The organism is Desulfatiferula olefinivorans (assembly GCF_054657895.1).
This window is the reverse complement of sequence record NZ_BAAHXV010000008.1, coordinates 1-57,671: the sequence shown is the minus strand read 5'-3', so window position 1 is coordinate 57,671 and position 57,671 is coordinate 1. Positions and strand designations below refer to the sequence as shown.

At 60.5% G+C, this 57,671-nt stretch carries 43 protein-coding genes (1 of these 43 running past the window's edge); 17 read left to right on the top strand and 26 right to left on the bottom strand.

What is annotated here, in order from left to right; all coding sequences use genetic code 11:
• The 5 genes in view from ACYQ11_RS07935 to ACYQ11_RS07915 are tightly spaced (at most 19 nt apart) and all read right to left on the bottom strand, a layout consistent with a single transcriptional unit that may run on beyond the window.
• A protein-coding gene (locus ACYQ11_RS07935; protein ID WP_459923237.1) for a putative baseplate assembly protein crosses the window boundary here: on the bottom strand, window positions 1–1,052 show its start. The gene continues 2,476 nt to the left of window position 1, outside the view; only the first 1,052 of its 3,528 coding nucleotides appear in the window; it begins with the start codon at window positions 1,050–1,052; its stop codon lies off the left edge, out of view.
• Window positions 1,053–1,454 (bottom strand): GPW/gp25 family protein, encoded by a 402-nt coding sequence (locus ACYQ11_RS07930; protein WP_459923236.1) that lies wholly within the window; start codon window positions 1,452–1,454, stop codon window positions 1,053–1,055.
• A gap of 1 nt (window position 1,455) precedes the next feature.
• Window positions 1,456–2,364, bottom strand: coding sequence for a phage baseplate assembly protein V (locus tag ACYQ11_RS07925; protein WP_459923235.1), 909 nt, complete (start codon window positions 2,362–2,364; stop codon window positions 1,456–1,458).
• Window positions 2,361–3,443, bottom strand: a complete 1,083-nt coding sequence (locus tag ACYQ11_RS07920) for a phage late control D family protein (RefSeq protein WP_459923234.1) — start codon at window positions 3,441–3,443, stop codon at window positions 2,361–2,363. The genes ACYQ11_RS07925 and ACYQ11_RS07920 overlap by 4 nt, the downstream gene beginning before the upstream one ends.
• A 19-nt stretch (window positions 3,444–3,462) precedes the next feature.
• The gene (locus ACYQ11_RS07915; protein WP_459923233.1) at window positions 3,463–4,095 is read right to left on the bottom strand and encodes a CIS tube protein; all 633 of its coding nucleotides are present in this window, start codon (window positions 4,093–4,095) and stop codon (window positions 3,463–3,465) included.
• Between the two features lie 74 nt (window positions 4,096–4,169).
• Here ACYQ11_RS07915 and ACYQ11_RS07910 point away from each other — a divergent pair, with 74 nt between their 5' ends.
• On the top strand, window positions 4,170–4,715 hold the full coding sequence (locus tag ACYQ11_RS07910; protein ID WP_459923232.1) for a hypothetical protein: 546 nt from the start codon (window positions 4,170–4,172) through the stop codon (window positions 4,713–4,715).
• A 489-nt stretch (window positions 4,716–5,204) separates the two neighbouring features.
• Entirely contained in the window at window positions 5,205–5,447 is a 243-nt protein-coding gene (locus tag ACYQ11_RS07905) for a hypothetical protein (protein WP_459923231.1), read from the top strand.
• Between the two features lie 501 nt (window positions 5,448–5,948).
• Here ACYQ11_RS07905 and ACYQ11_RS07900 read toward each other — a convergent pair.
• The 10 genes from ACYQ11_RS07900 to ACYQ11_RS07855 all read right to left on the bottom strand — a co-directional run bounded on the left by ACYQ11_RS07900 (window position 5,949) and on the right by ACYQ11_RS07855 (window position 15,983).
• Entirely contained in the window at window positions 5,949–6,374 is a 426-nt protein-coding gene (locus ACYQ11_RS07900; RefSeq protein WP_459923230.1) for a phage tail protein, read from the bottom strand.
• Window positions 6,368–6,550, bottom strand: a complete 183-nt coding sequence (locus ACYQ11_RS07895; protein WP_459923229.1) for a DUF6760 family protein — start codon at window positions 6,548–6,550, stop codon at window positions 6,368–6,370. The genes ACYQ11_RS07900 and ACYQ11_RS07895 overlap by 7 nt, the downstream gene beginning before the upstream one ends.
• A complete protein-coding gene (locus tag ACYQ11_RS07890; protein ID WP_459923228.1) occupies window positions 6,547–6,915 on the bottom strand; it encodes a phage tail assembly protein in 369 nt (122 codons plus the stop codon). The genes ACYQ11_RS07895 and ACYQ11_RS07890 overlap by 4 nt, the downstream gene beginning before the upstream one ends.
• Window positions 6,912–7,346, bottom strand: coding sequence for a phage tail protein (locus ACYQ11_RS07885; protein ID WP_459923227.1), 435 nt, complete (start codon window positions 7,344–7,346; stop codon window positions 6,912–6,914). The genes ACYQ11_RS07890 and ACYQ11_RS07885 overlap by 4 nt, the downstream gene beginning before the upstream one ends.
• A 52-nt stretch (window positions 7,347–7,398) precedes the next feature.
• Complete coding sequence (locus ACYQ11_RS07880; protein WP_459923226.1) at window positions 7,399–9,012, bottom strand: lamin tail domain-containing protein; 1,614 nt, start codon at window positions 9,010–9,012, stop codon at window positions 7,399–7,401.
• An 18-nt stretch (window positions 9,013–9,030) separates the two neighbouring features.
• Complete coding sequence (locus tag ACYQ11_RS07875; protein ID WP_459923225.1) at window positions 9,031–10,464, bottom strand: phage tail sheath family protein; 1,434 nt, start codon at window positions 10,462–10,464, stop codon at window positions 9,031–9,033.
• A 103-nt stretch (window positions 10,465–10,567) separates the two neighbouring features.
• On the bottom strand, window positions 10,568–11,194 hold the full coding sequence (locus ACYQ11_RS07870) for a carboxypeptidase regulatory-like domain-containing protein (RefSeq protein ID WP_459923224.1): 627 nt from the start codon (window positions 11,192–11,194) through the stop codon (window positions 10,568–10,570).
• A 3-nt stretch (window positions 11,195–11,197) separates the two neighbouring features.
• Entirely contained in the window at window positions 11,198–11,797 is a 600-nt protein-coding gene (locus ACYQ11_RS07865) for a Pvc16 family protein (RefSeq protein WP_459923223.1), read from the bottom strand.
• Window positions 11,794–14,004 (bottom strand): AAA family ATPase, encoded by a 2,211-nt coding sequence (locus ACYQ11_RS07860; RefSeq protein WP_459923222.1) that lies wholly within the window; start codon window positions 14,002–14,004, stop codon window positions 11,794–11,796. Before ACYQ11_RS07860 ends, ACYQ11_RS07865 begins: the two co-directional genes overlap by 4 nt.
• Window positions 14,005–14,714: 710 nt before the next feature.
• Window positions 14,715–15,983, bottom strand: coding sequence for a sigma-54 dependent transcriptional regulator (locus ACYQ11_RS07855; RefSeq protein WP_459923221.1), 1,269 nt, complete (start codon window positions 15,981–15,983; stop codon window positions 14,715–14,717).
• Window positions 15,984–16,840: 857 nt separating this feature from the next.
• Between ACYQ11_RS07855 and ACYQ11_RS07850 the strand changes: the two genes are divergently transcribed.
• From ACYQ11_RS07850 to ACYQ11_RS07815, 8 genes are all read left to right on the top strand, one after another.
• Window positions 16,841–18,595, top strand: a complete 1,755-nt coding sequence (locus ACYQ11_RS07850) for a hypothetical protein (protein WP_459923220.1) — start codon at window positions 16,841–16,843, stop codon at window positions 18,593–18,595.
• Between the two features lie 60 nt (window positions 18,596–18,655).
• On the top strand, window positions 18,656–19,447 hold the full coding sequence (locus tag ACYQ11_RS07845) for a hypothetical protein (RefSeq protein ID WP_459923219.1): 792 nt from the start codon (window positions 18,656–18,658) through the stop codon (window positions 19,445–19,447).
• Between the two features lie 75 nt (window positions 19,448–19,522).
• Window positions 19,523–21,205, top strand: a complete 1,683-nt coding sequence (locus tag ACYQ11_RS07840; protein ID WP_459923218.1) for a GH3 family acyl-acid amido synthetase — start codon at window positions 19,523–19,525, stop codon at window positions 21,203–21,205.
• Window position 21,206: 1 nt separating this feature from the next.
• Window positions 21,207–22,508: a phenylacetate--CoA ligase family protein gene (locus ACYQ11_RS07835; RefSeq protein ID WP_459923217.1), complete on the top strand. Its 1,302-nt coding sequence runs from the start codon at window positions 21,207–21,209 to the stop codon at window positions 22,506–22,508.
• Window positions 22,505–23,785 carry a phenylacetate--CoA ligase family protein gene (locus ACYQ11_RS07830; protein WP_459923216.1) on the top strand — a complete coding sequence of 427 codons (1,281 nt, stop codon included), beginning with the start codon at window positions 22,505–22,507 and terminating at the stop codon, window positions 23,783–23,785. The genes ACYQ11_RS07835 and ACYQ11_RS07830 overlap by 4 nt, the downstream gene beginning before the upstream one ends.
• Window positions 23,786–23,813: 28 nt before the next feature.
• Window positions 23,814–24,773, top strand: coding sequence for a lysylphosphatidylglycerol synthase transmembrane domain-containing protein (locus tag ACYQ11_RS07825; RefSeq protein WP_459923215.1), 960 nt, complete (start codon window positions 23,814–23,816; stop codon window positions 24,771–24,773).
• Window positions 24,774–24,776: 3 nt separating this feature from the next.
• A complete protein-coding gene (locus tag ACYQ11_RS07820; RefSeq protein WP_459923214.1) occupies window positions 24,777–25,847 on the top strand; it encodes an efflux RND transporter periplasmic adaptor subunit in 1,071 nt (356 codons plus the stop codon).
• A gap of 3 nt (window positions 25,848–25,850) precedes the next feature.
• On the top strand, window positions 25,851–29,753 hold the full coding sequence (locus ACYQ11_RS07815) for an efflux RND transporter permease subunit (RefSeq protein WP_459923213.1): 3,903 nt from the start codon (window positions 25,851–25,853) through the stop codon (window positions 29,751–29,753).
• Window positions 29,754–29,808: 55 nt separating this feature from the next.
• On the opposite strand, the gene ACYQ11_RS07810 is transcribed toward ACYQ11_RS07815, so the two are convergent.
• From ACYQ11_RS07810 to ACYQ11_RS07795, 4 genes are all read right to left on the bottom strand, one after another.
• Window positions 29,809–31,101, bottom strand: coding sequence for a hypothetical protein (locus ACYQ11_RS07810; RefSeq protein WP_459923212.1), 1,293 nt, complete (start codon window positions 31,099–31,101; stop codon window positions 29,809–29,811).
• 294 nt (window positions 31,102–31,395) lie between these two features.
• Entirely contained in the window at window positions 31,396–32,700 is a 1,305-nt protein-coding gene (locus ACYQ11_RS07805; RefSeq protein WP_459923211.1) for a two-component system sensor histidine kinase NtrB, read from the bottom strand.
• Between the two features lie 11 nt (window positions 32,701–32,711).
• The gene (locus tag ACYQ11_RS07800) at window positions 32,712–33,923 is read right to left on the bottom strand and encodes a type II secretion system F family protein (RefSeq protein WP_459923210.1); all 1,212 of its coding nucleotides are present in this window, start codon (window positions 33,921–33,923) and stop codon (window positions 32,712–32,714) included.
• Window positions 33,924–34,167: 244 nt separating this feature from the next.
• Window positions 34,168–35,124, bottom strand: coding sequence for a radical SAM protein (locus ACYQ11_RS07795; RefSeq protein WP_459923209.1), 957 nt, complete (start codon window positions 35,122–35,124; stop codon window positions 34,168–34,170).
• Window positions 35,125–35,588: 464 nt separating this feature from the next.
• Here ACYQ11_RS07795 and ACYQ11_RS07790 point away from each other — a divergent pair, with 464 nt between their 5' ends.
• The 5 genes from ACYQ11_RS07790 (at window position 35,589) to ACYQ11_RS07770 (ending at window position 41,671) form a co-directional block, all read left to right on the top strand.
• Window positions 35,589–38,270 (top strand): CBS domain-containing protein, encoded by a 2,682-nt coding sequence (locus tag ACYQ11_RS07790; RefSeq protein WP_459923208.1) that lies wholly within the window; start codon window positions 35,589–35,591, stop codon window positions 38,268–38,270.
• Window positions 38,271–38,807: 537 nt separating this feature from the next.
• Window positions 38,808–39,818 (top strand): tryptophan--tRNA ligase, encoded by a 1,011-nt coding sequence (locus ACYQ11_RS07785; RefSeq protein WP_459923207.1) that lies wholly within the window; start codon window positions 38,808–38,810, stop codon window positions 39,816–39,818.
• Between the two features lie 40 nt (window positions 39,819–39,858).
• Window positions 39,859–40,569, top strand: a complete 711-nt coding sequence (locus tag ACYQ11_RS07780; protein WP_459923206.1) for a segregation and condensation protein A — start codon at window positions 39,859–39,861, stop codon at window positions 40,567–40,569.
• A 9-nt stretch (window positions 40,570–40,578) separates the two neighbouring features.
• Window positions 40,579–41,127, top strand: a complete 549-nt coding sequence (gene scpB / locus ACYQ11_RS07775; protein ID WP_459923205.1) for an SMC-Scp complex subunit ScpB — start codon at window positions 40,579–40,581, stop codon at window positions 41,125–41,127.
• Window positions 41,128–41,212: 85 nt separating this feature from the next.
• Complete coding sequence (locus ACYQ11_RS07770) at window positions 41,213–41,671, top strand: RrF2 family transcriptional regulator (RefSeq protein WP_459923204.1); 459 nt, start codon at window positions 41,213–41,215, stop codon at window positions 41,669–41,671.
• Window positions 41,672–41,678: 7 nt separating this feature from the next.
• Here ACYQ11_RS07770 and ACYQ11_RS07765 read toward each other — a convergent pair whose 3' ends face one another.
• Entirely contained in the window at window positions 41,679–42,203 is a 525-nt protein-coding gene (locus tag ACYQ11_RS07765; protein WP_459923203.1) for a hypothetical protein, read from the bottom strand.
• Between the two features lie 816 nt (window positions 42,204–43,019).
• On the opposite strand from ACYQ11_RS07765, the gene ACYQ11_RS07760 reads away from it, so the two are divergent.
• Together ACYQ11_RS07760 and ACYQ11_RS07755 are read left to right on the top strand one after the other, a co-directional pair.
• Entirely contained in the window at window positions 43,020–43,751 is a 732-nt protein-coding gene (locus ACYQ11_RS07760) for a retropepsin-like aspartic protease (protein ID WP_459923202.1), read from the top strand.
• Window positions 43,752–43,781: 30 nt separating this feature from the next.
• The gene (locus tag ACYQ11_RS07755) at window positions 43,782–44,306 is read left to right on the top strand and encodes a hypothetical protein (RefSeq protein WP_459923201.1); all 525 of its coding nucleotides are present in this window, start codon (window positions 43,782–43,784) and stop codon (window positions 44,304–44,306) included.
• 22 nt (window positions 44,307–44,328) lie between these two features.
• Here ACYQ11_RS07755 and bamA read toward each other — a convergent pair whose 3' ends face one another.
• From bamA to ACYQ11_RS07725, 6 genes are all read right to left on the bottom strand, one after another.
• The gene (gene bamA, locus ACYQ11_RS07750; protein WP_459923200.1) at window positions 44,329–47,097 is read right to left on the bottom strand and encodes an outer membrane protein assembly factor BamA; all 2,769 of its coding nucleotides are present in this window, start codon (window positions 47,095–47,097) and stop codon (window positions 44,329–44,331) included.
• Between the two features lie 59 nt (window positions 47,098–47,156).
• Entirely contained in the window at window positions 47,157–51,362 is a 4,206-nt protein-coding gene (locus ACYQ11_RS07745; protein ID WP_459923199.1) for a translocation/assembly module TamB domain-containing protein, read from the bottom strand.
• 24 nt (window positions 51,363–51,386) lie between these two features.
• Complete coding sequence (locus ACYQ11_RS07740; RefSeq protein WP_459923198.1) at window positions 51,387–52,247, bottom strand: YitT family protein; 861 nt, start codon at window positions 52,245–52,247, stop codon at window positions 51,387–51,389.
• Window positions 52,248–52,405: 158 nt separating this feature from the next.
• Window positions 52,406–55,408, bottom strand: coding sequence for a hybrid sensor histidine kinase/response regulator (locus ACYQ11_RS07735; protein WP_459923197.1), 3,003 nt, complete (start codon window positions 55,406–55,408; stop codon window positions 52,406–52,408).
• Window positions 55,409–55,566: 158 nt separating this feature from the next.
• Window positions 55,567–56,562 (bottom strand): ABC transporter ATP-binding protein, encoded by a 996-nt coding sequence (locus tag ACYQ11_RS07730; protein WP_459923196.1) that lies wholly within the window; start codon window positions 56,560–56,562, stop codon window positions 55,567–55,569.
• Complete coding sequence (locus ACYQ11_RS07725; RefSeq protein WP_459923195.1) at window positions 56,549–57,550, bottom strand: ABC transporter ATP-binding protein; 1,002 nt, start codon at window positions 57,548–57,550, stop codon at window positions 56,549–56,551. Before ACYQ11_RS07725 ends, ACYQ11_RS07730 begins: the two co-directional genes overlap by 14 nt.
• Window positions 57,551–57,671: the final 121 nt, after the last annotated feature.

The following is a 57,671-nucleotide window of genomic DNA, read 5'->3' as shown; positions in this document are numbered from 1 at the left end:
GCCAGCCCCAGAACGCTCCCCGCCTTGTTCAGGGCCTCATCCAGCCTCAGATAAAAGGCGTCGAGGCGTGAGGGGCGCCGGCCAAAGGGAAAAAAATCGTTGACCTGCTCCTGGGGCACCAGGGTGGTGCCCGACTGGACGGCGCTGATCAGGCTGTCGGCCGCAAGGACTGTCCCCGGCACGTCGATCATCCGGCTGCCGGAAATGGACCGGATCGTCGGCAGATGGTCCCGATGATCGCCGCCTGTCAGGGCGCAGCGGATAAAGACTCCGACCCGGCCGCCGATTTCGGTTTCGCATAACACAGGAAGACGGGAAAAGGTGATGCGGCCGCTCTTCCTGAACCCACGGGTTTGGTCTTCCGTCACAAAGGATGTCAGGTCAATGGACCAGCCCTTCCCGTCAAAGGTGGACCAGGACAACGACCAGCCGTCCGCCGACGGATCGCCGGGGGTCTCGACCTCGACGGTAAGGGTCACTGTGGCGGCCTCCCTGTGGGTATCGTCGTCAAACACGAACAGGGACGGGTCCGCCAGATAAACCTCACGCACCCGTTCCCTGTCTCCCGAAAACGCCGGGTAGGAGGCAAGGACGCGGCCCAAAGCCCGGTCCGTCACGTCTGAGACCCGAAGACGGTCAACGGCGAAGGCCGCAGTCAGACGGTTGGGGCACAGGGTCATGTCCCGGTCGGTCTCGAACACGATCTCCGGCAGACGCTCGGTGGCCGTCGTGGCCATCCGGGCCCCCTTGGGAACGATCACATGGGCGGGCCCCTCATCGTTCATGGTGAAGGCAAGGGTCACGGTGGCCGGGGCGGGGGGCACGTAATCCAGGCCCGCCGCGTTCAGGAAGGCGAAAAAATGTTTGTCCGGCACCCGGTTCAAACGCGTGACGGCCAGCTCGGCAAGGCGGCCGAACAGTCGGATCAGGGCCCTGCCCGGCCCGTCGTCCGGTCCGTCCCAGCCGATGTCCGGATGCCGGAGCTCGGCTTCGATCTCGGCCGTGATCCGGTCGGCGGTCTTTCTATAAAGGTCGGGAGCGGAAATCGCCATTTAGATGTCCCCCCTCTCCAGGTAAAAGGGATAGACCAGATTGAAGCGGCTGTCCGTGGACCTTATCGTGTAGGAGATGGTGATAAGAAGCACATCCGGCCGGGACCGGTCCGGGTCCACCGTCACCGACAGATTTCTGATCCGGGGTTCAAAGCGCGCCAGGGCCTCCTCCACATGGAAACGGACCATCCCCGCCGTGTGGGTGGTGTTGGGCGCGAACACGTAGTCATGAATGCCGCAGCCGAAATCCGGGCGCATCACCCGTTCGCCGGGGGCGGTTTTCAGAATGATCAGAATCGACTGCTTCACGGCCTCCTCGTAACGGGACAGGGCGATGTCCCCGTCGACAGAATCAACGGTCACCGGACAGGCCCAGCCCACCCCTAAAAAATCCTGCCCCATCTCATGCCCCCTTGGTGAAAATGGTTGTCTGAACACCGGGCACGGCCGGAACCACCGGCGGTGAGGTGGGCGCGCCCATGTTGCCCACGTGCATGTGGGTATTGAACAGGTTCAGAAAGGTTTCGTTGACCAGGGCCATGGAGGCCCCGGTGCCCAGCGTGACGCTGGTGCTGTCCAGGGTGATGCCGCCCGGGGCCTTGATGGTCACACCGGAAAGGGCCTCGATGGTGATACTCCCCTGGCCGCTCAGGGTCTGGTCGCCGTTGGTCTGGACGGTAAGGGTGCCTGCCCCCGCATCCAGACTCAGGCTGTTGCCCCCATGATCGGCAAGGGTCACGGTGCCTGCCTCGTCATCCAGACTGATCTCATGACCGGCCGCCGTTCTCAGCGAAATGCGCCCGGTACCGCCGGAATCGTCGATCACCAGACTGTGTCCGCCCTGGCTGGTGATCCGGATGGCCGCCGCCTTTTCGTCGGTGTTGTCGTCGAATTCCAGGACATGGCCGCTCCGTGTCCGAAGGGACCTCACATGATTTTTCCGGTCGTCGTCCATGGTCCGGGGCGGCGGATCGTCACGGTTCCAGAGGCAGCCCAGCACAAAGGGGTAATTGATGTTTCCCTGTTCGAAGGCCACCAGCACCTCGTCCCCCACCTCGGGAATGAAAAAAGAGCCCCGGCCGCCGCCGGCCATGAGGGTGGCGATACGGGCCCAGTAGCTGTGAGACCGGTGTTCGCCGGATGCCGAGGCCACCTCGTCGTTTTCCTCGGCCAGCCAGGGGAAATCGAGCTTGATCCGCCCCAGCCCTTCCGGATCCCGGATATCCCGGACGATGGCGGTGACCACCCCGTAGATCCGGTTGTCCCGGCCCGGCATCCGGGCCGCGCTGTTCATCATGCCAAGCACACTCATCGTCCGTTCCTTTTCACCTGAAACTGGGTCCGATATCCCCCGGCGTCGATGGTATGGGTTACCGAGGTCAGGTAGTAATTCCCGCTGTAGCGCCGCCCCACCCCCCTGACGGCCACGACCTTTCGGGCCGAAATGTCCGGCCTTCCGATGACGGTGCCCGAGGCCGTGATAAAGTCCAGGGACCGGGCCTCGAGCTGGGCCAGGGCGATGTCTCGGGCCTCCTCCTGACTGCTCACGTCCGATTCGATCAGCCGGACCGGATTGTCGCCGAAGATTTCCCGGGCGATGAGGGAGGCGGTTTTCTTTCCCATGGACACCCGCTCGTCACCGGCGCCCGCCACGCCCACCAGGGCGTCCTTGCCGCCCCCCTGGGAGGTCTGGGACGCGCGGACCCGGACCTCGGTGGTCATGGTGTAGGTGTTGACGGCGGGGGTGAACGACCCCAGATCCCGGCCCCATTCGAGGACAAGGTCCGGGTCGGGATGGGTCAGATAGCGGGGTTTGACAAAATAAAGGGTTTTTCCCTTGACGGTCACTTCAAAGGCAATGGGCCGGGCCTTGGCCGCGAGGATCGAGGCATAGGTCTCGTCTTCGGACAGATTGTGGGGATGCTCGAAGGCGGTCTCGTCCACCGTTGCGGCAAGGCCCATGTCCCGGGCGATTTCCCGGGCGATGCCCGAGGCCGTGGCCGCTTCGAAGGCCCGGGTCCGCCGCCGTCTCTGGAGACGGTGCAAGAGACAAAACCCCCGGACCGTCAGCTCGGGGCTGCCGCCGGCCGGAAAGGCGGCGGACACCGCCGTGATCTCGCCTGAAAACGTGACGGTCATGTCGTTGACGTAGCCCATCTGAATCATCACCTCATTGCCCTCGTCGAACAGACTGCTGTCCATCCATTTGAGCGCGGCCCCGCCGGCAAACCGGCCCTGTTTGTGATGCCGGTCGCTGATCCGGATCGCAAAGGAATCGGCCCGGTCCGAGGTATCGGTCACACTCAAAGAGACCATGCCCGCAGACACCTCCCGGGGGACCTCCCTGCCGTTGATCATGATCGCAAACGCCGGGGCGTATCGTTCCGCCATACCCTCTCCGCCTATCCTTTCATTCGATGGCCGGAATCACCAGCACCTGCCCGGGAACGATGGACAGGGGATCATCGATACGGTTTTCCTCCGCAATGAACCGCCAATACCCCGGATCATCATAGACCCGTCCCGAAATACCGCTGAGGGTGTCCCCCCGCCTCACCACGTAGCGCTTGGCGAAATTGGCCGACTGGAGATTGGCCCCGTGCCGCCTGCCGTCGAAATATTCCTTGAAGGTCACGTCCAGGGTGGCCCGGACCGGAACGCCGCTGGGCAGAAACAGATCGACAGCCATCTCTGCCCGTTCAAGGACACTGACAAAATTCAGATCGCCCCAACTGAACACACAGACCGGCGGTGCATGGAGTTCCGGGTCAATATCCAGAAGGCCGGTGATCCGGTCCGTATGCTCCCTGACATCGGTGCGTTCCTCGTAGGTATCGAAAAAAAGCTGCATGGTCAGAACCCGGCCGTTGCCCTGGCCGAACTGGATCAGCGAGGCCGAAAGACCGGGCACCGCCGTCTCGACAAACCGGTTGGACTTGGAAAGACGGTACTGACCGGGATTGAACAGCACCGGCACCGCCTCGCCATGGACGGTCAGGGTGTCCGGGTCGTACCGTTGAATGACGGCTTTTTCAAGGGCCATGCCCACACTCCTCAGTCATGTATCCGTCGTTTGCTCATAAACCCAGGCTTTCCCTCTCCAGGGTAAGCCGTTCCATGATCAGGGCGTACACCCGATCGGCCAGCCCGGCCGGGTCGTGCGGCCCCCTCGCCTCCGGTACCGATGCCGCAGGCGAGGGCATGTCAGGGGCCCTGTCCCGCGGCTCGCCGCCGCTTTCGGGGGGCGGCATTCCGGGCGACACGCGACTGCCGGATTCCACACCTGACCCGAGCCCGTCCCTGGAATGGGCCCGGGCGGCCCACGGCTCCGGAGCCCGGGCGAGAACCATCGACACGCGATCCTCGCCGGAGTCCCGAAGGTTTCGTTCCGAAAAAACGTTCGACGACGGCTCTGCCCCGGCATCAGGTGCCGTGGTCGCCCGCGTTCCGGTTTTAGATACCGGCAGGAAAGCAGCTCTGTTGTGTCGGAGCAACCCGGATGATATCGGCATCACCGCCCTATGCCCGGGCTGCCCCATGATCGTCACCGGCGTTCGCCGGCCGGGCCGGACTATTTGGGGCGTCATGGACCGGCGGCCGAAGCGTCCGGGAGCCGTGATCATCGACGGCCCGGGCCCGACGGGCAAACCCGACCCCGGTTGACGGCCTTTCACCACAGACGACACAGTTCCGGCATGATCGAAAACAAGGGCTCTGCCCCCCGCCCCCGCCCCTGGCCCCCTTCCCGACGTCCCGCAAGGGATCCGAGGGGATGCTCCGGCGGGTTTCCAAATCACGGCTCGCCCGGGCGCCGGCCGGCGGAACGACGCCTGAGCGGCAGCATCCGACGCCGGGACCGACGCCGCGGCCCTTGCCTTCACCACCGGGATCAGGGCATCGGGCAATGGCCTATGACCCCGATGTTCATGAAACGGCCCGCCCCGGCCGGAGGGACCCCGAAGCCGGTCCGTTCGGAAACGGCGGGCCTCCGATAAAGAAGACTCCCCCGTGAGGGAGCGGACATGATCCAGAGGGGCCCGGGACAGGGCCCGACCTTCTTCGGCCCTGACGCTTTCGGTTACCGACAGAGACGGTACCCCGGCCGGAGGGGATACCGGGCCGGAAGGTACCGCGTGTCCGGAGACGGACGGCATGCCTGATGTCTGCCCGACCGTCCGGCTGATGTTTCCGGCCGTGCTTCCGGTTTCCCGGCGGCGCCCGCCCTCGGATTCGTGGCCGGACCCGGGACTATCCGCCTGCGTGACCGGGGGCATGCCCCCCGGATCAGAACGCCCGGGACCACGCTTTGCCGGAGAAGGCATCCGCATTGCCGACACCACCGAGGGTCCGGTTTTTCCCATGCCCGCCGCCACAACCGGCGTTTTATCCGGATAAACGAGGGGCGAAACCGGACCGATCCGGAACCGTTTCGACAACCGGCCGGGCCGGGGCGTTACCGGCCGTACCCCGACCCCTTCCAAAGGCCGGGGCAGGGCCGCGCCCGGACCGCTGGCGGGTATGGTCCCGCTGATCGGTGCGGACGGATGGGACCCGGGCGCCCTGGGAATCCGGAGCCCGGCCTGTACCACGGGCACCGCAGCATAATCCGGCCGGGGCCCTGACGCCGACGGATACGGCAGATCAGCCGGCCATCCCACCTTAAACCGGCCCCGTCTGACATACCGGTCAAAAAGCTGCCGGGCCAGGGAACCGGAAGCCGGTGGTGCCGACAGACGACGGGCCCGTGACCGGATCCGACCGAGGGCGATCACCCCGGGATCGGGCGCATAGCGTTCCGTGATCCCCACAGACCTGTCATTGTCCGCCGTTTCGCCGGCCGGTCTCTCTCGTGTATCCATCACATCCTTGATCCAAAATATCCCGGGTATCGGTCGTTTACGCGATACGCATACCGTGGTGGGCCAGTTCCAGGGTTTCGACGGCCACCTCGGCGCCCCGGGCGTTCAACCGGGGCCCCTCCCAGCGGACCGGGTAGGCCTCCCTGAAATTGTAACGCATCACTTCATTCATCATGGCGTCCAGCAGAATCACCGAGACGGACCGTCTCATCACCCGGCCTTCCCGGTTGGCCTGATACCAGTCCCACAGGGTGGAATCGCCGGTGACCCCGTGTTTGAGCACCAGATTGCCGGTGGGACGGGAGGGCCCGGCCCGTTTGATCAGATGATCGTTTTCACCGCCCTCGCGGTATTCCTTCACATCCGTTTCCAGGGCAAGTCCCGACACCTCGGAAAACCCCCCCACGGTCAGGCCGCCGATCTCCACATGAAAATTAAAGGCGCGACAGGGCTGTCTTACCATGGGGGCCTCGTCATCGTGTCCGTGTCATCGTTGATTTTCCGGTTGATCTTGGCGATTTCCGCCACCCAGGCCTCGCGGTCCCTATGCTCCATGGCCATGATCCGGTCATGATCCCAGTTGAAGTGATAGGCGATGTAGGCTACCTCCTCGAACAGACGTTCCAGAGGGTAGCTCACGGCTCCCCCGGCACCGGGGCCTCCACCTGAAATTCCTTTTCGCAATGGGGGCACTGAACCAGAAAACGATCATGCCCGTTGCGGTTGATCCTCTGATAAAAATCCTGAAGGTAGGCCAGGTCGCCGGAGAAAAGATTCTCGATGACTTTGGGATTCAGAAATTCCAGATCCCCCAGCTTCGTGATCACCCGGGACAGCAGGATGATGATCAGGTAACCGGGATTGGCCTGGACCCTTGGGTCCTTCATGGGCACGATTTCATCGTAGGCCGTGGACAGACGCATGACGCCCTCTTTGTGCACCGCGCCGTCCGTATCCAGGTAGCCCACCGGCAGCGTAAAGGGAAATTCGGTGATCATACTCATGCTTTTTCAAGTCCTTCATGGGCGATTTCAAGGGTTTCCACCGCCACCTCGCTGCCGGTGGCATTGAAGGTGGGCCCGGTCCATTTGGTGGGCCAGCCTTCCCGGAAATTCCAGCGGACCTTCTCCTGGCCGGTGCTGTCCAGAAGAACGATGGAGCCGTTTTTCCGGTCGTCCCTGCCCGCCATGACGTTCTTCCGCCAGTCCCACAGCGCCGCGTCATCGGTGGTGCCCCACTTGAGAGTAATGTTGGAATACTTGACCAGACCGGTCAGTTTACGGACCGTGAGTCCCTCGTTGCCTTCTCGGTACTCGATGGGGTCCTGGCTGGTATCCAGACCGGAGCATTCCTGGAACCCCGCCCGGGCGATGCCGTCGATTTCGACGATGAAGTTAAACGCGCGGTAGGGATCGGTCCTCGTTCCTGTTGCCATAAATGTTCCTCCTTTAGAGATTACACGCCATAATCCATGTCACATGCCCCACTTAGGGGGCGTATTCATACGTATGAACCGTCAGGCCGTGCCGGTCCCTCAGGACGGCCCGGTCGCCGGTGTTGTTCCAGACGGCCCGCCCCATGCCCCAGAAGAGCTGATCGTCCGTGTCGGTTCCCGCCCGGGTCCAGATGCGGCACCGCGCTCCGGGACCAAGAATAATCCGGGGAAAGAGGTATACGTGTCCCGCACGGTCCCCCAGGGTCCAGTTGCCCAGATCCTCGACCCGGTCCGACCGGTTTTCGATCTCCACATACTCATGGTCCAGATCCCGCCCCGGCGCCGTGTAGGCGATGTGGGCGATGACCGGACCCGCGAACGGCGAGGCGGATTCCGTCAACCCTGTGCCCAGAGGAAAGAGGTCCTCCCCGCCCTCCGGAACGATGCGGGTGCCCCCGTCGGTGTGGATGATACGAATCACGATAAATTCACAGGGCGAGGCGGGAGCCAGACCGATCTCCGTGACCAGACGGCCCAGGTCCCGCTGATCGGCCGGGTTGGTCCGCTCATCGCAGTGAACGAAAAAGGCGTCCCGGGGCGCTGCTCCCGCAAGGGCCCCCTGCCGGTGATAGGTTTCGAGACAGGCGGAAATGTCCCGCCGGACCCGTGCCCAGAGCCTGTGGTCGTTGGGCTCGAACACCAGCCCGGCCATATAGGCGTCCAGCCAACGGGAAAGGGTGAGAAACACCCGTCGGACATTGACATAGCGCCACTCCGGACGGCGGCTGAGGGTCCGGCCACCCCAGAGGCGGAGACCCCGGCCGGGAAAGGCCCGGATGACGTTGACATGAAGGGGGTTAAGCCGGTCCTGGGTGTCCCCGTCCACGACGGAGGCAAGATCCACGACGCCTTCAAGGGCTTCGTTGGCCGGAGCCCGGTGGACGCCGACCTGATGATCGCACCGCGCATAGATGCCGCAGACATGACCGCAGGGCGGCACCGTTCGGGAGGGCAGCCCCGATTCTGCCAGGGTTTTCACAAAGGGGTGATAAAGGGCCCCGTTGTCACCGACCAGACGTTTCCGCTGTAAAAGAAGACCTGCCGCGTCGACCTCCGGCAGGGCGTCGAGGACGGCAAACCGGCCGGGGAAAAGACGGCAGTGATCGAGAATCCGGTTCTGCATGATTATCACGTCGGCGGACGACAAAAGATGCAGACCTTCGTAAAGCCACATCAGATCAGGGGCGGCAACCAGATCGATGTCGGTCAGAATCTCCGCATCGGCCAGCACCCGGTCAAGGGCCGCAAGGGCCGTTGTCCGGGAGGTATCGAAGGCCAGTGCGCCCACACGGCAGCGTTTGCCCCCGTTTTCGAAAAACCCCCGGACCGCGTCCGTCAGAAACCCCGACCCATCCAGACCGCCGAAGGCCTCGACGGCCCCCGCGCGACTGATACATACCGGAAAGGGACCGTCACCTGCCGGGGACGCCGTCCGGAGCCGGTACAGGCCGGAGGCGGCTATTTCCTCGCAAACGGCCGGATCATCCAGGGGCAAAAGGCCGATAAACAAAGGAACCGCCGTTTCCAGCGCGGTGTTGGAATCCGGGCCGACGGACTCGATAAAAAGGCCCGGACTCACATAGTTATGGGACCGTGATGGGGTCATACGCGCCGCCTTTTATGATTACTCGCCCGAACCCGCCCACTGGCTGATGCGGAAAATCACGAACTCGGCGGGTTTGACCACCGCCACACCGATCTCCGTCACCACCTGGCCCAGGTCCCTTACCTCGGGCGGGTTGGTTTCCTCGTCGCACTTGACGAAAAAGGCCTCCTGGGGGGTAACCCCGAACAAAGCGCCGGATCGCCAGACATTGGTGAGGAAGGCCGTGATGTTTCGTCGGATCTTGGCCCAGAGCGCCATGTCGTTGGGTTCGAACACCACCCACTGGGTGCCCTCGTCGATGGATTCACGCAGATAGAGAAACAGACGGCGCACGTTGATGTATTTCCATTCGCCGTTCCGGTCGCCGCCGATGGTGCGGGCGCCCCAGACGCGGATATTGCCGTTGAGATCACGGATGCAGTTGACCCCCTGGGGATTGAGACCGTCCTGCTGGGCCTTGCTGACGGCGTACTTCAGACCCAGGGCCCCCATGGGAACCTCGTTGGCCGGGGCCTTGTGAACCCCCCTTGCGGTGTCCACCCGGGCGTAAATCCCGGCCATGTGGCCCGAGGGCGGAACGAAGATCGAGCCTGTGCCTTTGGGGTTCCGGATCTTGGATGCAGGATCGAAGACCTCGAGCCAGGGGAAATAGAAGGCCGCGTAATCCGAATTATCCGGCAACACATTGGCCGCATTGGACGGATCCAGAAGGGTCAGATCAAGTTCGCCTGCGGTCTCCACGGTCTCGGAGCTGTCAAAAATGGCGAAGCGGTCCGTGGTATTGACCCTGCAGTGGGTGACGATGGCGCTTCGGACCGAGGCATCGGTGATGCCCGGCGCCGCCACCAGGGCGATCTCGTCGATGGCTTCGAACTGCCGCAGGGCCGACGCAGCCACGGAGGCGGTGCCGGCTTCCCGGACCACGTAGCAGCGGGTGCCGCCGTTGTTGAAAAATCCGTACACGGCATGGGCCAGGTTCCGCTGCCCCGTGTTGGTCGAAAAACCGCCGAAGAATTTTTTGAACTGGCTGAAGTTGGTGCACAGACGGACCTCGCCGGCGGCCACGGGAGTCACGGTGGCCGCCGTGTATTCATACACGTAGTCTCCGGTGATCAGGGCGCCCGTGGCCGGGGGCGCGGCGAAGGTCACCCGGGAGATTTCCTCGTCATCGTCGTTTGACAGCGTGGCGGCCGTGGACTGGCCGTTCACGCGGATGTCAAAGGTTCCGGCCGTGGTCAGCACCCCGTAATTGGAAAGATCGAACACCGTGGCCGTGCCGTCCCCGCGTCCAATGGACTCGTCCCGTGCCAGGCTGGAACTTTCCGGAATGGTGAGGGTGTTTTCCGCGAAAACCCCGATGAAGCCCGCCGTACTCGTTCCCACACCGGCAATGGGCTGGATGCCCGATGGGATTTCTTCCACATAGACACCCGGTGACAAATAGTTCGCCATGGTCGTACCTCCTTGGAATTGGGTCAGGAAACCGTTTTATCTCGTCATGGTTGCTGGGTTTATGTATCGTTTCTCGCTTAATCCGCGATGATCGGATTCAGTCTCACCGGGGCACAAGCATCACCTCCGCCACGGCTTCGGCTCCGGCTTCAGACAGGGTCACCGTCACGGTGCGGTCCTGATACCCCACGGCACGGACGGTCATCGGTCGCGGTCCGGGTGCGGCCTCCACACCGGCCAGGCTGAAGGCCCCGTCGGCATCACTGCGCGCGGCATCGGCGCAGCCGGTCATGCGAATCTCAGCCATGGGCACCGGGGTGTCCGTGCCCTGCCTCAGAATTCTCCCCCGGATCCGGCTGACCGGAAGAACCAGATCGGCCCGGGCCATGTGAATGTCCCCGCCCGGGGTCCGTGACACCGTCACGGTCTGCTCGGCCCTGCCGTAACGCCGGACGAAACCGTCAACGTACGCCGACAGAACATAGTCCCCGTCGGGCAGGTCCATGAAATGAAACCGGCCGTCCGTTCCGGTCGTCACCCGATCAGGTCTTCGGGCCAGACAGGGCCAGGCTTCCCCTGCCAGTGCTTCCCGGAGGGCAAGAATCTGCCGCCATTCCACCGGGCCGTCCACGATGGCAACCCGCACTCCTACCATCGCCCTGCCGTCGGCCGATCCGGTCACGGTTCCGACCACGGCCACCTGATGACGAATTTCCTCCCAGACCGCCATGGCCTACCCTTTCCCGGTTCCGGTCCTGAATTTCAGACGTTTGTCGATGACCGGCGGCCCGGCGGCCCGTTCTGCGTGAACATCCACCCCGATGGTGACCTTGTAGTTCAACACGGCCTTGGGTTTGCCCCCCAGGGCCTGCCAGAACTCACCCAGGCTCTGGAGGTAACCGGGCTGAAGGGTCACGGCGGGCAGGGCCGGGCTCTGATTTTTCAGACTTCCCTTGAGAACGGCTTCGGGCAGCACCGGATAGCGCAGCAGCACCTTCATCACCTCGCCCAGCATGTAATGTTCGTCCTGGGGGGGATTCGGCGTGCTCTCTGCGGGCCAGGCCGTGATCATGTAGGAGCATTCCACCCGGACCGGCGGCGGTTTGCGGGAAGCGGTTCCGTCGCTGTTGCGGGTCACGGTCCATTCACTGCTGCGAAGTTCCATGCTTTCCCGCACGTCGTACAAAAACAGGTCCACCGCAGGCAGGGTCACCGACGGGGGGGGGAAATTTCCGTCGGGGGTGGCGAAACAGATGGCCACCGACGACCCGATCACCGGCAGCAGTTCCTGCCGGAGCAGGTCTTCGAGGGTTCTGTCCAGATCGACGATCATTGGATCCGCCTTTCATCACGCCGCGGTTTGCCGATATCGGCCTCCGTCGCCTGGGTGTTGAACTCACCGCCGGTCATCAGCTTGCCCATTTTCAGAAACTCCCGCCGGGTGGCCCGAAGCAGATGGGCGGAGGTCACCGTCCGGCCGTCGGCGGCGGCGATGAAGGACGCCGCAAGGCCGATGTTCCGTATGTGCCCCCCGGTCAGTTCAAAACGCCGGGCCAGATCATCCCAGTCGATCGTTCCGTCCCGGGGTGTTTCCGGCGGCCAGATGCCTTCCCAGATCCGTTTCCGGTCCTGCCTGTCCGGAAAGGGGAAATCCACGACAAACTGCAGCCGCCGCACAAAGGCCTCGTCCATGTTCCGCCTGAAGTTGGTCGACAAAATGGTCATGCCCTCGTATTCCTCCATTTTCTGGAGCAGGTAGCTGGTTTCGATGTTGGCGTAACGGTCGTGGGCGTCATGGATCTCGCTCCGTTTGCCGAACAGGGCGTCGGCTTCGTCGAAAAACAAAATGGCCTGGCTGGATTGGGCCGCATCGAAAATCGCCGACAGGTTTTTTTCGGTTTCCCCGATGTATTTGCTGACCATCCGGGCCAGATCGATTTTGTAAAGGTCAAGCCCGAGGTCCGCAGCCATGATGCCGGCCGCCATGGTTTTGCCCGTCCCCGAAGGCCCTGCGAACAGCACGTGGAGGCCCTTGCCGTAGGATAATTTTTTATCGAATCCCCAGAGACCGAACACCAGGGAGCGGTAGCGCATCTGATCGACGATGGCCCTCAGCTGCTCCATGCGGTCCCCGGGCAGGACCAGATCATCCCAGGTGTCCGAAGTTGTCCGTTTTTGGGCCAGAGCGGCCAGGGCATGACCGGCCTGGGAACGGCAGGCCCGCTGAAGGGTGTCCATATCGAGGGGGCCGGAGTCGTAACGGTCCACATCAACAAGCCGGCGGGCGGTCTTCACCGCATCTCCGATCTGCCCTCCGGTGAACACAAAAGTCGAGGCCAGAAGGGCTGTGCTCACGTCGGGGCCGGCAGCGATGCCGGTCAGCATCCTGTCCCACAACTGAAGCCGCTCGGCATAGGACGGTGCCTCAAAGGCCTGGGGGATAAACACCTGATGCGCGAACAGACCTGAGGGGTGAACACCGTATCGCCCTTCGATCACGCACAGGCCGTCGATGGATGACAGGATGCGGGCAAAGACCCGGAGCTGCGGAGCCCTGGGCTCGTCCAGGAGGCTCTGGGCGTTTTCCCAGTACAAACAGGCGTTTTGAAGGATTGCTTCCCGGAGAATCCGCCTCACCCGATCGCCAAACGCCAGAAGGGACTCATCGGGAAAGAGGTCGAGATCAACGGCAAGAACCGGTATACCCAGCGCTCCGCCAAGGGCCAGGGCCATGCTTTTTCGTCCGGTGCCGGGGGGGCCGTAAAAATACAGGACCATGCCCCTGTCGCGTTTACGGACCAGATCAATCAGACGGGTGAGCCGCCGGCGAACCTCCGGGGAGAACACCAGATCATCAAGAGACACGGGCGGACTCAAAAAACGGACCAGAGACGACAGGGAAGGATCAAGTCCCGGCTCGTCCAGAAGGTAGGACACGATCCGTTCATCGAGGGTGACATAACGGTCTATAAGACCGGGCGACACGTCTGATGGCCAGGCGGCAGGTTCAATCAGATTGAAATCAATCAGGGGCGCACCGGGTTCGACACGCCTGCGCAGGCGGAGCCGGTGTTCAAGCGAGGTGCCGATGAGGGTGAGAAGCAGATTCACGCCGGGCCGTGTCCGGCCCATGTCATCCTGAAGAAAGGCATAGATGCGGCCATAGGCCGGATCCACGGCCATGGCGAGACAGGCCGTCAGGATATCCAGATCGTCGGGCGTCAGATGAAACTGCAGGGCCAGCCGGTCCAGACTCAGGAACACCCCGGCGGTCCGACTTTCCTCCCGGGCCCGGTCGATGGCCGCCCGCATCTGTGCTGCCTGCCGCCGAAACAAGCCCAGGGACTCGTCGCCGGTTTCCTCAGGAGACTCCGGCAGCCTATCGATCAGGCGGGCGATCTCATCGGGGTGCAGAAACAGTCCCTGGGGCTTTCGAGCATCCCCGGCCCTCGCCATGGCCCGGGCAAAGGCCATGTTGAGCAGGAGATTGAATCGCGCCAGCTCATCGGTGATGTGGTCCAGACTGTGATTGTAACCCAAAGGGCACCCCATGCGCTCTGAAAGCAGATCCAATGCATCATTTATGAAGTAACAGATTTCAACATGTCATCATGGTTGTATGACCGAATGGTTCACACGCATTGAGCGAGCAATTATGATGCCAGTGCACTCCACACCGCTATCAAATCGATAAGGCCCTGATTCCCGTCAGGTTTCAGATCAAAACCATTCCGCGTTCGAAGCCGCTCCCAAAAGCCCTGTGACAGGGCCATGTGACACCCGCCCATTCCAAGGCCGCCGGCCCGCGGGCGGCACCGTGTAGGATGGACAAAGCGAAGCGTGCCCATCATTGCTATATCTCCATTTTTCAAATTGTTTCCATTGACACGGCCAAGGCCAAAGGTTCGCCGCCGGTGTAACGCGATGTGTCACACCCCTGTCACGCACCCTGTGACACAGGAACTCCTTAACCAATCACGCGTCATAATAATAAGGTATAGGAAGGTTGATGGACTCGTAAAAAGTCATCAAATGATGGCAAAGAAAAAAGGTCGAGTTCAAGGCGTCGCGAATCCCGAGGAATGAGGCGTACTTAGGGTACGCCGCAGTGACGAGGGATGAAGCGAAAGCGCAGAAATCGGACGTTTTACGAAGCCATCAAGGTTAAAGCCGTGAAGAAAAGGCCTGCGGGGATGAAACGACAATCGTCTTTCAACGGCAATGCGGATGCCGCATCGACCGGCCTTGCATCAGGGCGCGGGGTCGACCAGGCCGCAACGGGCCATTCGGCGGTAGAGGGTCATGCGGGAGATGTTCATTTTCCGGGCGGCCAGGGATTTGTTCATGCCCGATTCTTCAAGCATGCGCAGAATGTGGCGGGCTTCCGCGTTTCCGCTTTCCGGGCTCCGGCCCGCCATGGTCCGGAAGGCTTCGGGAAGATCCGAAAGGGTCAGGGTGTCACGGGTGGCGTTTATAAATGCGGCTTCGATCATGTTGTTGAGCTGGCGGACATTCCCGGGCCAGGAAAAGCGTTGAAACAGATCCAGAACCTCGCTGCCGACGGCGACGACGGCGCGGCCGAGTTTTCGGTTGAACCGGGTGAGGGCAAGTCGGCACAGATCCTCGATATCTTCCGGCCGTTCACGAAGCGGGGGCAGATGCACCCGCGCGATGTTTAAACGGTAATACAAGTCGTTTCGGAAGGTCCCCTTGCCGATCATAGTCTCAAGATTCCCGTTGGTGGCGGTGATCAGCCGGAAATCCGTCGGGACGGGGCGGCTTCCCCCGATGCGCCAAATTTCTTTTTTTTCAATGGCCCGGAGGAGCTTGGCCTGGGCATTCAATGCCAGGTCACCGATTTCATCGAGAAACAGCGTGCCCCCGGCGGCCAGTTCGAATTTTCCGCAGCGGGGGGTCAGGGCGTTTGTAAACGTTCCTTTTTCATAACCGAACAGTTCACTTTCGAGCAGGGATTCAGGAAAGGCGGTGCAGTTGAGAGAGACCAGGGGATGGACCCGACGCGGGCTTTTTGCGTGGATGTACTCGGCGGCCAGATCCTTTCCGGTTCCGGTTTCACCGGTGATCAGAACGGTGCTGTCCGTCCGGGCGATGCGATCCAGATGTTCGTTGACAGCCTTCATCGCCGGGCTTGAACCGACCAGAAAACGGCCTTCGGAAGCATCGTCACGGCAGGACGCCTCCGTTGGCGCGGCGCCGTGTTTTTTCAGATGGGCCAGAATATCCGAAGGCGGGGAAAGACCGATAAACCCGCTGATACCGATATCGAGGGCCGCCTCCATCTGTTTTTCAGAGGTCTGCCCCGCGATCATCAAAATGGGGGTCGATTTGTCATGGCGTCGTATGTTTTCAACAAGGGACAGTTCATCGAAGGGTTCGGATGAACTGCCGATAATCACGAATCCCCGTCCCGGGGTGCAGGGATCGGTTCCGCCGATCATGGACGGATCCGGGCAATCCCGTTCCGCCGCGCCTTTGACCTTGTAACGTCTGCGTTTCATCCCTACTCCCTGCCCTGCCGTTTGAACGGCATGAAAACCGGAATCATCGGAACAACCAGACCCGTGTGATTTATCATGAAGACGTGATGGGGATTTACTCACAATCGATAAACAAGGTTACTTATTAATTGATTTTCACAAAAAAATCAACCGCGGAATCCGGTTACTTTATCGACAACACTCACACCCCCCGCCCTCCGGCCCGGATCACGACCCCGTCCGGGGCTTATGTTGCCTGTTAGGGCACAGACACCGAGCAACGGAACGCCGGAAGGAGGTCTCGGTCCAGCGTCTTTTGCGTCATTTTTTTGCACAGTGATAAATATTTTACATTCGTTAATTTAATCTTGCTATTTATTGTTTTTTTGGTTAGTTAACAAAAGTGCCACTTCACGATATCCGGTTTTGACCATAAAAACCGCCCTGATCAACGGGCCATTTACGGCATAAACCGAAACTGGCGAGACATCGATTCAAAGCGTTATTATTTAGCACATAACATTCAGCGTGACGTTTTCCCCGTACCGTCAGCCACTTTTTTTCCGGGTCATGATGCATCGGTTTTAATCCCCTGTCGAAACCGGCGGATTGAGCGAACGACCAAACCGGGATTTTGTGCGGGCTGCATGTAAACAATGATTACGCTATATAACCTTGTCTATTAATATTTTCGGGATTCATGTGTTCTTTTTTCGTTTGACGGCCTCCTGCCCGTCCTCCCCGGTTCGGCATCGGCCTGCCACAAAAATGAACACCGTTCATTGCCGATAGCGATCAACAGGTCCGCGTACGACGGCCCAAACGATCGTGTGATCGGAGATCATCAACAATGATTTGTTTTTCGTTTTGGAGGAATTATGAACAAACGCTTGTATCCGGTCCAGGGCCTGGCCCTCATCATGACGGCCCTTTTCGGCCTGGCATCGACGGCCCTGTCCTGCGACATCGCCGTGGTTTCCGCCAAGGTCACATCCAACAACAGGCCCCTCATCTGGAAGAGCAGGGACAACAGCCTGGGCTGGGAACAGGAAATCGCCTCCTACAAACGATCGAAAAACTATGACAACCCGGCGGCCGGCGGCAGCATCAGGGTCGTCGACCGGACTCGGGGCACGGCGGCCCAGTCGGGCGGGGCCAACGAATCCGGCTTTGCGATCACCAACACCACCGTGTACCAGGAAAGCCCCATTCACGAATACCTGGCCAGCGCCAACCTGAACCTGATGTCCAACGCCCTGACCCGCTGCGTCACCGTGGATGATTTTGATGACTACCTGGCCGAGTGGCACACCATCAGCAGCAACCGGACCCGCATTCTGAGCGGCAACTTCGTGGTCATCGACGCTTACGGCGGTGCGGCGCTCTATGAACTGACCACCGGCGAGTCCTCCACGGACATCTACGCCTACGGCGGCCGGGTAAAAATCCACAAAATCGACGCCAACACGGGCTTCGTGACCAACGAGGACGGCGCGCTGATCGGCAACAACGGTGAAATCGGCTGGATCACCAACTTTGCCGCTCTCGGCGGCGTCCAGGTCATGGACATCGAACGCCGGATCATCAACACCGACTACCGCATCGGTATTGACGGCGCCTCCATTGTCGACGCCGCCGGGAACGTCATCGACAACGGCGAGAACTTCTGCGGTATCATCAACCGGACCAATTCAAGCTTCTGGATCAAGCTCAACGACGACACGCCCCGCGAAGACCGCGCCATGGACATGATGCTCGAACTCAAGGCCCAGGGACGCCTGAATTTCCAGACCGTTCTGCAGGAGGTGGCACGGGATGTCGAGATCGACGCCTATGATCTTGCCGCCTATCCGGGCCTGTCCAACCGGGACGACGGCACGGCCACAGAACGCAGCACCTTCCACACCATCAGCCGGTTCTGCACCAACCTGGCCTTCGTGGTCGACGGGGTCGAGCCCCGTACCCGGCCCGACCTTATCACGATGTGGGTCAACCTGGGTGAGCCGTCCGTGGGCACGGCCATCCCCTTCTTCCCGGCCGCCGACGCCATATCCGACTACGGCTGGGCCGATGCCAAATTTTTGAGTTTCTATCTGGATCTGTCACCCACCTGCTACCTGAACCAGGCCATCGTCGACGAGCGGAACACCCTGTACGACAACAACGGTGACCAGAACATTCTGGCCCTGCTGCCTCCCATCGACATCACCGGTCAGCTTTTTCTGGATTTGCTCCAGGTCAACTGGCTGTTCAACTCCACCGAAGACGCCTGGAGTGATTTTGAAGGTGCCCTGTCCGACTGGCATGTGCTCTGGCTGGACTACATGGCCGGCCAGGACGAGGGAGACAAGACCATCTACCTGCCCGGCCTGTATGAAATCCAAAGCTGGTCCATTCCCCTGGAAAACCTTGTTCTCGACCAGACGGCCCGGTATCTGGACGCGATGCGACAGGATCCGTCGCGCATCAGCCAGAGCAACCTGTTGACCTTTTCAAACTACTGTACCGAATTTGTTTACACCAATTACACGCAGCGTTCCGCGTCCTACCAGACGTGGAGCTTTACGTATCCCTGGAATAAAACCGCCACCACGTCGACCAGCCTGTTCCGGCGAATCTTCTGGTGGCTCTAAACCTTAACCCATCATCAGTCGGGGGACATCCTTGGGGGAGGAAAGCGATCGAGGTGAATAATGTCGGAACTTGCAGCAAAATTCTATTCCCGTTATGAAATCAGTGAGACTGAACTTGTCGAAATGCACGCGCTGTTCAACCGGTATTATCGCAACGCTGATTTCAAAACATTTCGAAGCGATCTGGACAAAAAAAACGGGGCCATCATCATCCGTGAAAAAACGACCCGAAGGATCGTGGGTTTCAGCACCATTCTCGAAATGAAAATGCGGATCAACGGCAAGAAACTGATCGGCATCTTCAGCGGCGACACCATTGTCGAAGACACGTACTGGGGTAAAAACCCGCTGAATTTCGAAATGGTCAAATACATGACCAAACAACTGATCCTGCACCCGTTTACGCCGATCTACTGGTTTTTGATTTCAAAGGGGTACAAGACCTATCTGCTATTGGCCAACAACTTTGTCAACTACTATCCCCACTACAAACGGGAGAACAAACAGCTTGCGGACATCGCCACCGCCTACAGCACCTATCTGTTCGGCGAGCATTTCGATCAGAAAAAGAAACTTCTCGACTTCGGCAAAGAGTACCAGTCGCTCAAGGGCGGCGTGGCGGAAATCACGGCGGACATGTGCCTGCGCTTTCCCAAAATCGCCTTTTTCAATGAACGCAACCCCACCTGGGACCGGGGCACCGAGCTTCCCTGCGTGGGGGCGATCACCTGGACGGCGTTTCTGCACCGCGTGTTCGTGAAACCTGTGGCGGACGGCCTGGGCGGCCTGTTCTCCTTCCGATCCGGAAGGACGCCCCAGCGGATGGCCCAGCCCCGCAAAGCGGCTCTCTAAGACAACAACGGCATCGGCCCCGGCAGACATGCACCGGGGCCTCCTGTTCAGGATCGTTCACAGGTTTTAACTATCATGAGAGTGTCACAGCGCGTCTCCGGCACGGTCACCGGCCTTGCCCTTCGGCTATTGTACGGACTGAGTTTAAAGGGGACCCGATCGTTTGAATACGCCCTTGGTCATCTGGAAACGGTGCAGCGGGCCATTCTTTCCCGTCTGCTGAAAAACGCCGGAAACAGCCCCGCCGCACGGTTATACGGCTTGTCGGAGAATCTGTCCTACGAGGCCTTTGCCGAACGGATGCCCCTGACCCGCTATGCCCACTGGGAACAGGCGGTGACCGAACAGAAAACCGCGTCCGCTCCCATCCTGACCCGGGACGTCTGCACCCGGTATCAGCCCACCAGCGGATCCTCGTCCAAAATGAAATGGATTCCCTATACGCCCTCGTTTCTGCGTGAACTGGATTGCGCCGTGTCTCCCATGCTGGTGGACGCCTTCCAAACCTATCCCCGGGTGATGAACGGCAGGCATTACTGGTCCCTGTCCTGGATTCCCACCCACCTGAGAACATCGATTTCACCGGACGCCAACGACGACATGAAACTTCTGCCCTGGTGGAAGCGCCTGTTTCTGGGCGTGACCATGGCGGTACCCAACGACATTGCCTTCGCCCCCACCTCCGAGGGGTCGATCGTTGCGAGCCTGGCCCATCTCCTTTCCTGTCCGGATCTTTCCATGATGTCCGTGTGGAGTCCGACCTTCGCCATCAACCTGTTCGAACAGATGGCCCGGCACAAGGACGAGCTATCCGCCATTTTGCGCTCCGGATCCTGGGGCGAAAGGCAGGCCGATCTGTTTCACATCCCCTGCCCCGCGGGCGGCAAGGCGTCGGCAGACGCCCTCTCAGCCTGGGACGGCACCGTGGAGCCGGGCATCCTGCAGGCCCTGTGGCCGAAGCTGGCCCTGGTCAGCTCCTGGGACACCTCTTCTTCGGCGATCTGGGCCAGGGAACTCAAACGTCTGCTGCCCCAGGCGGCTTTCGTGGGCAAAGGGCTCTGGGCCACCGAAGGGGTGGTGACCATTCCCTACCGGGGCCGGTATCCCCTTGCGGCCACCAGCCATTTCTATGAATTTATCGACCCGGACACCGAACGCATCCACCCGGCCTGGGATCTTGCCGTCGGCCAGATCGTGCGCCCGCTTCTGACCACGGGCTCGGGTTTTTTTCGCTATGACCTGAACGATCAGCTCCGGGTCACCGGATTTTTGGACCGGTGCCCCTGTTTTGAATTTCTGGGACGCACCGAGGGCATCGACATGATTGGCGAAAAGCTCACCCCGGACATCGCCGCCGAGGTCCTCCGGAAAACCGGCGAGCGGTTCGGACTGAAAGCCCTGACCCTTCTGGCCCTGCCGGGCAACGGCAGCCGGACGGCCAAGCCCCGGTACCACCTGCTGTGCGAGGCGGACCCGAACCCCTCGATAGAGTCCGAGGCCGCGGCCTATGCCTCGGCCCTTCTCGATGAATCCTTCCACTACAAACTGGCCACGGAAATCGGCCAGCTCGCTCCCCTTGCCGTGGTGTTCCATCCCCGGTGCCGGACCCTTTATCAGGAGCGTAACGTGAAACGGGGCATGATCCTGGGAGACATGAAAATCGAACCGCTGGTCATGTGGGACGAAAGCGACGCCGCCTTCCTCGAACGGCTGACGTCTTCGCCCGACGCAACTTTTTGTTCAACACAAGGAGCATGACATGTTTTTTCGGCATCTGGCCGGTGGGGCCGTCGAGGTCCACAAAAACCAGCGTCTGAGTGCGGAGGGTCTTACGGCCCTGACGGAGAGGAATCTGGTGCGGGCCGTGCGACACGCCGGGCGCCATGTCCCCTTCTACCGGGAGAGTTTTCGACAGGCCGGGGTCGATGTGTCGGCCTTTCGGGGATCTTCCGATCTTGAAAAACTCCCGTTCATCACCAAGGACCAGGTCCGGGCGGCCTTTCCCGACACCATCACGGCCGACGGCACCGACATTGAGGCCTGTCATTACTCGGCCACCACCGGCTCCACGGGCCGTTCCCTGCCCTTTGTGTATTCGCCGAAAACCTTCGCCTTCTACCTGGCCACCAACCTTCGGGTCTACACCATGATCGGCTACCGGCCCTGGCACCGATGCTGCTACATCAAATACACGGCCATGGATCCCGTGGCCGTCGGGCCCCTGTTCCGGTTTTACCACATCCCCTCGGTGATGCCCGTGGATGAACAGATCGCCCTGCTTCTGAAACACCGGCCCGATTTCCTGGACGGCTATGCCTCCATTGTCTATGAAATCGCCCGGAAGATCACGCCGCCCGACCTCGCAAGGCTCCGGCTGAAAATGATTCTGGTCAATTCGGAAATGTCTTCACCGGCCCAGCGGGACTTCATTAGCCGGGTCTTCGGCTGCCCGGTCTACGACGAGTATTCCACCGAGGAAACCTGGATGGTGGCCTCCCAGTGCCGTCACCACAACTACCATCTGTTCACCGACAACGTCTTTGTCGAATGCCTCGACCCCCAGGGACGGGCCGTCCCCCCCGGCGAGCCCGGGGAAATCGTGCTGACCACCCTTAAAAGCCCTGCCATGCCCTTCATCCGCTACCGCATCGGCGACATCGGGCGGCTCAGCACCCGGACCTGCGCCTGCGGCTCGCCCTTTCCGCTGATGGAGGCCTTCGACGGCAGGGCCGACGATTCCTTCATCCTGCCCGACGGCACCTATGTGTCGTCCTTGAAAATCCTCAACACCTTCACCATGTTCATCAAAAAATACCTGCACCTGATGGAGGAGTTCAAGGTCATCCAGACGGACCGGGACAGGGTGGTCATCGATCTGGTCCGGGGAAAGGACTATGATCCCGCACGATTCAAGGAAGTCAAAGATGCCCTGGACCGCCTGTTCAAAGGTCAGGTGACCCTCTGCGTCCGCATGGTCGAGGCCATCGAAACCGGGGGAAGCATCAAACGCAAAGCCATCGAATCCAGGGTTTCGCGCCCTGACCAAAGGACGTCATCATGATCATCAAAAAACTGTCCAAACTCCGGGAGGTTTCCGCCTGCCGGTCGATGACCCCCGGACGCCTCGCCGAACTGCGGGACCAGCGGCTTCGGGGCATCATCACCCACGCCTACCGCACCACCCGGTTCTACCGGTCGCTGATGGACGAGGCCGGCATCAAACCCGCAGACATCAGGACGGCCCGGGATCTGGTCTATCTGCCCACCATCAGCAAGACGGACATTCAGGCCCGTTACGAAACCATCCTTTCCGACCGGTTTTCACCGGATCAGTGCCTGGTCCGGACCACCTCGGGATCGTCGGGGAAAATGCTCCGGGTGCTCTGGGAAACGGACAGCTTCTGGAACCGGCTGTGCATGTACTACCGCTGCCTGTCCATGATCGGCTACACCCCGTTCAAAAAGCTTCTGTACTTTCTGCCCACGCCGGAAAAAACCGGATTCACCTTCGGGCTCTTCCGCCAGCGGGGCCTCGAACCGGGCATGCCCTTCGAGGAAATACGACGGCATCTTCTGGAATTCAAACCCGATATCATGGCCATCTACCCGTCCTACGCCATGGATCTGGGCCGGTTTCTCTCCTCCGATGACATCGTCAGGATCGGCATCCAGGCCATCAGCCTCAATTCGGAAATGATTCTGCCCAAGGACCGGGCCTTTATCGAACGGACCTTCAAATGCCTGACCTACGACGAGTATTCGTCTGTGGAAATGGGCTTCATCGCAAGCATGTGCAAGCGCAAAAACATGCACGTGTTCACCGACAACGTGGTCCTCGAAATTCTGGACGCCAAGGGCAACCCGGCCCTGCCCGGCGAGCGGGGGGAAATCGTCCTCACCTCCCTGACCAACTACGCCATGCCCTTTCTCCGCTACCGCATTGGCGACTATTCTTATCTCAGGGAAGAGACCTGTTCCTGCGGCCTGCCCTTTCCCCTGATCGGCCCCATCGAGGGACGCAAGGACGATTCCTTTGAAATGGCCGACGGCACCGAGATCCCCGCCTGGAAAATCTACGAGGCGGTGGAGCGGCCCCTGGAGTCCTACGGCATGGACAAAATGCTTTTGGCCGATTTCTACCTGGTCCAGAAACAAAAAGACCGGGCGGAATTCTATTACGTCAAGGGACCGGATTTTGAGGCCGGCTACCTGCCCCGCCTCAAACAGGGCATGCTCGCGCTGTTCGGCAACGACCTGTCGGTCCGGATCAAGGAGACGGACAACATCGACCGGGTCAAGACCGTCAAACGCAAATACATTCACCGGGACGTGGCCTGAGCCCCTTTCCCGCTCCAAGGAACCGTCCATGGCCGAGCCGAAAAAAAACCTGTCCCGCTACGGCGCCCCGATCAAATGGATCGTTGCATGCGTGATCCTTGTCGTGCTGTTTAGTCAGACGGATACCGACAAGGTGCTTTCGGCCATGGCCGGCGCCCGCATGGACCTGTATCTGCCCCTTGCCCTAACGTTCGTGGCGCTCTGGTTCCTGATCGAGTCCCAGAACCTGATGTTTCTGTTCAACCTGTTCGGGCACCCGGTGACCTTCAAAGAAATGCGGACGATAAGGGGGGCCGGTTACCTGCTGATGATCATCAACTACAACCTGGGCTTAGGGGCCATCGCCTGGTATTTGAAAACCCGAAACGGCATCGCCCTCGTCCGGGCCGGGAGCGTGATGTTTTTCTATTATTTCGTGGAATCGGTAGGCATCACCCTGTTCGCCATGGGGGGCTGTCTTGCCATCCTCGGCCAAAACCCGCCGGTCTACGGCAAGATCGTCCTCATCGCAGGACTGATGCTGTCAAGCTACATCACCCTCTTTTTTCTTTACCGGCTTCTGCCCGGAAAGGGGCTGCTTCGAAGCATCCGAAACGCGCCCCTGGGGGCGGCCTTTCACGAGGCGACCTGGTCGGATTTTTTCCGGCTGGCGGGCCTTCGGGTCCTCTATTTTCTGGCCTTCATCGTCTTCTTTCACCTGGGCCTTCAGTGCTTCGGGGTTCACGTCCCGCCGGGGACCTTGACAGCGCTGGTTCCTGTGATATTCTTCATCGGCAACATTCCGGTGACGCCCTTCGGCATCGGCACCATCCAGGCCGCCATGCTGTTTTTTTTCACACCCTTCGGACCGGCTGAGAACATTCTCTCGTTCAGCGTCGTGTACTCGGCCACGCTCCTTTTCCTCCGGGCGCCCATCGGTCTGTTCTACATGAGGCAAACCGGTACGACACTCAACGATCTGAACCGGATCGACACTCAGGAGGCCTGACCCATGCCCGACCGCTTTTTGACCCCGTTGACCGCCCGCGCCCATGCGTCATCATACCTGACCGCGCTGTTTGTCATTCTCGTTCTTTGCTCACCGACACAGGTCGCTGCGGACCTGACCGTGAAACCGGCCATCAAGGACCTGACCATGACCGGTTACACCCGCTGTTACAAATCCGTCACCCTGAGCGCGGAAGTTTCCGGCAAGGCCCTCCGGGTGAACTACAAGACCGGGGACGTAATCGGAGACAAGCCCTTCATCGAAATCGATCCGACCTTCATCAATCTGTCCATCGAAACCAACGGCCTTCAGATCAGTCAGGTCGACCGGCGGATCCAGAGCATGGAATCCAGCGTCCATTTTCTCAACAACACCCTCAAACGGGTCAAGGCCCTGCGCAAGACCCAAAACGTCACCGAGGTCCAGTACGACGAAGCGGCCAGCCGGTTCAACGAGGCCTACCACGAACTCGAGGCCCTGAAGCTGGAAAGGAAGATGCTGACTCTGGCGAAAAAACGCCTGAACGAGGAAAAGGACCGCCATACGGTCTACGGATTCAAGGGGGGCCGGGTCACGGCCCTCTTGATCGAGGAGGGGGAGTCCATCCAGCCGGGCATGCCCCTGGCCGAGATATCGGACTACAGCACCCTGGTGGTGCCCTTTTCCCTGTCCGGCGAGGAGGTGACGGCCTTCAAAAACCTGCCCTCGCCCTTCAGCGGCATGCTGGACGAAAGCCCCGTCACGGCCGTTATCCATGTCATCAATCCCAGATTCGATGAAAACACCCGGAAACTCAACATCGAACTGGCCATCCGGGATTATAACGGCGACCGAAGGGGCGGTCTGAAATTCACCACCCGGATCAAGGTCCGGACCGACGGCGTCCTGATTCCCCGAAAGGCCGTGAAAAACCGCTTCGGCAACCCCAAGGTCACCCTCAAACAGACCGGCGAGCAGGTCCCCGTGATGATTCTCGGGGAAAACGGCGATCATCTGATCGCGGCCCTCAACGACCGGTTGAGCCCCGGAACCGTCCTCCTGCCCGCCGACCCGTCCGGAAGCGGAGACGAGTGATTTATGCTGAAAACCCTTATCCAGTACCTGGTCTTCCTTCACCGTTACTTCTTCCCGGACCGCCCGAAAAAGACGCCCGCAGGCCAGAGCCCCCCACAGCCGGTGTCCCCCGCATCGGAACCAAAGGCGGACGCCGGGCACGCCGATTCCGACGGTGAAACCGCCCGGCCCTTCGGCCGGATCATCGCCGACGCCGAACGCCTGATGCAGGAAAACCGCTATCAGGAAGCCCTTGATTTATATCGTGAACTGGACGGAAGGCTGGCCGGATCCGGGGAAATGATGAAGATCCAGTACGTCCGGGATCTGATGGAAAACCTGATCAGCCTGATCAAGGACGACCCCGGTCCCGAAGCCCGGATGATTCTCGAAAAGGAAGCCGAAGCCGACGAGGAGCGCTTCGACGCCACCCTGCTCGAAGCCGAAGCCTACTACACGCACCGGCTGTTCAAGGAGGCCCTGTTCCTGTACCGAACGCTCGAGAAAAAGGGCGCCGGAAAAACGGACGGCGAACGGCGGCGCCTGATCCGCCGGCGGATCGCCGAGCTGGTCGAGCAGGTCGACGACCCGTTCAGCGCCCCCGCCCAGCCCGAGGCCCCGGTCCAGGTGGCCTACCTGGACGATGACGGCTCCCTGACCGACGACCTGCCCGAAGAACACCGGACGGGCGGCGAATTTTCACAGGGCGCCCGGGCCTTCACCATCCACCTGCTCAAACAGCGGGTGTTTTTGAACATCGTCTTTGTCCTGATGATTCTGGCCGGTCTCTACGCCCTGTTCACCAGCCCCGTGGAAAACATGCCCTCGGTGGACCTGGGGGAAGTGTACATCACCACCTATTATTACGGCGCCTCGGCCGAGGACGTGGAAAGTCTGATCACCACCCGGATCGAAGAGGCCATCGAGGGGCTGGAGGACGTTCAAAGCATCCGTTCGCGGTCCTACCGGAACTGCTCGTCGGTGGGGGTCAAATTCAAGGATGACGCCGACTACCAGGATCTGTTCTCCCGGCTGCGCATCCGGGTGCTCAACACCCGGAGCAAACTGCCCGCGGGCTGCGAGGATCCCAAGTTTCTGTTCGTCGATACCCACTGGTGGATCTCGGTAATCCGGGTCAACCTGTTTGGCGAGGCACCGGAGAAGACCCGCAAGCAACTGGCCGACAAGCTCAAAACCGAACTCAACGCCATCGAGGGGGTTCGGGACATCGAAATCACCGGGGAGTTCATCAACGAATTCCATGTGTCCCTGTCGCCTGAAAAACTCCGGAAAAACGGGGTGACCTTCTCCGAAGTGGCCGAGGCCGTCCGCTCGGCCGGAACCAAGATCCCCACGGGCAACTTCGGAACCGACAACGCCGAATTCATTCTGGATGCCGGCACCTTGTTCTCCCGCCAGGAAGACGTGCTCAGCGTCATTGTCAAGCGGAACGGATACGGTAATTTCGTCCGGGTGGCCGACGTGGTCACCAGCGCCATGATGAGTCACCCCGACCCCATGAACATCGCCTCCTTAAACGGCCGGGACACCATCAGCCTGATCGTGCGCAAGGAGGACCAGGCCAACGCCATCCGCATTGCCCGGCGCGTCAAGGAGATCGCCGGGGACTTTGAAGCGCGGCACCGTGAAGACGGCATCCAGGTGGCCTACACCAACGACTCCACCCAGGAAATCAACGATTCGGTCAGCACCCTCAAGGGCAACATGATCCTCGGGATCATCCTGGTCACCGCCATTTTGTGGATCACCCTGGGGTTCAGAAACGCCCTGTTCGCGGCCATCGGCATCCCCTTTTCCTTTCTGGCCACCCTGATCGCCATGAAGCTGGCCGGGGCGTCGATCAACTCCATCAACCTGTTCGCCTTTATCCTGGTGTCCGGCATCATCGTCGACGACGCCATCATCATCCTCGAAAACATCCACCGGCACCAGCAGATGGGCAAATCCCGTCGAAACGCCGTCATCGACGGGGTCTCGGAAATTTTCTGGCCCGTGGTCAGTTCGGTCCTGACCACCATCACGGCCTTTATCCCGCTGTTTCTCATTCCCGGACCCACCGGAGATTTCTTTGCCGTGATCCCCCTGACCGTCACCTTCGCCCTGTCGGCCTCCCTCCTGGAAGCCCTGATCTTTCTGCCCCTGCACATTTACGAATGGGGACCGAAGCATCTGTCCTTCGCCCTTCCCGGCGAAGAACAGCCCGACGAGCCCGCCGCCCGTCAGGGCCGGTTTTTCACCCTGGCCTGGCAACTGTACGACCGGCTGCTCGGCATCCTTTTAAAGCACCGGGCCAAAACGCTGGCCCTTTGCTTTGTGCTGTTCGTAGCGGCCGTGGCCATGGCCGGCCTGTCCGTCACCGGTATCGCGCCCCTGATCAAGGTCAAGTTTTTTCCCGGGAATTACGTGCGCTATCACATCACCACGGCCCTTCCTGCCGGCACGCCCATCCGCAAGACCGACGCCGTGGTCCGCGACATCTCCACCTTCATTCTCTCATTGGGCGAGAAACAGGCCGAATCCGTGTCCGGCACCGCCGGGTATTACGAGGACGAGGATTACAGTGTGATGGGGGGGAGTCATTACGGACAGGCCATCGTGGCCCTACCCGAGCGGGACACGGCGAGGTTCCCGGAAAACCCGGACAACGACCCGGTCAAACATATCGATTATATCCGCAGCAAACTGAAAGCCTATCTCGAAACCCGTTACCCCGAGCCCGACGAGCGGCCCCTGGTCAAGGTCTTTCCGGAAAACAACGGCCCGGCCGGCGGCAAGGCGGTGAATATCCGCATCAGCGGGGACGATCTGAACCGGGAACTTGCCGTCAGCGAAAAGATCATGGGCTACCTGAACTCCGAGCCGGAAACCCGGGACCTGATCGAGCTGGGCGATGACCGGGCCGCCAAAATCAACGTGGTCAAATATCTGCCCATCCAGGAGGACGCCTATGACATGGGCCTGACCCCGGGCCGGATCACCGAGGTCATCGCAGGTGCCCTCAACGGGGTCAAGGTCGGCAAATTCAGAGCCCCCAGCGAAGAAGTGGATTTGAAAGTGCGCATCGCGCGCAGGCAGGATGAGGGCGTGACGGCGGACAGCGGCCTTGCCGCACCCCAGGACATCCTCGACATTCCCATGGTCGAACACAGCTCATCCCCGATCTTTTTGCGGGACGTGGTCAAGGTCCAGTACATCGCCGAGCCCGATTCACGGGGCCGGTTCAACGGAAAATCCGCCGTGACCCTCTCCGCCGACATCCGCTCCGGCTCGACCCTCACCGCCGGACGGGTCAAATACCTGGTCAGCCGCTTTGCCGAAACCCTTTCAGGCGAGTATCCGGATATCAGCCTGGTGTTCGCCGGAGAGGCCGAGAGTTCCGGCAAGACCTTCGATGCCCTTCTCGTGGGCCTTGTCGTGGCCCTTCTTGTGATCTACCTGATCCTGGCCGTTCAGTTCGGGGATTACGTCCAGCCCCTGATCATTCTGTCGGCCGTGGCCTTCGCCGTGATCGGCGTGACCTTCGGCATGTTTTTCACCCGATCCACCTTCACCGTGGGCAGCCTGATGGCCATGGTGGGCTTGGCCGGGGTCACGGTCAACGACTCGCTGATCCTCATCGACTTCATGAACAAACGGGTCCAGACCGGCATGACCATGCGACAGGCCGTGCTCGCCGCCTGCCATACCCGCATGCGGCCCGTCTTGATCACCACCGTTACCACCATCATGGGACTCTTGCCCATGGCCATGGGCATTCCCTACCGCTCCGTGGAATGGGCTCCCATGGCCACGGCCTTCGTCACCGGCCTCGGCAGCGCCACGGTTCTCACCCTTCTGATCATCCCCGTGGAATACGAACTGGCCGCCGTCACCCGAAACCGCATCACCGAACGGCTGAACCGGTAGGCGTGCGCGGCATCACCACCGCACACGCCAGAGCGCCTTCCATGGCCGGATACGATCATTCATTCCAGTCGTGATGAACGGCCTCGCCGTCCATGTACTCGATCGTCACCGATCTGAGATAAAAATTGCTATCGCTTTCTATCCAGCTGTTGTGGCCAAAAATGCACGGAGCGTAGCCTGCGATGGACCGGTTGCTTTCGTCGATGGTCACCGACCGCACAAAGGTGTTGTTCATATAAACGGAAACCGTGTGGCCCGTTTTTTCAAGGCGGCAGGTGTTGGTCCCGCTGTGGACGCCCGGAACGGACGTATACGTATCGTCGTAGTTGAACGACGCCGCTCCCTGTCCCGTTTGATAATAGGTCGGGGTGCCCGGATCGTTCAGGGACGGAAAGGCCGTGTAATACGCCGCGAAATCGAAGTATTTTTCAGAAGGCGTCGACCAGTTGGGATCAACCAGTCGAAAGGCGTAACGGTAGATATAATCGTCGTCGAGCACCTTCAGGTAAAACTCGAATTCCGCCGTGAAATCCCCCGTGAACAGCCAGGGCGCCGCAATTTCGGTCTGATTCATGTAATAGCCATTGGCATAGTTGCCGGTGCGGGGGTTACTTCCCGTGGTGGCATAATACCAGTCACTGCCCTGGCTTAGCACCAGGGCGTCCCCATCGACCATGAAGTCGAAGGACAGGGTCGTTTGCTGGGGAACAACGACCGTCACGGTATAGGCCTCGGTGCTGCTGTCCGCCGCCGTGACGGTGTAGACAACCGGGTTTGTGAAATTCCTGGCCGTCCCGGACGCGGGACTGACACCGGCACCGGTATGGGTAATCTGGGGGGTCAGGCTTGATTTATCCGTTCCGGGCGGCATGGTCACGGTGATATCCGTTCCATTTATATCCACATCCGTTTGACCGGCGATCACAAAGGCGGTTATTTCTTTGGCATCATTTGGGGCAACGGTGACCGTCACCGTATAGTCCACCGTCGAGTCATCCTCCGCCGTCACCGTGTATACCACGGGAGCTGTAAAATCGTTGGCCGTCACCCCGCTTTCCTGGTCAAGGCCCCCAACCGTCGCTTCAACACCGGTCGTCGTGAACACAGCCACCAGAGCCGTCACATCCGTCCCGAAGGGAACCGAGACGGATATGGTTTTCGCCGCCTCGGAAATCACCCCGGTCGCCAGCGGTGCTGCAAAACCGAACGCGGTGATTTTCTTCGAATCGAAAGACTCGAACGTCGATGGCGGATTCCCACCGGTGCCGCCACCATCACCACACCCCGCCACGGCGGTCACCACACAAAGCATCAGAAACACAAACAACGATCTGACAATGGATTTCATGATCAGGCCAATCTCCTCTAATTTATGGTTATCGTAAACCAACTCCTCCTGGGGTATCGACCGGTTCAATCACTCCGCGACCGCTCTGCCGTCACACACAGCTTTCTTTCTGAAAAGGTGTCCCGTGAACTGCTCAAAAAAAACTGAACCTGAAGAAATTGGATGGTACGCCATCAAAAATCCCTCCGTCAAGTTGTTTTTAGCGGTGCAATCAGATGCCGGACTGCCGGGGTTTGGCCGGAGTCTCTGGTCGCGTGTCACAACGGCCGAAGGGTCTGTCAAAGGAATCGTTAATCATACCGGGGCAGGCATGGCGGCCAGGGTCAGGGTGAAGGTGGAGCCTGTGTTTTTCTCACTTTTGACATCGATTCCGTAGTCGTAGGCCTGGAGGATGCGTAGAACGATGGACAGGCCGAGGCCCGTGCCTTTGGATTTGGTGGTGAAGAAAGGATCGAAAATGGCGGCCAGGGTCGCCTCGTCCATCCCGGGCCCGTCATCGGCGATCTTGATGCGCAGCCGCTGATCCCGGTGCAGAAACGAGGTGACGGTGATCGTCCCCCCCTGTTCGGCCAGGGCCTCGGCGGCGTTGAGCAGGAGATTCAGCATCACCTGTTTGAGCTGATCCGGATCCATTTCGGTCCACAAATCGGGGGTCAGACGCCGGACAATGCGGATTCGTTCCTTGTACCCGTCGCTGTTCTCGAACAGGGAAAGGGTCTCGTCGATCAGACGACGGGTTTCGATAATCGCGGGCTTTCCTTTTTTGGGCCGGGCGAACTGAAGAAAATCGCTGACCAGACCGTTCAGGCGCTCCGCCTCCCTCAGGGCGATGGTCATCAGTTTGGCCTGATCCCCGTCCCCGGGCCCGGATTCCCTGAGCATCTGGATGGACCCGGACAGCGAGGCCAGGGGATTCTTTATTTCATGGGCCAGACCGGCGGCCATTTCCCCGACCACAGCCATCTGCTCCATGCGCCGGACCTGGCGCGCCATGCTGTGCAGCCGGCTCTGGGCCCGACGCTCCCGCTCGGCCAGATAGGCGCTCAGAAACAAGGTCAGAAAACAGGCCAGCATCACCGTCACCATTTTGTAGATCACCTGACTCCATTCATAGTGCTCATGGAGGTACCCTTCGGGGTAAAAGGCCGGGCGGATGATCTCGTAGTATTCCAGATCGACCATGATGCCGTATTCCAGACAGCAGAGCCCGGCAATGATCATGCTTCCCTTGCGGCTGAGCAGCATGCTGGCGCTGATGATCACGATCAGATAAAGAAAGGTGAACAAGCTGGCAAAACTCCCGGTCAGGAAAATGATGGCCGTGGCGATCAGGGTGTCGATCACGACCTGCACGTAGGCAAATACCCTGTCGTTGCTGAAAAAGGAGAACACCAGGGAATAGCAGAGGGACAGAAGGATGATCCAGGCGGTCAGCCAGTAGATGTGGACCAGGGGCCGGGAGGTGTAGGACAGGTCCTCGTTGGCCCCGTAAATGATGGTGCCGCCCAGAAGCAGTAGGGCGAACAGAAGCCGAAACAGCATCATCCATTTCAGTTTACGAAACAGATCGCCGTCCGGCGGTGTGAAGCGGGTGTCCATCCGGCGTCAGATCATCCGCCCACGGCTCCGGCCATCTGGAAGATCGGCAGGTACATGGACACGACCAGACCGCCGACCACGACCCCCAGAAAGACCAGCATGAACGGCTCGATCAGGGCGGTGAGGTTTTCCACGGCCTGATCGACCTCGTCATCGTAGAAATCAGCGATTTTTTCGAGCATGGTATCCAGGGCGCCGGTGGATTCGCCGACGGCGATCATCGAACAGACCATGGACGGGAAAATGCCCGATTCGGCCAGGGGTTCGGCCATGGTTCGGCCTTCGGAAATGGCGGACCGGACCTGGTAGATCGAGTCCTCGATGATCACGTTCCCGGCGGTCTTGGCCACGATGTCCAACGCTTCGAGAATGGCCACGCCGCTGTTGAGCATGGTGCCCATGGTGCGGGTGAACTTGGACACGGCCACCTTGCGCAAAAGAATGCCGAACACGGGCAGTTTCAGAAACAGGGCGTCGAGGGTTTTCCGGCCGACGGGGGTCTTGCCGAACTGCTTGTAGGCCATGATGGCCAGAACTATGCCGATGATAATCCAGTGGATGTTGCCGATGGTGAAATTACTCAGCCCGATGACGATCAGGGTCGGAGCAGGCAGGGTGGAACCGAAACTTTCAAACATCTCGATGAAAGTGGGAATGACGAATACCAGAATGACGCCGACCACCACGGCGGCGATGACGATGGTCACGATGGGGTAGGTCATGGCCCCCTTGACCTGACGCTTGAGTTTCATCATTTTTTCCATGTAGGCGGAAAGACGCCGGAGAATGACGTCGAGGATACCGCCCGCCTCGCCTGCGGCAACCATGTTCACGAACAGGGCGTCAAACAGCTTGGGATGTTTTTTCAGGGCCTCGGCAAAGGTCTGACCGCCTTCGACGTCCGACTTGATACCCCAGATGATTTTCTTGAAAGTGGGGTTCTCCTGCTGGGAATGGAGGATATCGAGACACTGAATGATGGGCAGACCGGCGTCAATCATGGTGGAGAACTGCCGTGAAAAGACGATGACGTCGTTTTCGGTGACCTTGGGTTGAAGAAGGGCGACGTTTTCGAACAGGTCCTTGGGTTTTTTCTTGATCTTGGTCGGGGTGATCTTGAGTCGGTTCAGATGGGCGCGGAGGGTTTCCTCGCTGGCGGACTCCATTTCGCCCTTACGGACCTCGTTTTTTCTGTTCTTGCCTTCCCACAGGTATACCGGCATATTCTTCCTCCCTGGTTATGAATAAGGATGCCTGCCAATCAACATCCTCTCAGCCGATCCACAGATTCTTATCATAATACGCGCATGGTCTGGTGATGGAAAAACGATTCAAGCCGACGGCCGGAACGTGCACCGAAAAAAACTCATTTTTCCCCGATCGTCATCAAAGCAGGTTAACAATAAACAATAACGGCAAACATTTCCAGATTTTTTTCATGATTTAACCGGATTTACTCATTCCGGTTCAAGCGATCCGGTAAAACAATCCGCGGTCCAGAGACTCGGTGGTGACCCGTTCCGTCCGGACCAGGCCGTCCAGACACTCGGCCACCGCCTGGGCCGACGCCGAGAGACTGACGCGAAGATCCTCGGCCGTGCAGGGCCGCCGCCGGATCATGGCAAGGATCCGGCCTTCGAGGGCGGTATCTGCGTCCTGGGCCGCGGCCGCCCCGGCCTCAGGGGCATCACCGATAATTTCAAAGCCTGAAAAACGCGAGGCGATCCGTTGGCGTTCCTCGGGAGCCATGGCCCGGACCCAGGCCTCGCTGCCCGGACGGTCCAGGGAATTGAGCTGAATCCTGTCCGCGCCGATACGACGGGCCGCAGCGGCCAGACCGTCCAGTTCCCCGGGGGTGTCGTTCAGCCCGGGAACGATAAAGATTTCAAGCCACAGCAGGCCGCTGAACTCCCGGCGCAGGGCGACCAGGCCCTCGATGACGGCGCCGATCTCAATCCCCGGGGCCGGCCGGTTGATCCGACGGAACACCCCGGGAGACACCGCATCCAGAGAGGCGACAATCAGATCCACATCCCGCACGTCCCGCCGCACCTCGGCGTCGGGAAACAGGGTGCTGTTGGTCAGAAGGGCCACGGGGTACCGGGGGTGATGCCGTTTCAGATACTCGGTGACCGTCCGGATGGCTGGGTTGAGCGTCGGTTCCCCGCATCCGGAAAAGGTGATGTAGTCCGGCGACGGGTTGCGGGAGAGAAAGGAGGACAGCTCGCCTATGACCCGTTCGGCGGAAACCGCACCGGTTCGCTCGGCGGTCAGCACCGTGGTTCGCCCGCTTTCGCAGTAGACACAATCCAGCGAGCAGGTTTTGGGCAGGACCAGGTCCACACCCAGCGACAGGCCCAGGCGCCGGGACGGCACCGGACCGAACAGACAGGTATCACTCGGCTTGTTGCGAACCCCCGACATGGTCCTCTCCCTTTTGAATCCGTTTTCCGTTCCGCGCGGCCGATTCCGCCGTCCATGGTAACTCACGCTTGAAAGTCTCGCACCGGCAGACGGCCCTGTCAAGGGTTATCCCGCCGCCACGCAGGGCAATCGCATGTATGATCTTAAAACACATGGGCCTCTTCCTGCGGGACGTATCATGCCGTTCACGTGTACGGTCACGAGCACGAGCACGTTCACGATGGTTGCCGGCACCACGTGAACGCAGCCCTCAGAGGGTTCAACCGGCACGGAATGCGACGGTCGAGCCTGTCTCGGCCTGCCGTGCTCGTGAACGACTAGTACATGCGATTGCCCTGCCGTTCGATTCCCTTGACCTGTCCGGGCGTGTCCGATATAGGATAACAGTCGGTTTCGATCAGACCCATTGACCCGTTGATGGTCAATGACATCCGACCCCCATTCACCGTAACGATCAGGCAGCCATGCATCAGTCGAACCAGACCGCCCCCCGGGGAAAAACCGTGATCACCACCCACGTGAACGCCGATTACGACGCCATCGGGTCCATGCTGGCGGCCCAGAAGCTCTACCCCGACTCCGTGGTGGTCTTTCCGGGCTCCCACGAATCCAACCTGAGAAATTTCTTCATCAGTTCCCTGGTGTATCTGTTCAATCGAATGGACCCCGCCGACATCGACGGCCGGGAGGTCGAGCGGCTGGTGATCGTCGACACCAAGCAGGCGGCCCGACTGGGAGCCCTCCACGACCTGATCGACCTGAACGCCCGGGAAATTCACATCTACGACCACCATCCGCCCACGGACAACGATATCCGGGGCAGCCTGGAATACTACGAAGCCACCGGGGCCACCACCACCATCCTGGTCCGGATGATCCGGGAAAAAAACCTGCCCGTCACACCGGAGGAAGCCACCATCATGTGCCTGGGCATCTACGAGGACACCGGTTCCTTCACCTTTTCCTCGACCACGGAGGCCGATTTTCACGCCGCCGCCTTCCTGCTGTCCAAAGGGGCGAACCTGACCCTCATTTCAAACATGATTTCCAAGGAAATTTCGCCCCGGCAGCTGGCCTGCCTGAACGACATGATCCAGTCCCAGACCCTGCACCGGATCAACGGCATCGACATCGTGTTCACCAGCGTCTCGTCCGAAGAATACATCAACGATTTCGCCCTGCTGGTCCACAAGATGATCCAGATGGAGAACATCCCGGTGATGTTTGCCCTGGGCCGCATGGAAGACAAGGTCCACGTGGTGGCCCGGAGCCGCTGCCCCGAGGTGGACGTCAGCCAGGTGGTCGCCGTCCTGGGGGGCGGAGGGCATCCCTACGCCGCCGCCGCCGGGGTTCGCGACAAGACCCTGGCCCAGGTCGAACAGATTCTGTTCGACGTTCTCGGCCGGACGGTCAAGTCGCACCGGACCGCCCGGGAGCTGATGTCCAGCCCCCCCATCGTCACCGGTTCCGACCGCACCTGCCGTGAGGCGGCCAAGCTGCTGACCCGGTACAACATCAACTCCCTTCTGGTGGTGGACGGCGAGCTTACAGGCGACAACATCATGGGGTTCATCACCCGGCAGGTGGTCGAAAAAGCCCTGTTCCACAAACTCGACAACACCCGGATCATGGAATTCATGACCTCGGAGGTGATCACGGCCCCGGTAAACGCTCCCTTAGACGAGATCCAGGACATCATCATCGAGCACAAGCAGCGCATCGTACCGATCATCGACAATGGCCGGATCATCGGGGTGATCACCCGCACCGACCTGTTGAACATCCTGGTCCAGAGAGCCCACATGAACACCGGCAAATTCCCGGACCCCCTGAAGAAACCCTTTTACGCCAAGACCCGGAACATCCTGCCGTTCATGAAGGAACGCCTGTCCGACCATATCATAGAGACCCTGAGAACCATCGGAAAGGTGGCTGCCGACCTGGGGTTCGGGGTCTATGTGGTCGGCGGATTTGTTAGGGACCTGATGCTTTACCGGGACAACGACGACATCGACATCGTCATCGAAGGAGACGGCATCGAATTTGCCCGGGCTTACGCCGCCATGGAACAGGCCCGCATCAACACCTATGAGAAATTCAAGACGGCCGTGGTCATCTTCCCCGACGGGTTCAAGATCGACGTGGCCACCTCCCGCATGGAATACTACCGGTCTCCGGCGGCCCTGCCCGAGGTCGAAATGAGTTCCATCAAGCTGGATTTGTACCGGCGGGATTTCACCATCAACACCCTGGCCATCCGCCTGGACCCCGACCATTTCGGGACCCTGATCGATTTTTTCTCGGCCCAGCGTGACCTGAAGGACAAAGCCATCCGGATCATCCACAACCTGAGCTTTGTCGAAGACCCCACCCGGGTCTTCCGGGCCATCAAGTTCGAGCAGCGGTTCGGATTCACCATCGGCAAGCTGACCTCAGGCCTGATCCGGAACGCCGTGAAAATGGATTTCTTCAAGCGGCTCGGCGGGCTCCGGGTCTTTTCCGAACTCAAACAGATCCTCGAAGAGGAAAACCCCATCCCCGCCATCATCCGCCTGTTCGATTACCGCCTGATGGCGGTGATCCACAAGGACCTGACCCTGACCAAGGATCTGATCCGGGCCCTGGATTCGGCCAAGAAAGTCATCGCCTGGCACGACCTCCTTTATGTGAACGAACCCTTCGAACGGTGGGTGGTTTACCTCCTGGTCATGGTCCGGAAATACCCCCGGAGCGTCAGCGATGCCATCGCCGAGCGCCTGTGTTTCCAGCCGCGGTACCGGAAACTGTTCGGCCGGGAACGGTATCAGGCCGAAGGCTGTCTTGTCTGGCTCGAGCAGAATCCCGATGCGTCCAACAGCGAGCTCTACCGCCGTCTGTCCCCCTTCCGGACCGAGCTGATTCTCACCATGATGGCGGTCACCGATCAGGAGGAAATCCGCAAAAACATCTCACATTTCTACACCCATCTGCGGGGCGTCACCCTCTCGATCCAGGGACGGGACATCCGGGCCCTGGGCCTTGCGCCCGGCCCCCTTTACCGGAAAATCCTCGAAGCCGCCCTGGACGCCAGGCTCAACGGAGACCTGGTCACCCGGGAGGATGAACTGGCCTTTATCCGGAACTATCCGTCCGGGCACCCGGCCTGACCCGCAGGGCCATCGCATGTCTATCCCGCACGACCCATGGGTCATGCCCTGTGGGGAGCACAGCGACCGGGTGGTTAAATGCTTTGAGCATGACGAAAAAGAGGCGGGGCTCTTTTCCGTCACCGCATGGGATGCCCACAGGAGCGTTGCCGTGCGACATGCCCCGGCATGTCCGGCGTTCTCTGTGTCTCCGTGCCTCTGTGAGAGCGGTTAAACCGGCGTCTCCGAAGGAGACGGCCTATAGACACAAAGGCACAAAGAGGGTGCCGTGTGTTCACGCGGTGTATTTCCTGCCGGCACGGATGACGTGTTTACGTCGACAGGATTGATCTGAGATCAATCCGCTGAGATTCTCACGAAGGCCGTTTTTTGCTTTTCTTCAAGAAGACGAAACATGCGATTACCCTGGCCTGACCCGGCTTTTGGTTTGAATTTTTGTCCGTGATAAGGTAGAAAGGCAGCACGAAACCGAAAGACGGGCCTGTGATGCGGATCACGGCCCCTATGCGGACAGGATAAGACTTTCAGGAAACGACCATGAAAAAAGACATTGTACTGACCGGCATCACCCCCACGGGCACCCCTCACCTGGGCAATTACGTGGGCGCCATCCGGCCGGCCATCGCCGCCGGCCGTGAAACCACCAACGAATCCTTTTACTTTCTGTCGGATTACCACGCCATCATCAGCTGTTTCGAACCCCAGCGCATCCGCCAGTCCAGCCGGGAAATCGCCGCCGCCTGGCTGGCTCTTGGCCTGGATACGGACAACACCTTCTTTTACCGCCAGTCCGACATCCCCGAGGTGCCTGAACTCACCTGGATTCTGACCTGCATGACCGCCAAGGGCCTGATGAACCGCGCCCACGCCTACAAGGCCGCCGTGGCCGACAACGAGGCCAACCAGTCCAAGGATCCGGACAAGGGCATCACCATGGGCCTGTTCAGCTACCCGATCCTGATGGCCGCCGACATCCTGATGTTCAAAGCCGCCAAGGTCCCCGTGGGTCGGGACCAGGTGCAGCACATCGAAATGGCCCGGGACATCGCCGGTCGGTTCAACCATCATTACGGCGAGCATTTTGTGCTGCCCGAAGCGGTGGTAAGCGACAACGTGGCGGTCTTGTCGGGCCTGGACGGGCGCAAAATGAGCAAGAGCTACAACAACACCATCCCCCTGTTCGCCCCGGAAAAACAGCTGCGCAAGCTGATCATGAAAATCAAGACCAACTCCCAGGAGCCCGGTGAGCCCAAACAGACCGAGGGCTGCACCCTGTTTTCGATTTTTCAGGCCTTTGCCGAGAAAGACGAGATCGAGGATGTAAAAAAACGCTATGCGGCGGGTATCGGCTGGGGTGAAATGAAAACCCTGCTGTTCGACTACCTGAACCAGCACATCGCGCCCTACCGCAGCCGGTACGAAGAGTTGATGAATGATCCCGGGCACATCGAATCGGTGCTGCAGAAGGGCAAACTCAAGGCCCGGGAGCGCAGCGTGCCCTTTCTTGAAACGATCCGCAAGGCGGTGGGCATTACCCCGATCCGCTGATGTCAAAAACCGGCGCGGCCGGACCGGACCCCTGTGAGGCATGATGGCCAACGAGACCTATTCAATCAGGCTTCCCATGTTCGAAGGTCCCATGGACCTTCTGGTCTATCTGGTCCGCAAGCACGACATGGATATCACCGATATCCCCATCGCGGAAATCACCGAGCAGTACCTGGGCTATCTGAACATGATGAGCCTTCTGAACATCGATTTTGCCGGTGATTTCCTCTACATGGCCGCCACCCTGGCCCACATCAAGTCGCGAACCCTTCTCCCGTCGCAGGACGAGGAGGGCGAGGACGAAGACCCCCGTCTCGAAATCGCCCGGCCCCTCCTCGAATACCTGAAGCTGAAATCCGCCGCCGACCATTTGTCGACCCTGCCCATGCTCGGCCGGGACGTGTTCACCGGGGGCCTTGCCGACGACGAAACCCTTACGGACGAAGAACCGGAGATCACCCTGGGGCTGTTCGAACTTGTGGACACCTTCCGCCGGATCATGGACAGCCGGTACCGGGATCATGCCGTGGATTTTTCGACCAACCGGATGAGCGTCAAGGATCGGATCATGGAGATCGTCGCCGTCTTCGAACAAACCCCCCGCATCCATTTCCATGCCCTTTTCGACCCGTCGGACGAAAAAAGCATGGTGGTGCTGACCTTTCTGGCCATCCTCGAAATGGCCAAACTGAACCTGATCGACATCCGCCAGCATGTCCAGAGCGGACTGATCAGCCTGTGCTATCGTTAGGACCGCACCATGGATCTCAGACGCATCGTCGAAAGCCTGCTGTTCGTCACCCGGAGTCCCCTGACGCCGGAGCGCCTCAAGGACCTCCTGCCCGAAGCCGATGCCGCCGACATCCAGCGCGCCGTTTCCGCCCTCGAACGGGAATACGCGGTTCGAAACGGCGGGTTTTATCTGGCCCGTGTGGCGGGGGGCGTTCAGTTCCGAAGCCACCCGGACTGCAAAGACTGGGTGGTCCGGCTGAGCCGGCCCTCCCCCCACCGAATCAGCAAGGCTGCCCTGGAAACCCTGTCGATCATCGCCTACAAACAGCCCCTGATCCGCAGTGAAATCGAGCATATCCGCGGTGTCGACTGCGGCGGCGTGATCCGCAACCTGCTGGACCTCAAACTGATCCGGGTGCTCGGCCGGAAAGACATCCCCGGCCGGCCGCTGATCTACTCGACCAGCCGCCATTTTCTTGAACTTCTGGGATTGAACGACATCAAGGATCTGCCCACCCTCCGGGACATCGAGGACCTGGGCAGGGATCGAAACAGCGTTGGTGACGAGGGGGAATAAGGTCGGCAAAAAGGCCTTGACATTCTGTGGTGTTACACCCTACGTTAGCCTTTTTCCAACCGTAACACGGCATCGGAAGGACGCCATGAAACTATCGACCAAAAGCCGGTACAGCGCCAGGATCCTGATCGAGCTTGCCCGGCATCGGCAGCCCGACCTGATCCAGACCGGTCGGATCGCCGAGCGCCAGGACATTCCCGTCAAATACCTCGAGCAGCTGATCACCGTGCTCAGAAAAGCCGGATACATCCAAAGCTTCAGGGGGCCCCGGGGCGGGCACCGTCTGGCCATGGAACCCTCCCGGATCATGCTGGGCCATATCGTCCGCCTGTTTGAAGGGCAGACCGACCTGGTCCAGTGCATCGCCTCACCGGAAACCTGTACCATGGCCGACGAATGCCGGTTGAGGCTGGCCTGGCAGGAAGCCACGGAATCCCTCTACCGGCGGCTCGACGACATCAGCATCGAAAGCCTGGTTACCCGGACCGACGGACGTGCGCCCGCCTATCCCTGTCCCCAGGCCCTTCTTCTTCAAAACGACTGATTCACCATCAAAAGGCAAAGGTCAACCCGAGGATCGACCTGAAAATCGGGTCCTGATCACCGGTCACCGGGTGGTCCATGCTGCCCACCGTCATCTCCACGGCGCCGACGGCCACCAGGTGACGGGTCAGGCTGTGTTCGTACCCCAGGGCACCGGTGACACCGCCCTCGGTGTCGCCGTCGTAATCCCCGACCACCAGCCCGACCTGGGCAAAGGGACCCTGGAAATATTTGCCGATATAATATTTGTAGGCCGCTTCCACCAGGGTCACATCGTGACCGTGGGACAGGCCGATGACCACCGCGGACGTCTTATCGATCGAGCACTGGTAATACAGGTTCATCAGGCCCTCGAACTGGGCCTCGTCGGCAATCCGGATCACATCGATGCTCAGCGAATGCTGCTGGTCCGCCAGATTGAAAATCTTTCTCTTTTTCGGCGCGGCAACCGGTTCCTCGGCAGACCACGCAGCGGTTCCAAGAACCAGGGAGCCGACCAGCACACACATCAACACGGACAGCAATCGTTTCATGACAGATTCTCCTTCGCATAAAAAAATCATCGTTGGGGTGACATTCAAGCCGCCTGACAAGACCCAACCCATACCACACCCGGCGCCGTCCATGCAAGAGGCCAGGATCATCGCATCAGGGCAATCGTATCATGGGCCTCTTCCTTCGGAACGGATCATGCCGTTCACAAGCACGAGACGTAAACGAACATTACATGCGATTACCCTGTATAAGGCCCCCAGGGCAATCGCATGTCTATCCCGCACGACCCGTGGGTCATTCCCTGTGGGGAGCGGTTCATGAAATGCAGTGTATCAGGGATTGAAACCTCCCATTTCCTTCGTGTCCTTCAGGGAGCGCAGCGACCGGGTGGTTGAATGGTTTGACCATGACGAAAACGAGCCGGGGCTCTTTCCCGTCATGGCATGGGATGCCCACAGGGCCGTTGCCGTGCGACATGCCCCGGCATGTCCGGCGTTCTCTGTGTCTCCGTGACTCTGTGAGAGCGATTAAACCGGCATCTCCGAAGGGTACGGTCTAAGTGATTTCTCACGGAGACACAAAGTCACAAAGAGGGTGTCGTGTGCTCGCGCGGTGTCTTTCTTGCCGGCACAGATGACGTGTTCAAGTCGACAGGATTGATCTGAGATCAATCCACTGAGATTATCACGAAGGCCGTTTTTTGCTTTTCTTGAAGGATATGAAACGTGCGATTGCCCTGATAAGGCCCCCCTTGCGCCTTGACACATCATGGATCGGAAGGTACTATTTCCGACACCGTTCAACCTGCCGACGCGTTCGACTGCGCCGAGGCGGAACAAACGCCGGGGAACCTGATGATGATCAGCAAGACAGCCATGGCCCTTCTGATAACGGCCGCCATTCTTTTCCTGCCCTGCCCGGGCCCCGGTGAATTTTATGAATTCATCGACGAAAACGGTGTCCGGACCTTCACCGACGACCCCGGCCTGATTCCGGAAGCCGACACCCCTCAGGTCCTGGTGCACAAAGAACCCTACGACGATCTTCCCGAGGAAGAGCGTGAACTCCGGCGAAAGGCCGACCACGACCGACTGATGACCATTCTGGAAAAACGGAACGAGGAACTCCGGCGGCTGGAGAAAAAACGGCTGATCCGGGATCTGGAGGAAGAAAAGGCGCGCAAGGCCCGGGAACTCGAACAGATGAGGACGCCCGTCACCATCAGCAACAACCAGATTCTGGTGCCCGTGACCGTCACCTACCGGGGAAACACCCTGGCCGTCACCCTCCTGCTCGACACCGGTGCAAGCATCACCACCCTCAACCATGACGCGGCCGAGCGCCTTTCCGTCACCGACGGCCGGCGCAGCGCGGCCCGGGTCGCCGACGGCAGTGTGGTCCGAACCCTTCAGGTGACCCTGGACACCGTTTCGGTGGGCCCCAAATCCAGGCCCTCCCATACCGTACAAATCATCCCCTTCAAGGGTCCCTCCGGACCCTTTGACGGTCTTCTGGGCCTGGACTTTCTCCGCCATTTCCCCTACGATATCGACTACCGCAATCATCTGATTGTGTGGAAGGAATAAAAAACCACCCCACACCCGAGGAAACAGTCTATGGAAATCATGGTCACGGCCGGCGTTCTGGTGTTCATTCTTTTTGCGATCATTGCCGTCGGCGGAGCCGTGTATCACACGATCCGCAACCGCAAACGACTCCCCGCCACGGTCGCACCCGATGTGCATACCCCGCCGCCGCAAACGGGCCCGTTTTTCTTCCGAAAGGAGACACAAACCGGAAAAACCGTGGCCTTCCACGCCTCGGCCCCCTCGCTGGGCATCGAGATCCCCCACGGTGAAACCCTGTCCTGCGATATCGACGAAATTTTCCGTTACGTCGACCGGCTGTATGACAATACCGAAGACAACTTCTTTTCCCTGGAAGACGAAAACGGCTACCTGATCCAGTTTTCCCATGACGGCAAAGGAACCGACGTGGAGATCGACATTCCCGATGTCTCCCGCAAGGGATCTTACAGGGGAACGTTTTCAAATCTTCCGGACGTCAAGGGCTGCATCCGTTCCTTTTTCGGCGGCGGGGCCGTCCACTTCGACTACCCTTTGACCTTCGAGATCTGGTAAACCGTTTTTCCAAAACCGCTCATCAGAAACTGTAGCCCAGGGTGAAATGAAACTGACCGGGTGATTCGACGGGCCTGGGGTCGAGTTTGATGCCGTAGAGGAACCCCAGGGGCCCGATGGGGGTGATGTAGCGAAGGCCTGCGCCGACGGAGGTTCGAAACCCTCCGTCGCCCTGGTGGGTGAAACTCTTTCCGATGCGCCCCGTATCGACGAAGGTCGTCAGTTCCAGGCGGCGGCCCAGGTCCTTTCGGATTTCAAAACCGGCCAGGGCCAGGTCCCGGCCCCCTTCCGGGTCATTGGAACGGTCGTAGCGCAGCATGTTTTCGTCGAAACCACGCACATCGGCCGTGCCGCCGAGGAAGAACAGCTGGTCATCGGGAATCCTTGTGGTCCCCTCCCGCAACTGAATGTAGCCGTAGCGCAGCCGAAGGGCCAGGGTCAGCCCCTCGACGGGGGTCAGGTAGTACCGGGCCTGGGCATGGTATTTGAGAAATTCATCCGGCGCGTGCCCCAGGGCCTTGGACAGGTCCACCGACAGGGAGGCGTTCAGCCCTTTCCGCGGACGGATGAAGGAATCCGTTGAATTCCAGGTGATCGACGGACTGGTCACCACCATCCGGCGACCTTCGTAAAAATCCATATCCTCCGCCGGAAGGAGGTCCGCATCACGCTGGTACTGATCCCGGTATTCATAGCGGAACGCCAACGCCGTGGTGACATATCTGAAAAAATCCCGGCTGACGCTCACCGAGGCGCCATAGGTCCGCGTGCCGAAATCCTTGTTCAGTTCCTCGAGTTTCTCCGAAAACAGGTTCAGGCTGGACACCAGCCGGGTACCCAGAAAACGCGGCTCGGTGACCCCGCTTTCCGCCCGGTATCCGATCTGGCTGTATTCGGCGCCGATCCAGGCGTCCTTGTTCAGCCCAAACAGATTGTGATCGCCCAGCCGGCCGTTCACATAGCCATGGCGCCGTGTATCGTACCCCAGGGCCATCTGGACATAATACGGTTTCCTTTCCTTGACCTCGACCAGAAGATCCACCCGGTCCCGCCGGTCGACCAGGCCGAATTCCCTGAAATCCGCCCCGGAAAAGGCGTTGATGTTCCGGATGTTCCGCTGGGATTCCAGAAACTTGAAAAGGGAAAAAGGATCACCGTCCGAAAGGGCCGTTTCCCTCTCGATGATCCGGCGTTGCGTTCGGAAGTTCCCACGGACCAGCATGGCGCCCATGGCCATGAAGGGGCCCTCGGTGACCGTAAACAGGACATCGGCCCGCCCTGTTTCAGGATCGGTCGAAACCGACGAGGTGACCGCGACCAGGGGATAGCCCTTTTCGGACACCGCCGACGTCAGCGCCCTTTCGTCCTCCTCCATCAGATGCCTTGCAAAGGGTTTTCCCGTTTTCAGCTGAACAAGGGCCGAGGCCTCTTCGGCGGACAGCGCCGTCAGCCCCGAAAACCTGAGGGACGCGACCCGGGTGAGCAGGCCCTCGTCCACGGTCACCGTCACCTTCGCCCGTTTGGTTTCCGTCTCATCCGGTTCCCAGACCACATTCGCGCGGATGGACGGATCAAGAAAACCGCTTCGATGGTACAGTGAGCGAAGGGCGGCCAGATCATCGTCCAGAATGTCTGGAACGAAGGGCCTGTCACCGAAGAGTCCGTCTCCGGTCAGGACCTGTTTTTTCAGCCGTTTGTCCGAAAAAGCCTCATGGCCCGCAAAGGCGAGGTCGTCGACCAGGCACCGCCGGCCTTCATCGATCGTGAACGAAACGATCCGCAGGGGCCTGTCCCCCCGGATGACCGTCTCGTCCGTCATCGCCACATAGACGTCCGGATACCCGGCCTTGCGATAACGCTCGCGGATGGCCCGGAGCCCCCGTTTGAGGGCCATATCCCCCGCATTGCCCCGACGGGAAAAATCGATGTCCCGGCGGAGGGTCCGGCTCCGGAATTCCTCATTGCCGGAAAACCGGATCACATACCGGGGCCCTTCGACGACCGCAAGGTCGATGCTCACCCGACCGCCTGCCGCATCCGTGCTCGTCGATGCGGTGACGGATGCATCGGCGAAGCCCCGGTCCCTATAAAACCGGATCAGGTTCCGGATATCCCCGTCGAGTTTTTCCTTAACGAACCGCCTGCCGTCACCCACCAGGAAGGAGGCCTTGTAGCAATCCGTTCGCAAAAGGAGTCGGATATCGGAAAACGAGGCGTTGCCCCGGATCCGGACCGCATCGATAATCTGAAAGGGGCCCTTGTCGATCCATACGGAAATGACGACGCCCTCACCGGGCACGGGTTCCTCGGCGGTGAGGGTCACCCCCGCCTCCGGGTAACCGGATTTCCGGTACAGGGCCATAACCCGCTCTTCCCTCTCCCGGAGGGACCGATCGATAAAGGGATCACCCGCGTACAGACGCATGGCGCTCTTCACCTTTCCGGCCAGAAGGGGGAAGGCCCCGTGGATACGCACGTCCCGGATATAGGAAAGGGGGGTGAGGTACACGTCGATGACCCGATCCGGCCCCCGGAATTCGGGTTCGGGGATCCTTACCGATTCAAACAGGCCCGATCGGGCAAGGGCGTCGCGGGAAGCGGCAAGATCCGGGGCCCGGTACGGCATTCCCGTTTGAAACGTCAACAGATTCCGGGCCACGGCGGCCACGGCCTCGTCCTGCTCCCTCGGGCCGTCCACATGCAGGCGGATCTCGCAGACAACCCCCGCCCGGTCTTCCGAACGGGCCGGACAGACGGCCGTCAGCACCCCGACAAGCAAAAGGGCCGGCATGATCCACACCCTTTGCCCTTTCCTCCACCGGCCTCCTTTTTCCGTTACCGTTCGGATTCTCATCGGAACTCCAGGCGATAGACCAGTTCGGTCCCGAAATCGTTGGCCGTGTCCTGATAGGCGTTGATCATCAGATTTTCGAAAAACCGGTATTCGGAAACGGCCCGCTGAACCGCTTCGGCGTTGCGGGACTCCACCCCGTATTTGATCGTCAGCCGCTCGGACAAATCCTTGCCGAATGTCAGACTGACCCCGCCTTCGGCGTTGGCGTCACTGCCCCCCCCGTAGGCGACCTCCACCGTGTCCATGCCCGTGGCGTCTTTGAGGTTTTCCGCCAGGCGGCGGCTGAAGGCATCGGCCAGAAACAGGGCCGCGGACTGGGATGAATCGCCGCCGCCGTTTCTCATTTCACCGGTGGTCTTGCCGAACAGGAGCAGTGCCAGCACGTCTTCGTCGGATTCCTTGGGGTCCGAGGTCAGGGTAAACTTCAGATTGTCCGGCGTGCCGGACACGGAAAGGGTCACGGTCCAGGTCCGGATCTCAGTCCGGCATTCCACATCCAGGGTGGGTTCGATTGCGTATGGGTTGAGAAAATCCATCACACCCCGGGTCACCTCGAATTCCCTGCCCTGGTAGGAGACCACGCCGCCTCCCACCTGGGCCCGTCCGCTGACCAGGGGCTGACGGAGGGTGCCGCTCAGTCTCAGATCGGGTTTGAGTTCCACCAGGGCCAGGTTGTTGTCCACCACAAAGGGGTTTCGGTGGCGGAGAGACAGATCGAGATCCATGTTTTTCAGATAGGGCAGGATCAGGCCCGGCCGTTCCGGCGCCGTTTCCCGGCTCTTTCCCCCGACCATTTTCAGAAGATTCATGGACAGATCCCGGTAGTACCGGCCGTCCACAATCATCAGGGCGCCCTCCATCCGGGTCTTGTCCGGGGTGCCCGACACGGTCACGGCGGTATCGGCGGTCAGGTCCAGGGTGTCGGGAAGGCTAAGCGGCAGGGCATCGCCCCGGATAGTCAGGGACAGCATCCCCGGCGTCAGATGATCGAGCGCAAGGCGCCCCTGACCGGTGAACCGGCCCGTATCCAGAAAACCCGCAAGCTCTTCCAGAACCAGGGCCCGGGGCGTGACCCGGACAAGGCCGTTCAGGCCATGGACCGTCTGCATCAGTTCGCTGATCACGAAGGACACGTTCTCGGCCCTCACCTCCCCCGTCACATCGGGCCGTTTTCGGTTTCCGGACAACGACACGGACAGGGACACCCGGCCGTCCAGGGCGTTGACCCCCGAAACGAACGGTTCCAGCACCGCCATGGGGACGGTGCCCTCGGCCCGGGCCCGCAGTTCCCCGTCCACCTGCCCCCCGGCCCCCAGCACCAGCTCCCCCCGGTCCAGGAGAGACAGTCGCGTGTCGGGCAGGTCGAACCCCGACGGTTCCAGGGTGAACCGCAACGGTCCGCCTCTGACCAGAGAGATGTCGCCGGCTCTCAGATCGAAATCATCCACACGGGCGTCGAGAACCAGCGCCGATACGTCGGCCCCCTCTCCCCGGGCCGTGATCCGGGCGCTCAGTCGGCCGCCCAGTCCCGGGTACCCGGCGGCGGCGCACACCGGCCCCAGGTCGGCCTGGTCCAGACGCACCTCGCCCTCACCGTCCAGGGTATCCAGATCGAGACGGGCCGTGAACGCCCCAAGAAACAGGCCGGACAGATCAAGGACGTTATCGGCCAGCGACAGATGGACCCGACCCGGCCCCAGGGACTGACGCCGGTAGCTCAGGTCCCCGATTTCGACCGTTCCTTCGAATGCCGGATCGGTCAGACTGCCTTCCCCGGCAAGATCCAGGCGGAAGCGGCCCTCGAGCCCCTCGGGAATCGCAATCGCGGTCAAGGGTTTGAATGACAGATCCGACGAGGTCAGTGCCAGCGCATAACGGGCGTCCGGCAGCGACAGTTTCCCCGTCACGCTGAGGGACTCGTTTTCGGTCAAAAGGGCCTCGGCCCGGTCCAGCACCAGATCCGGGCCGTCGAAACGGGCGCTGACCGTCACCCGGTCAAGGCCCTGGCCCGAAAAGGAGAGATGTTGACCCTGAAGACGGATGTGCCCGCCCAGCCGGTCCGGGGATCCCTCGACCCTTGCGTCCACCGAGACGAGGCCTTCAAGGCCCGGATAAAGATCGGCGAGGTTCAGTTGATCGCCCGTAAGGGTCAGGTTTCCGGACGGACGGGCCGACGGTGTCCAGCGTTTCGGCTCAAAAAGCTGAATCCGCCCCCGGGCACGGATCAGGGAGGCCCCCTGCGACACGGTCAAATCCGACACCGTAACCGCACCGTGGGCCAGATCGGCGTCAGCCGTCAGGTCGCCGACGCGGACGCCCTTCACCGTCAGGTCCGGGGCCGTCAGGTGCAGCCCGGCCTTCAGATCGGACACGGTTCCCGACAGATCGAGGCGTCCGCCCGCCCGGGCCGAGACCTCAGTTCGTCCGGTCATCCGGGCCACATCCAGATGATCGAAGACCAGGGAAAGATCCAGCGTCTCGTCATCGCCGAACAGCCCCGCACGGCCCCTTGCGGTGATCGCGCCGCCGTCGTGGGTCACGGAGACGGCCGGCAGATGAAGCATGCCCGAGCTGTCAAGCACCGCCCTCCCGTCCAGCTCACCCAGAAAAACCCCCTCGTAGTCCAGGTCCCGACCCATGCCGGTGAACTGCGCGGTCCAGTCCCCGCCGCGGCCCTCCCAGATCGAGTCCAGATTCAGAACGCCCCGGGACCTTGCGTAGGGAGCGATCAGGGCAAGACGGGCGAGGTCGGACGCCGCAAGCGTCAGCCGCCCGCCCCAGGTCACATCATCCAATCGAAGATACCCGGCGGTCAGGTCCAGCCGGCTGCCCGCGCTTTCCAGGCGGGAGTCGGTCACCGACAGGCGCCCGTCTGCCCAGACGAGGTCTCCGCTCAGGCGGTAATCCGCAGCCGGGGCGTCCCACAGGGCAAGGTCCGCCGAATGGGCCAGAAGACGGGCCCGGGCCCGGAGACGCCGGTGGTCAAGGCCCGTTCCGTCAAGGTCCGCCGTCAGGGACAGGGCCCCCTTCATCACATCGGCCAGGCCGGGCAGTTCTGCGGCCTGCCGGATCAAGGCCTCAAGATGCAGATCATAGACCGGGGCATCCGGATCGAAGGCGGTGACCATCGCGGGCCACGTCCGGCCGACGGCAGGATCCAGGTCGATTTGACCGGACAACACCGCCTCTCCGACCCCGGCGTCCAGAGCAAGGCGGTCTATGACCACCTGGGTTCCGACCAGGCCGGCCCTGAGCTCCGCCGAGGCCACCGGCCTTCCCAGCACCGAAAGATCACGGCCGTGGACGGAAAGGGACATCTTCGGCAGGCGGGCCGTTCCGCTGACGGTCACCTCGAAATCAGGGTGACCGGCCATGGACGCCGCACCGCCCCAGAGGCGATCCAGTTCGGCCAGATCGGGGGATAGTGACAGGCTCAGATCCAGGCGGGGCTCGGCCCACAGATCCTCGATGCGGCCCCGGACGGCCAGGGTTCCGGGAGCCCCGTCGACATCCAGGACCGACAGGCTCAGACGGCCCCGTTTCAGGGCGGCGTCCAGCCGCAGGCGGTCAACGGTCGTGACGGTATCGCCGACGGCGATGCCGGCGGATTCAAGAGAAAGGGTCACCCTGCCGGTCTGCCTGCCCGGATTGACGTCGACGGCGGTCAGATTCACCCGGTCCACGGTAAGGAGGTCCCGACCGGATCGGCTGATACGAAACGGCCCACCGTCGAGATGGGCCGATGCGATGGTCAGGTTCCAGGGCCAGACCGGAAGGCCCCGGGTCGGGGGCGACGGGGTCTCTTCCGTCCCGGGCAGAGCCCGGATCAGGTTCCAGGCCCCCTCGTGATCCTGATCGAGGAAAAGCAGGCCGCCTTCGATGCGGACCTCTTCGACGGCCACCGTGCGGAACAGAAGGGGAAACAAGGACACGTTCACCAGCAGACGGTCCAGCGCGATCACCTTCCGCCCCGCGGGATCGGCGAGGCTCACCCCCCGGGCATCGAGGGCCCCTGAAAACAGGGCCACGTTCAGGGAGGTCACGGCAAGGTTCCCAGGCAGCAGGGCGCCGACCCGGGAAAGAATCCGCCGCTGGACCGGAGCCGTGTTGAGCAGAAGGGCAAGGATCACCGTCAGGGCGATTAAAACCAGACCCAGACCCACAAAGACCGTCGCCGCCTTGTCGATGAACCCTGACCGCATTTCCCACCCGCCGCCGGAACGTCCTTAGTAGATTTTTCGTTTGGAAAAACTCGATCCGATGACGTTGAAGGTGTTTTCCACGATAAACAAAGCCTGTTCATCGTTCATGAAAACAATTTCCTCCAAACGCTTCAGCTGGACATTGTTGATCACGGTCATCAGAATCTGCCGCGGCGCACGGCTGTAGGCTCCCGTGCCTTCGATGAAGGTGGAGCTGATCGACAGCTTGGCGATGATGTCGTCGGCGATTTTCTGGGGGCAGGAAGAAATGATCAGAGCCACCTTTCTCTGGTTGAAAAAGGACAGACTGTTCTCAAGGGCCACCGAGGTGACAAAGGCCATGATGATCGAGGCGATCACCAGATCCGTGTCGAAAAAGAAGAAGCTGAAGGCGAACAGGGACAGGTTGAACATGAAAAAGACCTTGCCCAGACCGATATTGAATTTCTGGTAGAGAATCACGGCGATGATATCGAGGCCCCCGTTGGATCCCAGGGACCTCAGAACGATTCCCGCACCGGTTCCGGAAATCACCCCGCCGGCCACCGCCGCGTACAGCTGGTTCTGAATCCCGAAATCCATGCTGATCATCTGATAGATCACAGACGCCGTGATCATGGCCAGGAAACTGTAGGCCAAAAACCGCCCGCTGATAAAAAACCGGGCCAGAATGAACATGGGAATGTTGAGCAGGGCGTAGATCAGGCCCGGATTGGACAGATCGCTGATGTAATAGAGAAAAAAGGCCAGGCCGAACAGCCCGCCCGGCACGAACTGATGGGGTTCGGCAATGCATTTGAGTCCAAGCACACAGATCAGTGATCCGGTTACGATCAAAAAGCAATTCCACGTGATGGAATAGCTGAAATCTTTTCTAAACGGCATACGGTCATCCCTGGGGGTATGGGGTTCCCTGCGGCCTCGGCCGACGGGCCCAAATGAAAAATGGATTTATCCTATCATACCCACTCCTGTTTCACCAGACCCTTTGTCGAAAGAGCCGGGGACGTTCAGGATGGACGGCTTTGTAACGGTGTCGGATTTCAGACGGATTGGGGCCGGGCGTCCAGGGCCTGGCGGATCGCTTCGGCCAGGTCCTTTCCGGGGACCGGTTTGATCAGGATGTCGACGATCCCCGAATCATCGGCGTGATGTGCGGGCAGGTAGGCGTTGTAGCCGGTGCAGAGGATCACCGGGAGTCCGGGCCGAACACGTTGAATTTCCGATGCCAGCTGCTCGCCCGTCATGTGCGGCATGGTCAGATCGGTGACCACGATATCGACGGCCTGCCGATCGGCCTTGAGCATGGTCAGAGCGTCAAGCCCGTCTTCGGCGGTCCTCACCTGAAAACCCAGACCGCCCAGGCACTCCTGGGCGAATTCCCGGATATCCTTTTCATCGTCGACGAACAGCACCCGTTCCTTTCCCCGGACCTCCCTGGTGTCTTCCGGATCCATGGGACTTTTCACCGGGCTTTCCGCGGCGGGAAACAGCAGGTCGAACCGGGTGCCTTTACCCAGGGTGCTGTCCACCCGGATTCGTCCTCCGCAGCCCGTGATGATGCCGTGGACCACGGCCAGACCCATGCCCGTTCCCTTGCCCACCTCCTTGGTGGTGAAATAGGGATCGAAAATCTTGTCGAAGATTTTCCGGTCCATGCCCCGGCCCGTGTCCGACACGGACAGCAGGGCATACAGGCCCGGCGGCAGATTCAGGTCCGACGCCTCGTCCTGGGACAAACGGTACCGCGACAGGCTGATCAGGCATTCACCGCCCCGGTCTTCCATGGCATGGGCCGCGTTGGAGCACAGGTTGATGACCACCTGATGAATCTGCACGGGATCGGCCATGACCGACGGCACGTTGTCCTCAAAATCGGCCTTGAGGCTGATGGTCGACGGCAGGGAGGCCTTGAGCAGGTTCATGGCCTCTTTGATGATGGGCCCCATCTGGACGGACAGCTTGGTGGTGGCCCCCTGGCGGCTGAAGGCCAGAATCTGTGCCACCATGCCTTTGGCGCGGTTGCCTGCTTTTTCGATCCGGGCCAGCTTCTCCTGGGCCGCCGTGTTGTCCTCGGGGATATAGATCCGGGCCAGCTGGGTGTAGCCCAGGATGGCCATCAGAATATTGTTGAAGTCATGGGCGATCCCGCCGGCCAGCACGCCGATGGACTCCATTTTCTGGGCCTGGGCCAGCCGGGATTCCAGGGCCTGTTTTTCTATTTCGGCCTTTTTCCGCTCGGTGATGTCCCGGGACACGCCGATCATGCGCAGCGGTAATTCCCCGCCGTTCAGGGCATGGGTCGCCACCTCGACCCAGACCCGGGAACCGTCTTTCCGGACATGCTCCAGCTCCAGGGTCAGGGTCTCATCGCCCTCGAAGCCCCCGTTGGCCATGACCTCGTCCCGCAGCTTCAATACATAGGCCATGGATTCCGGCGTCAGGACCCGGTCGAGTGTCATGGTCATCACCTCGTCCACACCATACCCCAGAAGATGGCGAACCGAGGGGCTCATGTAGGAAAAGGTCAGATCCTCGGCCCGAAGCACCCAGATGGTGTCCTTGACATTGTCGGCCAGCAGTTTGTAGCGCTCCCGGCTCCGCTTGATTTCCTCCTCGGCTTTCCTGCGCTCGCAGATTTCCTCCGACAGCTTGAGCGTCTTGTCTTCCAGCTGGTTTTTCAGGGCGGACATGGCCTCGAACACCATGGAATTGAACAGGGCGATGGATGCCGTTTCGGCCAGCCGGTCGACAAACCGGATCTCATCCCTCAGCATCAGGCGGTTGGGCGCCGCGTCCTTGAAAAAAGCCAGGCCCAGAAGGGTGCCGTGCTGCACCAGAGGGACCATGAACTGGGAGGACTGTTCGCCGAGCAGGCCCAGAAGGTCGTTTCGGACCGTCTCGAAACGCGGATGGGTGCCCACCATATGGCAGTCGATCATGTGATTGTAGTCCTTCAGCCAGGACTGGAGAGAGTCCGACAGGACAACGGTCCGCCCCCGGCGATTATCGAACACGCCGTCGTCCGGGCCTGAAAGAAAAAGGTCCGCCTCGTTGAACCCCAAAAACCTGACGGCCAGACCCTTGAACTCGTCCACCAGTTCATCGATGTTTTTCAGAAACAGGATATCCCGGGGAATCAGGGTTTCGGCTTTTTTCAGATTGTGCCCCACCGTATTGAACAGGCGGTTGATCAGGCGCTGAACCCGGATTACGAAGTGAAAGGTGACGATAAACCAGCCCAAGAGGAGCAGAAACATCCAGAGCATGGGCAGCCGCAGCAGAGCGGGACGAATCAGAATGAAAACCAGGACATTGGGCAGAATGGTCACCGACGAGGTCAAAAGCCACAACAGGGTCAGGTGGATCATCGACCGGCTGCCCAGAATCCGGTAGCGCAGAATCCCGTAACCGAGAAATCCAAGCGGCAGAAACACGAAGTACCCCGGCGGATACACGTCATGCCCCGTCATGGCCAGGGCGGAGACCATGGTGATCAGGGACGCCGAGATAAAGGACAGCCGTGCGTACCTGATTTTCATGGCCACGATCATGTTTGTTTCCCGGCGCAGTTGCCGGTCGATCAGACGGATCACGTAGACGATCAGGACCAGACAGAAGACAAAAAACAGGAAAAACAGCGGCCCTGCCTTGGCAAAATAGCCCCAGGGATAGGGATAAAGGCCCGTGATGTACCAGGGCGTCAGGCCGCAGGCCGTGAAAAACACCCCGCCCGCAAAGGACAGCCAGACCATGGCGCTGTTTCTGATCTTGAGAAGCAGATGAAAAAAAAGAATGTGGGCCAGGGGGAACCAGGCCAGAATCATATGGGTGAGCCGCTCGAGCATGAAAATCCGGTCCCGGTCCACCATGAACTGCTGGATCAGATAACTGGCGGGAAGCAGGGTCCACAGCAGGCACAACAGCGACAGCATGGCGTTTTCAGGCTTCAGGCGGACCCGGTAGATGCCCATGGCGGCGATGTAGAGTGCCGTCACGATGCTGATGATCGGAGGAATCAGGTATGTGGAAAACAAAACGGTCATGTCCGGGTATCGTCTATCCTAACGGGGTCCTTGACGTCACGTCCCTTTCGGCCGCACAAAAATGACCGAAGGTCAGGGGCCTGGGAATGCTACATATATATCGGCCGGCCGGGCCGTTTCTTTAGGTCGAATCCACGAAAAGGAGCGTTCGGGCCAAATCATCCCCTCAGGTGGCAGGCCGCCTGCCTGCCCCCGACGGGCTTGAGGGCGGGAACGGCCGTCCGGCAGACCGCCGCCGCTTCCGGGCACCGCGTATGAAAGGGACAGCCCGGCGGCGGAGAGACCGGCGACGGGGGTTCGCCCGTGAGTATCGTTTCGGTTCTCGTGCGTCCGGGCACGGGAACCGCCTCGATCAGGGCCCGTGTGTACGGATGAAGGGGACTGTCGATGATTTCCGATACGGGTCCGTATTCAACCACTTTTCCCAGATACATCACGGCGATGCGGTCGGCGATGTGGCTGACCACCGACAGGTCGTGGGAGATGAACAGGTAGGACAGGCCGTGTTTTTCCTGGAGATCCAGAAGAAGGTTCACCACCTGGGCCTGCACCGACACGTCCAGGGCGCTGACCGCCTCGTCCAGAACCATGAAATCCGGAGACAGGGACAGGGCCCGGGCGATGCTGATCCGCTGGCACTGGCCCCCGGAAAACTCATGGGGATACCGCCTGAGGGCGTCTCCGGACAGGCCCACCTCGCCCAGCAGGGCAAGTCCTTTTTCCTCAATGTGCCGGGCGTCCGCCAACCTGAAGGCTTTCATCCCCTCGGTCACGCAATCCAAAACCGACATGCGGGGGTTGAGGGAGGCCAGGGGGTCCTGGAACACCATCTGCATGCGCCGCCGGACCTCCCGACGGGCCTTCCCCCGGAGAACGGCAAGATCCCGGCCGTCGAAGATCACCCGGCCCCGCCGAACGGGTTCAAGACCCAGAAGGCTGCGGCCCAGGGTGGTCTTGCCGCAGCCGGACTCGCCCACCAGACCCAGGGTTTCCCCCCGGTTGATGGACAAAGACACGCCGCTCACCGCTTTCACATACCCCACGGTCCGGGACAGGATACCCCGCCGCACCGGGAACCAGACATCAAGGTCCCGGACGTCAAGCAGAACCGGATCAGCGTGGGAAGCGATGGTAACGCCGTCAGGTTTGGTCATGGGGCCTCCCGTCGGTATCGGCGTCGAGCAGGAAACAGGACGCCCGGTGGGTGGACGACAGGGCAATCGGCGCCGGGGCCTTGCTGCGGCAGCGGTCCATGGCCGAGGGACAGCGGTCATGGAACCGGCACCCTGCCGGATAGGCCGAAGGCGGCGGCACCTGACCCTTTATCGAGGGCAGCCGTTTGCCGTGATCGGACCCCAACGTCGGAATAGCGGCCAGAAGGCCCCGGGTGTACGGGTGGGAGGGGTTTGAAAAAATCTCGTCTCGCATCCCTTCCTCCACAATCCGTGCGGCGTACATGACGATCACCCGGTCACACATATCCCAGACCACGCCCATGTCGTGGGTGATCAACAGCATGGCGGTGTCGTTCTGTTTCATGACGCGCATCAGCTCGAACACCTGGGCCTGGATGGTCACATCGAGGGCCGTGGTGGGTTCATCGGCGATGATCAGGTCAGGCTCCTGGATCAGGGCCATGGCAATCATCACCCGCTGCTGCATGCCCCCGGACAGTTGATGGGGATAGACGAACATCCGCTCGGCCGCATCGGGAATCCGCACCCGGGCCAGCCAGGATTCGGCCGTTTTCCAGGCCTCGGCGGCCGGAAGGTCCCGGTGCATGCACAGGGCCTCGACCAGCTGGCGGCCGATGCGGTGAAGGGGGGACAGGGCCGAGCCCGGATCCTGGAAAATCACCCCGATGTCTTTCCCCCTCACCGTTCTCATCTCCCGGACGGAAAGCGACAGAAGGTCCCGGCCCTTGAACCGGATCCTCCCGGTGTCCACCCGGGACGGCGGCGAGGGGACCAGTCGGGGAATGCTCATGGCCGTCACGGATTTCCCCGCGCCGGATTCACCCACCAGCCCCACGGTTTCACCCCGGTTGACCACAAAGGACACCCCGTCCACCACCCGGACGCGGCCTTCATCGGTGTCAAACGACACCGCCAGGTCTTCGACGGCAAGAAGGGGTTCTGTCATCGGACGGTTCCTTCGTGATGATGCATCCGGTTCATGGTGTCCTCACAATTGCGATGTCCAATGGTTGCCTCCGGCGACCCTTCCGGGGGACCGGATTTTAAAAATCCGGACAAACGAGTTT

What these genes read in the sequence shown, in the direction of transcription:
- ACYQ11_RS07830 (WP_459923216.1), top strand. Translation starts at nt 22,505, where the DNA reads ATGATCATCAAAAAACTGTCCAAACTCCGGGAGGTTTCCGCCTGCCGG.
- ACYQ11_RS07740 (WP_459923198.1), bottom strand. Translation starts at nt 52,247, where the DNA reads ATGCCGTTTAGAAAAGATTTCAGCTATTCCATCACGTGGAATTGCTTT.
- ACYQ11_RS07865 (WP_459923223.1), bottom strand. Translation starts at nt 11,797, where the DNA reads ATGATCGTCGATCTGGACAGAACCCTCGAAGACCTGCTCCGGCAGGAA.
- ACYQ11_RS07745 (WP_459923199.1), bottom strand. Translation starts at nt 51,362, where the DNA reads ATGCGGTCAGGGTTCATCGACAAGGCGGCGACGGTCTTTGTGGGTCTG.
- bamA (WP_459923200.1), bottom strand. Translation starts at nt 47,097, where the DNA reads ATGCCGGCCCTTTTGCTTGTCGGGGTGCTGACGGCCGTCTGTCCGGCC.
- ACYQ11_RS07805 (WP_459923211.1), bottom strand. Translation starts at nt 32,700, where the DNA reads ATGGACACCCGCTTCACACCGCCGGACGGCGATCTGTTTCGTAAACTG.
- ACYQ11_RS07890 (WP_459923228.1), bottom strand. Translation starts at nt 6,915, where the DNA reads ATGAGTATGATCACCGAATTTCCCTTTACGCTGCCGGTGGGCTACCTG.
- ACYQ11_RS07755 (WP_459923201.1), top strand. Translation starts at nt 43,782, where the DNA reads ATGGAAATCATGGTCACGGCCGGCGTTCTGGTGTTCATTCTTTTTGCG.
- ACYQ11_RS07850 (WP_459923220.1), top strand. Translation starts at nt 16,841, where the DNA reads ATGAACAAACGCTTGTATCCGGTCCAGGGCCTGGCCCTCATCATGACG.
- ACYQ11_RS07930 (WP_459923236.1), bottom strand. Translation starts at nt 1,454, where the DNA reads ATGGGGCAGGATTTTTTAGGGGTGGGCTGGGCCTGTCCGGTGACCGTT.
- ACYQ11_RS07760 (WP_459923202.1), top strand. Translation starts at nt 43,020, where the DNA reads ATGATGATCAGCAAGACAGCCATGGCCCTTCTGATAACGGCCGCCATT.
- ACYQ11_RS07875 (WP_459923225.1), bottom strand. Translation starts at nt 10,464, where the DNA reads ATGGCGAACTATTTGTCACCGGGTGTCTATGTGGAAGAAATCCCATCG.
- ACYQ11_RS07800 (WP_459923210.1), bottom strand. Translation starts at nt 33,923, where the DNA reads ATGCCGGTATACCTGTGGGAAGGCAAGAACAGAAAAAACGAGGTCCGT.
- ACYQ11_RS07795 (WP_459923209.1), bottom strand. Translation starts at nt 35,124, where the DNA reads ATGTCGGGGGTTCGCAACAAGCCGAGTGATACCTGTCTGTTCGGTCCG.
- ACYQ11_RS07725 (WP_459923195.1), bottom strand. Translation starts at nt 57,550, where the DNA reads ATGACAGAACCCCTTCTTGCCGTCGAAGACCTGGCGGTGTCGTTTGAC.
- ACYQ11_RS07765 (WP_459923203.1), bottom strand. Translation starts at nt 42,203, where the DNA reads ATGAAACGATTGCTGTCCGTGTTGATGTGTGTGCTGGTCGGCTCCCTG.
- ACYQ11_RS07785 (WP_459923207.1), top strand. Translation starts at nt 38,808, where the DNA reads ATGAAAAAAGACATTGTACTGACCGGCATCACCCCCACGGGCACCCCT.
- ACYQ11_RS07845 (WP_459923219.1), top strand. Translation starts at nt 18,656, where the DNA reads ATGTCGGAACTTGCAGCAAAATTCTATTCCCGTTATGAAATCAGTGAG.
- ACYQ11_RS07770 (WP_459923204.1), top strand. Translation starts at nt 41,213, where the DNA reads ATGAAACTATCGACCAAAAGCCGGTACAGCGCCAGGATCCTGATCGAG.
- ACYQ11_RS07835 (WP_459923217.1), top strand. Translation starts at nt 21,207, where the DNA reads ATGTTTTTTCGGCATCTGGCCGGTGGGGCCGTCGAGGTCCACAAAAAC.
- ACYQ11_RS07915 (WP_459923233.1), bottom strand. Translation starts at nt 4,095, where the DNA reads ATGGCCCTTGAAAAAGCCGTCATTCAACGGTACGACCCGGACACCCTG.
- ACYQ11_RS07810 (WP_459923212.1), bottom strand. Translation starts at nt 31,101, where the DNA reads ATGAAATCCATTGTCAGATCGTTGTTTGTGTTTCTGATGCTTTGTGTG.
- ACYQ11_RS07870 (WP_459923224.1), bottom strand. Translation starts at nt 11,194, where the DNA reads ATGGCGGTCTGGGAGGAAATTCGTCATCAGGTGGCCGTGGTCGGAACC.
- ACYQ11_RS07825 (WP_459923215.1), top strand. Translation starts at nt 23,814, where the DNA reads ATGGCCGAGCCGAAAAAAAACCTGTCCCGCTACGGCGCCCCGATCAAA.
- ACYQ11_RS07900 (WP_459923230.1), bottom strand. Translation starts at nt 6,374, where the DNA reads ATGGTAAGACAGCCCTGTCGCGCCTTTAATTTTCATGTGGAGATCGGC.
- ACYQ11_RS07730 (WP_459923196.1), bottom strand. Translation starts at nt 56,562, where the DNA reads ATGACCAAACCTGACGGCGTTACCATCGCTTCCCACGCTGATCCGGTT.
- ACYQ11_RS07885 (WP_459923227.1), bottom strand. Translation starts at nt 7,346, where the DNA reads ATGGCAACAGGAACGAGGACCGATCCCTACCGCGCGTTTAACTTCATC.
- ACYQ11_RS07790 (WP_459923208.1), top strand. Translation starts at nt 35,589, where the DNA reads ATGCATCAGTCGAACCAGACCGCCCCCCGGGGAAAAACCGTGATCACC.
- ACYQ11_RS07880 (WP_459923226.1), bottom strand. Translation starts at nt 9,012, where the DNA reads ATGACCCCATCACGGTCCCATAACTATGTGAGTCCGGGCCTTTTTATC.
- ACYQ11_RS07910 (WP_459923232.1), top strand. Translation starts at nt 4,170, where the DNA reads ATGATCAGGGCGTACACCCGATCGGCCAGCCCGGCCGGGTCGTGCGGC.
- ACYQ11_RS07780 (WP_459923206.1), top strand. Translation starts at nt 39,859, where the DNA reads ATGATGGCCAACGAGACCTATTCAATCAGGCTTCCCATGTTCGAAGGT.
- ACYQ11_RS07905 (WP_459923231.1), top strand. Translation starts at nt 5,205, where the DNA reads ATGCCTGATGTCTGCCCGACCGTCCGGCTGATGTTTCCGGCCGTGCTT.
- ACYQ11_RS07920 (WP_459923234.1), bottom strand. Translation starts at nt 3,443, where the DNA reads ATGGCGGAACGATACGCCCCGGCGTTTGCGATCATGATCAACGGCAGG.
- ACYQ11_RS07925 (WP_459923235.1), bottom strand. Translation starts at nt 2,364, where the DNA reads ATGAGTGTGCTTGGCATGATGAACAGCGCGGCCCGGATGCCGGGCCGG.
- ACYQ11_RS07855 (WP_459923221.1), bottom strand. Translation starts at nt 15,983, where the DNA reads ATGAAACGCAGACGTTACAAGGTCAAAGGCGCGGCGGAACGGGATTGC.
- ACYQ11_RS07815 (WP_459923213.1), top strand. Translation starts at nt 25,851, where the DNA reads ATGCTGAAAACCCTTATCCAGTACCTGGTCTTCCTTCACCGTTACTTC.
- ACYQ11_RS07735 (WP_459923197.1), bottom strand. Translation starts at nt 55,408, where the DNA reads ATGACCGTTTTGTTTTCCACATACCTGATTCCTCCGATCATCAGCATC.
- scpB (WP_459923205.1), top strand. Translation starts at nt 40,579, where the DNA reads ATGGATCTCAGACGCATCGTCGAAAGCCTGCTGTTCGTCACCCGGAGT.
- ACYQ11_RS07840 (WP_459923218.1), top strand. Translation starts at nt 19,523, where the DNA reads ATGAGAGTGTCACAGCGCGTCTCCGGCACGGTCACCGGCCTTGCCCTT.
- ACYQ11_RS07820 (WP_459923214.1), top strand. Translation starts at nt 24,777, where the DNA reads ATGCCCGACCGCTTTTTGACCCCGTTGACCGCCCGCGCCCATGCGTCA.